The organism is Collinsella sp. HCP3S3_E5 (assembly GCF_052067635.1).
In the GTDB taxonomy this organism is placed as follows: Bacteria; Actinomycetota; Coriobacteriia; order Coriobacteriales; family Coriobacteriaceae; genus Collinsella.
Map to the genome: position 1 here is coordinate 1 of NZ_JBQHQF010000012.1, position 57,671 is coordinate 57,671.

General features: G+C 60.5%; 47 protein-coding genes, 2 tRNA genes and 1 riboswitch (1 of these 50 running past the window's edge). Of the genes, 10 read left to right on the forward strand and 39 right to left on the reverse strand.

Annotated features, from left to right (window positions below; genetic code table 11):
- Window positions 1–242: 242 nt before the first annotated feature.
- The 12 genes from lysS to ACTM82_RS05075 form a co-directional block, all read right to left on the reverse strand.
- Window positions 243–2,207, reverse strand: a complete 1,965-nt coding sequence (gene lysS / locus ACTM82_RS05020; RefSeq protein ID WP_154514782.1) for a lysine--tRNA ligase — start codon at window positions 2,205–2,207, stop codon at window positions 243–245.
- Between the two features lie 79 nt (window positions 2,208–2,286).
- Entirely contained in the window at window positions 2,287–2,757 is a 471-nt protein-coding gene (greA, locus tag ACTM82_RS05025; RefSeq protein ID WP_006234960.1) for a transcription elongation factor GreA, read from the reverse strand.
- Window positions 2,758–2,863: 106 nt separating this feature from the next.
- Window positions 2,864–3,139 (reverse strand): twin-arginine translocase TatA/TatE family subunit, encoded by a 276-nt coding sequence (gene tatA, locus ACTM82_RS05030; protein ID WP_195838497.1) that lies wholly within the window; start codon window positions 3,137–3,139, stop codon window positions 2,864–2,866.
- Window positions 3,140–3,251: 112 nt separating this feature from the next.
- Window positions 3,252–3,328 (reverse strand) — tRNA-Pro (locus ACTM82_RS05035).
- A 49-nt stretch (window positions 3,329–3,377) separates the two neighbouring features.
- The gene (gene ispE, locus ACTM82_RS05040; RefSeq protein WP_441054897.1) at window positions 3,378–4,274 is read right to left on the reverse strand and encodes a 4-(cytidine 5'-diphospho)-2-C-methyl-D-erythritol kinase; all 897 of its coding nucleotides are present in this window, start codon (window positions 4,272–4,274) and stop codon (window positions 3,378–3,380) included.
- Between the two features lie 2 nt (window positions 4,275–4,276).
- Complete coding sequence (locus ACTM82_RS05045) at window positions 4,277–4,573, reverse strand: Veg family protein (protein ID WP_118206416.1); 297 nt, start codon at window positions 4,571–4,573, stop codon at window positions 4,277–4,279.
- Between the two features lie 114 nt (window positions 4,574–4,687).
- Window positions 4,688–5,134, reverse strand: a complete 447-nt coding sequence (dtd, locus tag ACTM82_RS05050) for a D-aminoacyl-tRNA deacylase (RefSeq protein ID WP_117797049.1) — start codon at window positions 5,132–5,134, stop codon at window positions 4,688–4,690.
- A gap of 3 nt (window positions 5,135–5,137) precedes the next feature.
- Window positions 5,138–5,779 carry an RdgB/HAM1 family non-canonical purine NTP pyrophosphatase gene (gene rdgB / locus ACTM82_RS05055; RefSeq protein ID WP_441054895.1) on the reverse strand — a complete coding sequence of 214 codons (642 nt, stop codon included), beginning with the start codon at window positions 5,777–5,779 and terminating at the stop codon, window positions 5,138–5,140.
- 142 nt (window positions 5,780–5,921) lie between these two features.
- Complete coding sequence (gene rph / locus ACTM82_RS05060; RefSeq protein ID WP_117799672.1) at window positions 5,922–6,647, reverse strand: ribonuclease PH; 726 nt, start codon at window positions 6,645–6,647, stop codon at window positions 5,922–5,924.
- A 53-nt stretch (window positions 6,648–6,700) separates the two neighbouring features.
- Window positions 6,701–7,585 (reverse strand): glutamate racemase, encoded by an 885-nt coding sequence (gene murI, locus ACTM82_RS05065; protein ID WP_117769301.1) that lies wholly within the window; start codon window positions 7,583–7,585, stop codon window positions 6,701–6,703.
- 53 nt (window positions 7,586–7,638) lie between these two features.
- On the reverse strand, window positions 7,639–8,550 hold the full coding sequence (locus tag ACTM82_RS05070; RefSeq protein WP_427793596.1) for an HAD family hydrolase: 912 nt from the start codon (window positions 8,548–8,550) through the stop codon (window positions 7,639–7,641).
- Window positions 8,551–8,680: 130 nt separating this feature from the next.
- On the reverse strand, window positions 8,681–10,198 hold the full coding sequence (locus tag ACTM82_RS05075; RefSeq protein WP_441054893.1) for a Mur ligase family protein: 1,518 nt from the start codon (window positions 10,196–10,198) through the stop codon (window positions 8,681–8,683).
- 202 nt (window positions 10,199–10,400) lie between these two features.
- Here ACTM82_RS05075 and ACTM82_RS05080 point away from each other — a divergent pair, with 202 nt between their 5' ends.
- From ACTM82_RS05080 to ACTM82_RS05090, 3 genes are all read left to right on the forward strand, one after another.
- Window positions 10,401–10,616, forward strand: a complete 216-nt coding sequence (locus tag ACTM82_RS05080; protein WP_441054891.1) for a hypothetical protein — start codon at window positions 10,401–10,403, stop codon at window positions 10,614–10,616.
- A gap of 203 nt (window positions 10,617–10,819) precedes the next feature.
- Window positions 10,820–12,688, forward strand: a complete 1,869-nt coding sequence (gene asnB / locus ACTM82_RS05085) for an asparagine synthase (glutamine-hydrolyzing) (protein ID WP_441042422.1) — start codon at window positions 10,820–10,822, stop codon at window positions 12,686–12,688.
- A 57-nt stretch (window positions 12,689–12,745) separates the two neighbouring features.
- Window positions 12,746–12,821: transfer RNA gene (locus tag ACTM82_RS05090), tRNA-Val, on the forward strand.
- Window positions 12,822–13,542: 721 nt separating this feature from the next.
- Here ACTM82_RS05090 and ACTM82_RS05095 read toward each other — a convergent pair.
- The 12 genes from ACTM82_RS05095 to ACTM82_RS05150 all read right to left on the reverse strand — a co-directional run bounded on the left by ACTM82_RS05095 (window position 13,543) and on the right by ACTM82_RS05150 (window position 28,084).
- Window positions 13,543–14,826, reverse strand: a complete 1,284-nt coding sequence (locus ACTM82_RS05095; protein WP_441054889.1) for an aminotransferase class III-fold pyridoxal phosphate-dependent enzyme — start codon at window positions 14,824–14,826, stop codon at window positions 13,543–13,545.
- Between the two features lie 68 nt (window positions 14,827–14,894).
- Window positions 14,895–15,875 carry an acetylglutamate kinase gene (gene argB, locus ACTM82_RS05100; RefSeq protein ID WP_441054886.1) on the reverse strand — a complete coding sequence of 327 codons (981 nt, stop codon included), beginning with the start codon at window positions 15,873–15,875 and terminating at the stop codon, window positions 14,895–14,897.
- Between the two features lie 81 nt (window positions 15,876–15,956).
- Window positions 15,957–17,225: a bifunctional glutamate N-acetyltransferase/amino-acid acetyltransferase ArgJ gene (gene argJ / locus ACTM82_RS05105; RefSeq protein ID WP_441054884.1), complete on the reverse strand. Its 1,269-nt coding sequence runs from the start codon at window positions 17,223–17,225 to the stop codon at window positions 15,957–15,959.
- Window positions 17,226–17,359: 134 nt separating this feature from the next.
- The gene (gene argC, locus ACTM82_RS05110; protein ID WP_427727000.1) at window positions 17,360–18,430 is read right to left on the reverse strand and encodes an N-acetyl-gamma-glutamyl-phosphate reductase; all 1,071 of its coding nucleotides are present in this window, start codon (window positions 18,428–18,430) and stop codon (window positions 17,360–17,362) included.
- 263 nt (window positions 18,431–18,693) lie between these two features.
- The gene (locus tag ACTM82_RS05115) at window positions 18,694–19,104 is read right to left on the reverse strand and encodes a pyridoxamine 5'-phosphate oxidase family protein (RefSeq protein ID WP_427718303.1); all 411 of its coding nucleotides are present in this window, start codon (window positions 19,102–19,104) and stop codon (window positions 18,694–18,696) included.
- Window positions 19,105–19,158: 54 nt separating this feature from the next.
- Window positions 19,159–19,605 carry a pyridoxamine 5'-phosphate oxidase family protein gene (locus ACTM82_RS05120; RefSeq protein ID WP_427726998.1) on the reverse strand — a complete coding sequence of 149 codons (447 nt, stop codon included), beginning with the start codon at window positions 19,603–19,605 and terminating at the stop codon, window positions 19,159–19,161.
- 30 nt (window positions 19,606–19,635) lie between these two features.
- Window positions 19,636–20,436 carry an energy-coupling factor transporter transmembrane component T family protein gene (locus ACTM82_RS05125; protein ID WP_441054882.1) on the reverse strand — a complete coding sequence of 267 codons (801 nt, stop codon included), beginning with the start codon at window positions 20,434–20,436 and terminating at the stop codon, window positions 19,636–19,638.
- Entirely contained in the window at window positions 20,436–22,340 is a 1,905-nt protein-coding gene (locus ACTM82_RS05130; RefSeq protein ID WP_441054880.1) for an energy-coupling factor transporter ATPase, read from the reverse strand. Before ACTM82_RS05130 ends, ACTM82_RS05125 begins: the two co-directional genes overlap by 1 nt.
- Entirely contained in the window at window positions 22,337–22,927 is a 591-nt protein-coding gene (locus ACTM82_RS05135; RefSeq protein WP_441054878.1) for an ECF transporter S component, read from the reverse strand. The genes ACTM82_RS05130 and ACTM82_RS05135 overlap by 4 nt, the downstream gene beginning before the upstream one ends.
- Before the next feature lie 5 nt (window positions 22,928–22,932).
- Window positions 22,933–23,125: riboswitch (FMN riboswitch) on the reverse strand.
- A gap of 366 nt (window positions 23,126–23,491) precedes the next feature.
- Window positions 23,492–25,129 (reverse strand): chaperonin GroEL, encoded by a 1,638-nt coding sequence (gene groL, locus ACTM82_RS05140; RefSeq protein ID WP_154514811.1) that lies wholly within the window; start codon window positions 25,127–25,129, stop codon window positions 23,492–23,494.
- Between the two features lie 96 nt (window positions 25,130–25,225).
- A complete protein-coding gene (gene groES / locus ACTM82_RS05145; protein WP_154514813.1) occupies window positions 25,226–25,519 on the reverse strand; it encodes a co-chaperone GroES in 294 nt (97 codons plus the stop codon).
- Between the two features lie 921 nt (window positions 25,520–26,440).
- Entirely contained in the window at window positions 26,441–28,084 is a 1,644-nt protein-coding gene (locus tag ACTM82_RS05150) for an amidohydrolase (RefSeq protein WP_441054876.1), read from the reverse strand.
- Between the two features lie 304 nt (window positions 28,085–28,388).
- Here ACTM82_RS05150 and ACTM82_RS05155 point away from each other — a divergent pair, with 304 nt between their 5' ends.
- Window positions 28,389–29,852, forward strand: a complete 1,464-nt coding sequence (locus tag ACTM82_RS05155; RefSeq protein ID WP_441040755.1) for a M20 family metallopeptidase — start codon at window positions 28,389–28,391, stop codon at window positions 29,850–29,852.
- 140 nt (window positions 29,853–29,992) lie between these two features.
- Here ACTM82_RS05155 and ACTM82_RS05160 read toward each other — a convergent pair whose 3' ends face one another.
- The 11 genes from ACTM82_RS05160 to ACTM82_RS05210 all read right to left on the reverse strand — a co-directional run bounded on the left by ACTM82_RS05160 (window position 29,993) and on the right by ACTM82_RS05210 (window position 40,431).
- On the reverse strand, window positions 29,993–31,240 hold the full coding sequence (locus ACTM82_RS05160; protein WP_441054875.1) for a zinc-ribbon domain-containing protein: 1,248 nt from the start codon (window positions 31,238–31,240) through the stop codon (window positions 29,993–29,995).
- A 150-nt stretch (window positions 31,241–31,390) separates the two neighbouring features.
- Window positions 31,391–32,413, reverse strand: coding sequence for a YitT family protein (locus ACTM82_RS05165; protein ID WP_441054873.1), 1,023 nt, complete (start codon window positions 32,411–32,413; stop codon window positions 31,391–31,393).
- Between the two features lie 207 nt (window positions 32,414–32,620).
- The gene (locus ACTM82_RS05170) at window positions 32,621–33,142 is read right to left on the reverse strand and encodes an Asp23/Gls24 family envelope stress response protein (RefSeq protein ID WP_154514821.1); all 522 of its coding nucleotides are present in this window, start codon (window positions 33,140–33,142) and stop codon (window positions 32,621–32,623) included.
- 44 nt (window positions 33,143–33,186) lie between these two features.
- Window positions 33,187–33,564: a DUF2273 domain-containing protein gene (locus ACTM82_RS05175; RefSeq protein WP_441054871.1), complete on the reverse strand. Its 378-nt coding sequence runs from the start codon at window positions 33,562–33,564 to the stop codon at window positions 33,187–33,189.
- Window positions 33,557–34,102, reverse strand: coding sequence for a hypothetical protein (locus ACTM82_RS05180; protein ID WP_441054869.1), 546 nt, complete (start codon window positions 34,100–34,102; stop codon window positions 33,557–33,559). Before ACTM82_RS05180 ends, ACTM82_RS05175 begins: the two co-directional genes overlap by 8 nt.
- 165 nt (window positions 34,103–34,267) lie before the next feature.
- Complete coding sequence (locus ACTM82_RS05185; RefSeq protein ID WP_154514825.1) at window positions 34,268–35,074, reverse strand: YebC/PmpR family DNA-binding transcriptional regulator; 807 nt, start codon at window positions 35,072–35,074, stop codon at window positions 34,268–34,270.
- A gap of 165 nt (window positions 35,075–35,239) precedes the next feature.
- Window positions 35,240–37,423 carry a DUF6020 family protein gene (locus ACTM82_RS05190; RefSeq protein ID WP_441054867.1) on the reverse strand — a complete coding sequence of 728 codons (2,184 nt, stop codon included), beginning with the start codon at window positions 37,421–37,423 and terminating at the stop codon, window positions 35,240–35,242.
- Window positions 37,424–37,568: 145 nt separating this feature from the next.
- Window positions 37,569–38,390: a prolipoprotein diacylglyceryl transferase gene (gene lgt / locus ACTM82_RS05195; protein WP_441054865.1), complete on the reverse strand. Its 822-nt coding sequence runs from the start codon at window positions 38,388–38,390 to the stop codon at window positions 37,569–37,571.
- Window positions 38,391–38,499: 109 nt separating this feature from the next.
- Window positions 38,500–38,778, reverse strand: a complete 279-nt coding sequence (locus ACTM82_RS05200) for a NifU family protein (RefSeq protein ID WP_427718265.1) — start codon at window positions 38,776–38,778, stop codon at window positions 38,500–38,502.
- A gap of 188 nt (window positions 38,779–38,966) precedes the next feature.
- Complete coding sequence (locus ACTM82_RS05205; RefSeq protein WP_154514829.1) at window positions 38,967–39,491, reverse strand: deoxycytidylate deaminase; 525 nt, start codon at window positions 39,489–39,491, stop codon at window positions 38,967–38,969.
- A gap of 88 nt (window positions 39,492–39,579) precedes the next feature.
- Complete coding sequence (locus ACTM82_RS05210; protein WP_154514831.1) at window positions 39,580–40,431, reverse strand: type III pantothenate kinase; 852 nt, start codon at window positions 40,429–40,431, stop codon at window positions 39,580–39,582.
- 306 nt (window positions 40,432–40,737) lie between these two features.
- Between ACTM82_RS05210 and ACTM82_RS05215 the strand changes: the two genes are divergently transcribed.
- A complete protein-coding gene (locus tag ACTM82_RS05215) occupies window positions 40,738–42,441 on the forward strand; it encodes an OPT/YSL family transporter (protein ID WP_441054863.1) in 1,704 nt (567 codons plus the stop codon).
- A 209-nt stretch (window positions 42,442–42,650) separates the two neighbouring features.
- Complete coding sequence (locus ACTM82_RS05220) at window positions 42,651–43,790, forward strand: DUF389 domain-containing protein (protein ID WP_441054861.1); 1,140 nt, start codon at window positions 42,651–42,653, stop codon at window positions 43,788–43,790.
- A 69-nt stretch (window positions 43,791–43,859) separates the two neighbouring features.
- On the opposite strand, the gene ACTM82_RS05225 is transcribed toward ACTM82_RS05220, so the two are convergent.
- The 4 genes from ACTM82_RS05225 to ACTM82_RS05240 all read right to left on the reverse strand — a co-directional run bounded on the left by ACTM82_RS05225 (window position 43,860) and on the right by ACTM82_RS05240 (window position 52,626).
- Entirely contained in the window at window positions 43,860–45,596 is a 1,737-nt protein-coding gene (locus ACTM82_RS05225; RefSeq protein ID WP_441054860.1) for an aryl-sulfate sulfotransferase, read from the reverse strand.
- Between the two features lie 304 nt (window positions 45,597–45,900).
- Complete coding sequence (locus ACTM82_RS05230) at window positions 45,901–46,860, reverse strand: 3-hydroxyacyl-CoA dehydrogenase (protein WP_427718252.1); 960 nt, start codon at window positions 46,858–46,860, stop codon at window positions 45,901–45,903.
- Between the two features lie 280 nt (window positions 46,861–47,140).
- Window positions 47,141–51,904, reverse strand: coding sequence for an acyl-CoA dehydratase activase-related protein (locus tag ACTM82_RS05235; RefSeq protein ID WP_441054858.1), 4,764 nt, complete (start codon window positions 51,902–51,904; stop codon window positions 47,141–47,143).
- An 11-nt stretch (window positions 51,905–51,915) separates the two neighbouring features.
- Window positions 51,916–52,626, reverse strand: coding sequence for a TetR/AcrR family transcriptional regulator (locus tag ACTM82_RS05240; protein WP_427728052.1), 711 nt, complete (start codon window positions 52,624–52,626; stop codon window positions 51,916–51,918).
- 186 nt (window positions 52,627–52,812) lie between these two features.
- Between ACTM82_RS05240 and ACTM82_RS05245 the strand changes: the two genes are divergently transcribed.
- The 4 genes from ACTM82_RS05245 to ACTM82_RS05260 all read left to right on the forward strand — a co-directional run.
- Window positions 52,813–54,966: a hypothetical protein gene (locus ACTM82_RS05245; RefSeq protein ID WP_441054856.1), complete on the forward strand. Its 2,154-nt coding sequence runs from the start codon at window positions 52,813–52,815 to the stop codon at window positions 54,964–54,966.
- Between the two features lie 165 nt (window positions 54,967–55,131).
- Window positions 55,132–55,782 carry a hypothetical protein gene (locus ACTM82_RS05250; RefSeq protein ID WP_441088517.1) on the forward strand — a complete coding sequence of 217 codons (651 nt, stop codon included), beginning with the start codon at window positions 55,132–55,134 and terminating at the stop codon, window positions 55,780–55,782.
- A 13-nt stretch (window positions 55,783–55,795) separates the two neighbouring features.
- On the forward strand, window positions 55,796–56,851 hold the full coding sequence (locus tag ACTM82_RS05255) for a hypothetical protein (RefSeq protein ID WP_441054852.1): 1,056 nt from the start codon (window positions 55,796–55,798) through the stop codon (window positions 56,849–56,851).
- A gap of 2 nt (window positions 56,852–56,853) precedes the next feature.
- Window positions 56,854–57,671, forward strand: partial view of a hypothetical protein gene (locus ACTM82_RS05260; protein WP_441054850.1) — the 5' portion only. Its footprint extends 256 nt past the window's final position; the window shows 818 of its 1,074 coding nt (coding positions 1–818); it begins with the start codon at window positions 56,854–56,856; the stop codon falls past the right edge of the window.

The window sequence follows — 57,671 nt, forward strand, 5'->3', positions numbered from 1 at the left end:
GGCGGACCGGGACGGGTTAACGGCAGGCCCCGCCGACCGATTGCAAGCGGTCGGCGGGGCCATTGTGGCTCTTGACAGCGGATTGGGTCATATGAGCGAGCGACGTCCAGGGCGAACAAGTTGGCATGAAAAAGGCAAGGCATAGACCTTCTGGTCATGCCTTGCCTTTTGAATGACAAATTGTCGCCCTGGGCGGCGCGCAGCGTCGGCTGGTCCGCCGTTCGGTAGAACGGCGGAACCAATTAGTACATCTTTGCGCCAGCAGGAATGGAGGCGTCGAGCTGGATCAGGTTGAGGCGCTCCTCACCCTCCTCCTCGTGGATGGCACTGATGAGCATGCCGCAGCTGGGGATGCCCATCATCTTGCGCGGAGGCAGGTTGGTGATGGCAAGCAGGGTCTTGCCGACCAGGTCCTCGGGCTCATAGTATTCGTGGATGCCGGAGAGGATGGTGCGGTCGGCACCGGTACCGTCGTCGAGCGTAAAGTTCAGCAGCTTCTTGGACTTCTTGACGGCCTCGCATGCCTTGACCTTCACAGCGCGGAAATCGCTCTTGGAGAAGGTATCGAAATCGACGAACTCCTCAAACAGCGGCTCAACGGCGATCTTGGAGTAATCGAGCGTGGGCTTGAGCGACTTAACGAACGGGCTCGCGGCGTTGCCGGCCTCGGCAGCCTTGGCGGCAGCGGCACCGGACTGGAAACCCTTCTCGGGCTTCATGTGCGGGAACAGCAGGACATCGCGGATGGAAGCCTGGTTGGTGAGCAGCATGACCACACGGTCGATACCGATGCCAATGCCGCCCGCGGGAGGCATACCGTACTCGAGGGCGCGCACGTAGTCCTCGTCATACTCCATGGCCTCATCGTCGCCGCCGGCCTTCTCGGCCATCTGGGCGGCAAAGCGCTCAGCCTGGTCGACCGGGTCGTTGAGCTCGGAGAATGCGTTGGCGTACTCGTGGCCGGCGATGACCAGCTCAAAGCGGTGGGTCAGACGCGGATCGTCCTCAAAACGCTTGGCGAGCGGGCTGACCTCGATGGGGTAATCGCACACGAAGGTCGGGTTGACGATGGTGTCCTCGCCCAGCTCATCGTAAATCTCGGCGATGATCTTGCCTGCAGTCCACTCGGGCTTGATCTCCAGGCCCTTCTCGCGCGCGGCGGCAGCAAGCTCCTCGACAGGCGTGTCGATGGTGACCTTCTTGCCGAGCACGTCAGAGACAATATCAGTCATGGGACGACTTGCCCACTCACCGGACAGATCGATGGTCTGGCCCTGGTACTCGATGACCTCGGGGTTGCCGATGGCCTTGTTGGCAGCCTTGATGACGCCCTGGGCGAGCGCCTTCATGCCCTCGAGATCGGAGAAGGCACGGTAGGCCTCCATCGTGGTGAACTCGGGGTTGTGGGTGAGGTCCATGCCCTCGTTACGGAAGATACGACCGATCTCGAAGACGCGCTCAAAGCCACCGACGATGCAGCGCTTGAGGTGCAGCTCGGTAGCAATGCGCAGGTAGCACTCCTGATCGAGAGCGTTAAAGTGCGTGATGAACGGCTTAGCCGTAGCGCCACCCTGAATGGTCTGCAGAATGGGAGTCTCGACCTCCATGTAGCCGTCGGACTCCATAAAGCGACGGAAGGTGGAGAGGATCTGCGAGCGCTTGCGGAAGGTCTCGCGAACATCGTCGTTGGCGATCAGGTCGACGTAGCGCTGACGATAGCGGGTCTCCTTGTCGGAGAGACCGTGGAACTTCTCGGGCAGCGGGCGAACGGCCTTGGAGAGCAGGGTCGCGCTCTTAGGGGCGACGGAGAGCTGGCCGCGCTGAGTACGCACAACCACGCCGGTCACACCCAGGATATCGCCAAGGTCGAGGGCCTTGAGCGTATTCCAGGCTGCCTCATCCATGTCGTTGATGCGGCAGAACAGCTGAATCTCGGCCGTTGCGTCGCGCACGACGATGAACATGATCTTGCCCTGACCACGCTTGGCGACCACGCGGCCGCCGATCTTCACGACGTCCTCGGTGTCTTCGCCATCGGCAAGATCGGCATACTTAGCCTCGATGTCGGCAACGTAGTCCTCGATCTCGGAGTGCTCGGGATAGGGGTTCTGGCCCGCCTCGAACAGGGCGGCGCGCTTGGCCAGGCGCGTGGCACGCTCGTCGTTGAGCGTCGATGCCTGCTCGGCGGCGTTCTGGTTCTCTGCCATAAGTTAGCTCCTCAAACTAAAACGCTCCCCAGGATTCGGTCCCAGGGAGCGAAAACATACCTTTACGCGGGACCGTGGTCTAGCGTGCGATCTTGGCGATGGTGTAGACGCGAGTCTTGCCGGAAGGCGTAACGACCTCGACGGAGTCGCCCTCGCCGTGGCCGATGATGGCGTGGCCGACCGGGGACTCGTTGGAGATCTTGTGCTCGAGCGAGTTGGTCTCGGTGGTACCGACGAGCGTGACTTCCATGACCTCACCGTTGGGATCAATCAGCGAAACGGTGGAACCGATGGAGACGGTCAGATCGCCCGTGGTGGCAGCAACCTGAGCGTTGGCGAGAATAGCCTGAATCTCGGCAATGCGAGCAGCATTCTGAGCCTGCTTGTCCTTGGCGGCATCGTACTCGGAGTTCTCCGAAAGGTCGCCAAACGCGCGGGCTTCCTTGATGTCCTCGACGATCTCCTTGGCGTAATCGCCCTCACGCCAAGCGAGCTCCTCGACGAGCTTCTGGCGGCCCTCAGCGGTCAGTACGATCTGGCTTGCGTCCATACGGATATCTCCCCAACTATGATGTAACAATCAACTGTCAACATAACGAAAAAGACCGGCTAGCCTGCGGGCAAGCCGGTCAGGTGCTCACCCCAAAGGGATGGGACTACTCTGCGTCCGCGTCGCCGTCCTCTGCCTTCTTTTTCTTGGCGGCGGCGAGCTGGGCCTCGAGCTCTGCGATCTTCTTGTCCTCCTCGGACTCCTCGACCACAACGTCCTCGGCCTGCTTGGTCTCGTCCTTATCGTCGCCCTCCATACCCTCGCGGATATTCTTGACGGTAGAGCCGAGGGACTTGCCGAGCTTCGGCAGGTTCTTGGGCCCGAAGATAATCAGGACAACGACGAGAATAATGATGAGCTCAGGAGCCCTCAGTCCAAACATGTAGACCTCCACAAAACAGCGAGACAAGCTCGAATGAGTATACCGCGGGTATCGCGGTATCACAACAATAGCTAAAAAAAGGGACCGCAAGAAGCGGTCCCTTCTCATGCTCTGGTCGGGTTGACTGGATTTGAACCAGCGACCCCTGCGTCCCGAACGCAGTGCTCTACCAAACTGAGCCACAACCCGTTAGCTCGACTATAGTAACAAAGATTTTCGCCGCGTGCTAGAGAATTTTTTATTTCTTTGGCGCGTCGATTTGAACCGTGTTGGGAATAAGCTCAGTCGCGCAGGACCACCAGCCATTTTGCTGGGCAGCGTCGGCAAGCCTTTCGGCCGTGGCGGCGGTGTCGCAAATGGCAAACGAGCAGGCACCCGACCCGCACACGTCCACGGCAACGGTTCCCTCCTGTGCGCGCAGCCAGTCGAGAACCGCCTGGATCTGCGGCTCCATCAAAGCAGAAATGACGCCCAAGTTGTTATGGATGAGCGAATACGCCATCTTCGCATCACTCACGCTAAGAGCCGATGCAATGGCACCGGGCGCAGTCGCGGACACCGGGGCCTCGTCAAAACGTCGATAGGCCTCAATTGTCGAAACGCTCGCCTCCCGCGGCTTGACCAGCACAACGGGCGTCACAGGAAGCGCGGGGTACTCAGTTGCCAGAACGTCTCCCCCACCCACGTAGAATGCGGGGCTCGCATGCAAAAAGAACGGCACGTCGGCGCCGATGCCACGCGCAATCTCGTCCAGCGCAGGATCAGTGCGGTCGATGCCCCACAGCTCAGCCAGGGCAACGATAACCGCCGCGGCATCCGTCGAGGGGCCGCCCAGGCCGGCGCACAGCGGGATGCGCTTCTCAATCGTCACGCACACGTTTGCCTCGCGCCCGAAATGATCGGCCATGGCGACGGCGGCGCGGTAGGCAGTATTCTTTTGCATGGGAAAATCTGATGCCGGAACCGTCTGGACGGTCAACGCCTGCGCCGGCGTGACCGTCACGGTATCGGCTAGGCCGACAGCTGCCATCAGGGAATCGACTTTGTGGTAGCCGCGGGCATCGCGCTCGGTATGAACCCCCAGGTAGAGGTTAATCTTTGCCGGCGCAGTAAGGATGAGGGACCGATCGGTCACCGTTAATGCTCCTCGAGCTGGTTGCCGAGCGGAGTAAAGATGTGCTCGCCGCTCTCGGGGTCGAACAGTTCAACCTGACCGGTAAGGACGTCGATGTACTGGTAGGACTGACGCGACTTGCGGCCGCGGCGCTCGTCAACCTCGACGATAAAGACAGCCGGGTGGACGCTCTTGATGGTACCCATGCGCTCGACAACGCGGGTACGGCCCATGTTGGCCTTCACCTTGACGCGATCGCCCACCATATCGGTCAGCTTCTCGTGGATGTCGTCGACGTAATTGACTTCCATCTCTTCCATGAACAGGGCCTCCAGAAGGTGCAATTCAAAAAGGGGATAATACCCCTAAGATAGACAAAACTCTAATACTATAGCACCCTGTTACAACCCCACGCAAGTAGCTAATTAGGCTACTTACAGATTGTCGGTATCGAGGACAATGGTGAACGGGCCGTCGTTGACCAGGTCGACTTTCATGTCGGCGCCAAAGATGCCGTGCGCCACGTGGTCGACGTCCTGGGCGACGAGCGTCAGAAAGTACTCATAAAGCTCGTTGGCGACATCGGGCGCGCCAGCATCCGTAAACGACGGACGACGGCCGTGGCGGCAATCGGCAAACAGCGTAAACTGCGACACCACGAGCACCTCGCCGTCGACATCGGCAAGCGCCAAGTTAGTCTTGCCGTTCTCGTCCTCGTTGATACGCAGCCCGCGGAGCTTGCCCCATAGTTTATCGGCCTCGGCACGCGTATCGCCATGGCCCACACCCAGCAATACCAGATAGCCGCGCCCAATGCGGCCCACGCACTCGCCGTCGACCGTAACACCGGCGTTGAGCACGCGCTGCACCACCGCACGCACGGCCTACTCCTCGCCCGTGAGTTTGGCGGACAGGTGCTCGAGTGCATGGAAACGATGGCTGATGGCGTTCTTCTCGTCCGCTGTGAGCTCGGCCATAGTCTTGCCCGGCGTATCGACCGGCAGGAACAGCGGGTCGTAGCCAAAGCCGTGGTCGCCGCGGCCCTCGTGTGCGATAACGCCCTCGCAGGCACCCTCGCCATAGGTGACCAGGCCGTCTTGGTCGATGAGCACAACGACGCTCATAAAGCGTGCGGTGCGATCCTCGTCTGCCACGCCTTCCAGATTAACGAGAAGTTTGGCATTGTTGGCGGCATCATCGCCGTGTACGCCCGCATAACGCGCGCTATACACACCCGGCTCACCGTCCAGCGCGTCGACGACCAAGCCGGAATCGTCGGCGATGGCCATAAGGCCCGTCTCCTCGACCGCAGCCTGCGCCTTGATGATGGCGTTCTCCAAAAACGTCGTGCCGTTTTCCTCGGGGTCCTCAAAATCGCCCAGCTGGCCGAGCGCCACAAAGCGCACCTCGGGCATGACCTTGCCCAAAATGGCCTCGATCTCGGTGAGCTTATGGGCGTTACCCGTGGCCACAACAATGGTCGCCGCCGGGTCGAGAGTGTCGATGTCAATCTTCTCAAGTGCCATAGCTGGCCTCCTTGTCTCTTATAGCAATGCCGTGTAGAGGACGACGAGGGCCTCGGCCTCTCCCCTCTCAATCAACGGCAGTCTTATACTTCGGCGTTTTCGCAGATTAAACCTGCCAAAATCAACATCCCCTTTTGGCAGGTTAGGCGAGGGCTTGACGCTGAAGCTCGATGAGCTCGGCGATGCCCTTGTCGCCCAGATCGAGCAGGGCGTTGAGACGCTTGCGGTCGAAGGGCGCCTGCTCGCCGGTACCCTGGAGCTCGATCATCTCGCCGGAGTCGGTGGCGACGAGGTTCATGTCGACCTCGGCGTGGCTGTCCTCGGAATAATCCAAGTCGAGCAGGGTGTTGCCGTCGACGACGCCCATGGAAATAGCGGCAACCTGACCGGTAAGCGGAATGCGCTCGAGCTTGCCCGCCTCGACCCACATGGCAAGGGCGTCGTGCAGCGCCACCCAGGCGCCGGTGATGCTCGCCGTACGCGTGCCGCCATCGGCCTGGATCACATCGCAGTCAACGGTAACGGTGTACTCGCCGAGCGCCTTCATGTTGACGACGGTGCGCAGGCTGCGGCCGATCAAGCGCTCGATCTCCATGGAACGGCCCTTGCGGTTGGCATGTTCGCGCTTGCAGCGCTTGCCGGTCGACGCCGGCAGCATCGCATATTCCGCCGTTACCCAACCGGCCTTGGCGCCCTTGCGCCAGCCCGGAACGCCCTCCTCGATGGTGGCGGCGCACAGCACGCGCGTGTCGCCAAACTCTGCCAGGCACGAGCCGTGGGCGTGCTTCATGACGCCGCGGGTGAGCTTAACGGGACGCAGCTCGTTTGCGGCGCGGCCGTTGGCGCGGTTGACCTGCATATATTCCATGGAACTATCCTTTCGGCAAAAGATGTGGCGAAGACTCCGGCGACATTGCGTGCCTAACCGAGTTCGTCGATATCGACATGCTCGATGCTTTTGAGCGGCTGGCCAAAGATAAAGCTGCCCGCCACCGCAAACTCGGCAATGTTGTCGGACGTGGTGGCAAAGCGATGCTGCGGCTCGGCGGTGTTGCCCGCCAGCTGCTCACGGCGCGTGAGGATATCGGTCAGCTCGCGAGTGGTCTCCTCGGCGGAGCTCACCACGCGCACCCCGGGCCCCAACGCATGACGGATGGGGCCCACCAGCAGCGGAAAGTGCGTACAGCCGAGCACCACGGTATCGATGCCACGATCGTGCAGTGGCTCGACTGTGGCGTTGACCAGCGCGCGAACGGCTGGCGTATCAAAAATATCCTCGTTCTCGAGCCATTGCTCCTGCAGATGCGCGCCCGAGGCGAGCTCGTGCTCGACAACCTCGACAAAGCTCGAGGCAGGGCAGCCATACACGTCCACGCCGGCATCCAAGTCCTGGATGGCGCGCGTGTAGGCGCCCGAGCGGATGGTGAGGTTGGTGGCGAGCACGCCCACACGGCGCGTGCGGGTGCTGTTGATGGCGGCACGCGCGCCCGGCGCGATTACGCCAATCACGGGGACATCGAGCACCTGCTGAGCCAGGCGAAGCGCCGCTGCCGTCGCCGTATTGCAGGCGATGACCATGATCTTGACGTCGTGTCTCGAAAGCCAGCGCCCCGCCTGTAGCGCAAACGAGCGCACCTCGTCCTCGGTGCGGGTGCCGTAAGGGCAGCGCTTGGTATCGCCAAAGTAGTAGACGGACTCGTGCGGAAGCGCCGTCGCAATCGCGCGCGCAACCGTCAAGCCGCCCAGACCCGAGTCGAACACGCCGATGGGGCGCGTATCACCGGCCAGATTCTCGATATCGGACATTACCTCACCAGATTCTCTCTCGAAAAGATATGGCCAAGCGTAACGGCACTGCGCTATGAACGGGCCGCGACGAGCAGCTCCGCCGTCGCCGCCCAGCCGTCAACGATCCTGCCACGCGTGACAAAGGCGTTATCGCAGGACGCAAGAAACTCGGACGCGCCGGCGCTGGTCAGACCGTTCTCGACCAGGCAGAACGTGCCCACGTGGTCGGCCATGTAGAAATCAGACTCGGAATCGCCGAGTGCCAGCGTCTCGTCGCGCTCGATGCCCAGATGCTCGCAGAAACGCGCGACCGCCACGCCCTTGTCGAGACCCGACGGATTGATGTTAAAGGCACGACCGTCCTCGACGCGATCGAGCTCGAGGGTCGTCGGCTTGGACAGATGAGTCAAGTGGCCGTTGCAGGCCCAGACCAGACCGCAGCCAGCCTCGTCGAGGATGGCCTGCGCCTCGTCATCGGGAATATCGCCGCGCATGCCGACGGTGACCTCGCGGTACTTATAGCCAGTCGACATGTCGTTGTGGTACTCGATCTTGTGCGGCCAGCGAGCGAGAATCTTCTCGCACACGCCGGTCTGCTCAATCACCTGGTGCGGCGTAAGGCCGCAGGCGGGGTCGTAAGGCATGTCGCCGGTCAGATACTCCCAGTCGTTGGCCTTGAGGTCGTACATGACCAGGCCACCCATCTCGCCAATGTAGGAGTTGAGGCCGAGCACGCGGGCATCTTCGTGGATCATGGTGCGGTTGCGACCCGAGGTGGGAATTACCTGGATGCCAGCGCGGGCAAGCGCCACGACGGCCTCGACGAGCTTGGTCGAGGGATTGCCGTCGTTGTCGCGCAGCACGCACGAGCCGGGCGCGAGCATCGTGGCGTCCAGATCGGTAAAGACGTACTTGACCTTGGCAAGGCGCTCGCGCATCTCGCCCGAAAGCTCGGCAACGGTCGGCAGGGTGTTGTGGGACATGGTTACTCCATTTATTACGTAGAAAAGACTTAATCTTGGTACCGCGTTTTCCCTAAGGTGAACACGCTTGAGAGGCACTGCATCATCGGGCGTCGAGGATCCGTAGACGCCATCCTAAAGGCAGCAGCGCTTAGGCGTCGTACGCCGCAAGGATGCGCTTGAGAACCGAGCCATCACGCTCGCAGGGCTCGGGTCCGTTCTTGCGCAGCATGCACTCCTCCTCGCCCTTGCCGGTCACGATAACCACAGCGGGGCGGTCGGTCTCGCGCACGGCCGTCTCGATAGCGGCGGCGCGGTCGCACACGATCTGCCAGCTATCGTTTCCCTGCGCCTGGACATTGCGCGCGATCTCGGCGCAGATGTCCTCGACGTCCTCGGGGCCCGGGTCATCCTCGGTAATCACGATGCGATCGGCGTACTTGCCGGCAGCGATACCCATCGTAGTACGGCGATCGACACCCTTGCCTCCCGTTGCACCAAAGACAACCGCCAGCTCGCGCTCGGGATAGTTCTCGCGCAGGTCGCGCAAAAGCGTCTCGAGGCTCATGCCGTTGTGCGCATAGTCAACGACGCCCAAAATCTTGCCCGATGCAGACGGATAGAGCTCCATGCGACCGGGAACAAAGACGCCCTCAAAGCCATGGACGATGCCCTCTTCGGAAATGCCGAGGGCCTCGGCGCAGGCAATCGCGGCAAGCGCATTGGACACGTTGAACTTGACGGGCGTGGGGATCACGATGTCACGCGTAAAGCGCGGCGTGCGGACCGTGACGATCACGCCGCAATCGCCGTTGCGAATGGCCAACGCACGCACGTCGGCGCGTCCATCGGTCAGCGAGAACGTCACTGTGCGCTCGCAGCGGGACGCCGCCTCGAGCACGCGGTCGACGTGGTCCATATCGAGGTTGACCACGGCAAAGCGGCTCTGCGAAAAAATCTTGAGCTTGCTGGCAAAGTAATCCTCGAGCGTGGGGTGCTCGATCGGCGAGATATGGTCCTCACCGATATTGGTAAAGGCGCCCACTTCAAAGTCAATCTTGCCCGTACGCTCGTATTTGAGGCCCTGGCTCGACGCCTCCATGACCAGCCACGGAGCGCCCGCCTCGGCGGCATGTGCGATACGCGACTGCAAAAGGAAGGACTCGGGGGTCGTTAGCTTAGAAGGACCGGCCTCGATACCGTCATCGAACTCGATACCCGTGTTGAGGGCTGGTCGATGACGGCCCGTGAGCTTAGCCTCGTTGGCAAGAATGCCACGCAGATAAAAGCTGCAGGTCGACTTGCCCTTGGTGCCCGTAAAAGCGCAGACCTTCACCTTGCCCGAGGGATGACCGTAATAGGCGTCCGCCACCACAGCGAGCGTACGGCGGATATCGTTGACGATCACAGCGGGAATATCGACGTCGTAATCAACCTCGGACACGTACGCCACGGCGCCTTCGGCAATCGCCGAGACCAGATACTCGGGCTTGAACGCACGGCCCTTGCAGACAAACAATGTGCCCGGACGTACCTGGCGCGAGTCGTCGGTCGCAAACTCGATGCGCTGGTCGCAAAGAGTATCCGGCTTGGAAACAACAAGGGCCTCGGCCTCGAGCAGCTCCACATAGCGCATCAAAGCCAGCTTCTCCTTCGTCGCACCCGACATATAACGACCTTTCTCGCTAAACCTAACCTTAAAAGAGCAAAAACCGTCCCAGATGAATCCGGTCGCGCCCCTGTATTATCAACCATCCTAATATGCCACCTGACCTTGCGAGTGTCTCAGCACCCTAAAAACTTGCAAGGACCAGCGCACGGTTAATTCGAAATAACAAAACCCCCGCCCTACAAATGCGCGCGATGCGGGGATGACCAGTGAGTTTGTCATGCTCTACAAGGACACGTCGCTGTTTTCGAGCGTCGGCGTCATGGAACTCATGCTGTTCTCCAAAAACCTCACGGCCACCACGGGCAACATCACACCCTACATTTGCGCCGCACCCTACTATCTGGTTGTGACGATTCCGCTCATCCACGTCGTCGCCAAGGTAGAGCACCGCCTTGCCAAGCGCGGCAGGCGCTAGCCCCTCTCGCGCTCTCGCACACAGCAATCGTCGCAGTCACGGCCCGCCGCTTCACCCAACGTGCGGGCCGTGGTTTTTCGGTCCCCTCGGCGCTTATGCCCCATCACGAAGCAAAAGATTGGCATGATAGTAAGGATTGATTGATATCGACTGCTGCAAACCTTGCGGCAGCGCACCTAAGCCGTCAGCAGAAAGGATCTTGCATGTGCGGTTTTGTCGGTTTTACCGGTACAGATGAACAGAGTGAGCTGGTTCTCACGGCCATGATGAATCGCATCATCCATCGCGGGCCGGATATGGGTGGCCAGCACATCGTCGATAACGTCGCCCTCGGCTTCCGCCGTCTTTCGATTCTCGACCTTTCCGAGGCTGGCGCTCAGCCCATGTCGAGCGATGACGGCAAGGTCACCATCGTCTTCAACGGCGAGATCTACAACTTCCAGGAGCTTCGCGCCGAGCTCGAGGCTGCCGGCTACGTCTTCCACTGCAACGCCGACACCGAGGTCCTGGTGCACGGCTACGAGGAGTGGGGCGAGGACCTGGTCAACCGCCTGCGCGGCATGTATGCGTTCGTGATTCACGACCAGAACAGGAACAAGCTCTTCGGCGCCCGTGACATCTTTGGCATCAAGCCGTTCTATTACTACCGGGCCTCCGACGGCTCGCTGCTGTTTGGCTCCGAGATCAAGAGCTTCCTGGACCACCCCAAGTTTGAGAAGGCCGTCAACCGCGACGCGCTGCGTCCCTACCTCACGCTGCAGTTCCCTGCCACGGAGGAGACGTTCTTTAAGGGCGTGTTCAAGCTTGCCCCCGCGCATTGCTTTACGTACGACCTTACGACCAACACTATGGACATCAAGCGCTACTGGAGCTGCGACTTTACCGATGACAACTCCAAGAGCTTCGAGGAGTACGTGGACGAGTGCGACAAGGTCGTGCACGAGAGCGTTGCCGCGCACCGCATCGCCGATGTTAAAGTTGGCTCATTCCTCTCCGGCGGCGTCGACTCCAGCTACATTGCCGCCTGCCTCATGCCCGACACCACGTATTCCGTCGGCTTTGACTACAAGAACTTCAACGAGACCAACTACGCCGCCGAGCTTTCCGACAAGCTTGGCATTAAGAACGTGCGCAAGATGATCACCGCCGACGAGTTCTTCGACGCGCTACCCGATATCCAGTACCACATGGACGAGCCGCAATCGAACCTCTCCAGCGTACCGCTGTACTATCTGGCACAGATGGCCGCCGAGGAAGTTACCGTCGTCCTTTCGGGCGAGGGCGCCGACGAGCTGTTTGCCGGCTACGAGTGGTACGAGGACACCCCCGAGATGCGATCCTTCAAGAAGCGCGTGCCGCTCGGCGTGCGCCGTGCCCTGGGCTCGCTCGTTCAGCATCTCCCCTACTTTAAGGGTCACAACTTCCTGACCAAGTGCGCCGAGGTCCCCGAGCGCTGGTACGTGGGCCAGGCAAAGGTGTTCGACCCGTCCGAGGTTGACGAGGTTCTCAAGCCAGCTTACGACACCGGCAAGAACGCCTCCGAAATGTGCGCAGAGTACTACAAGCAGGTCCCCGACTGCTGCGAGCTCTCTAAGAAGCAATATCTGGATATGAACATGTGGCTTCCGGGCGACATCCTGCTCAAGGCAGACAAGATGTGCATGGCACACTCCCTGGAGCTCCGCGTTCCGTTCCTGGACAAAAAGGTCATGGAGTTCGCCGAGCATATTCCCGCCAACTACCGTGTCAACGAAGAGGGCTGCAAACTTGTCCTGCGCCACGCCGCCAATCGCACGCTGCCCGATGAGTGGGCAACACGCAAGAAGGTTGGCTTCCCGGTGCCAGTTAAGTTCTGGCTGCGCGAGCAGAAATACTACGACTACGTCAAGGAGTACTTCACCGCACCGTGGGCTGCCGATTTCTTTGACACCGATGCGCTCATGAAGCTGCTCGACGATCACTTTGAGGGCCGCGCGCTCAACCAGCGCAAGATCTATACCACGCTGACGTTCCTCATTTGGTACAAGCGCTTCTTTATCGACGAGAACAAGGGCACCGAAGTCGCCGCTTAGATTTCGTTATGAATTAGCGGTGAACCCCGCAGGGTTTCCGCTATACTCAATTCCCGCGGGCGATTGGCGCAACGGTTAGCGCAGGTGCTTTACACGCACAAGGCTGGGGGTTCGAATCCCTCATCGCCCACCACTGAATTGGAAACGGTCCTCGCAAGGGGACCGTTTTTGTTTGCGCCCGGTGCATGGGATTCGAACCCGCAAGGGTGCGGAGCTGAGGAAACGCGAAGCGTTTTCCAGCGTAGCACGCGAGGAGCGGAGCGACGAAGCGGGGCGCGGGCGGCGCCAGCCGCACGCGGACATCCCTCATCGCCCACCACTGAATTGGAAACGGTCCTCGCAAGGGGACCGTTTTTGTTTGCGCCCGTTGCATGGGATTCGAACCCGCAAGGGTGCGGAGCTGAGGAAACGCGAAGCGTTTTCCAGCGCAGCACGCGAGGAGCGGAGCGACGAAGCGGGGCGCGGGCGGCGCCAGCCGCACGCGGACATCCCTCATCGCCCACCACTTGATTGAAAAGGCTCCCAGCGATGGGAGCCTTTCCCTTTTGGGCCCAGTGCAGAGGGATTCGAACCCGCAAGGGTGCGGAGCTGAGGAAACGCGAAGCGTTTTCCAGCGCAGCACGCGAGGAGCGGAGCGACGAAGCGGGACGCGGGCGGCGCCAGCCGCACGCGGACATCCCTCATCGCCCACCACTGAATTGGAAACGGTCCTCGCAAGGGGACCGTTTTTGTTTGCACACGGCCTATCCCAGCCATGGTAAATCGATAGCAAAACGGGTTCCAGTTCGCCCAATCGTGCGCCAAACGGCACGTGACGGTCTGGAACCCGCTTCAAACTGCTATGCCTGATGACGCTAAGCTAAAACACCCGCCAGGATCTCGATTAGGCTGTCTACATCGGCTTCCTCGCACACGAGCGGCGGCAGGAAGCGCAGTGTATGTGCACCCGTAGCGTTGATCACGGCACCAGCCACCAATGCGCGAGCCACAACGTCGTGCGCATCACCCGCAGCATCGTCCAAATCGCAGCCGAGCATTAGGCCGCGACCGCGCACCTCGGTAACATGCGGCAGCCTGGCGAGCCTTGCCTCCATATAGGCACCCACCTTGGCAGCATGGTCGGCATAATCGCCGCGCACGAGCGCGGAGAGCGTCGCGGCGCACGCCGCGACGGCCAAGCAGCTGCCGCCAAAGGTCGAGCCGTGGTCCCCCGGCTTAAACACGTCGGCAATCTCCTTCTTTGCCACCACGGCACCCATGGGCACGCCGTCGGCGATGCCCTTGGCAAGACTCATGATATCGGGCTCCACACCATAAGTCTGAAACGCGAACGGCTTGCCGGAGCGGAAAATACCACACTGGACCTCGTCGGCGATAAGCACGGCACCCACCTCGTGTGCCAAGTCGCGCGCCGCAGCCATAAACTCCCCGGTCATGGGATGCACACCGCTTTCGCCCTGGATCGGCTCGAGCATCACAGCGCAAATCTCGCTTCCCAACTGTTTAAAAATTGCACGCAGTTCATCTACATCGTTGGGTGTGCATGCCACAAAGCCACCCGGCAGCGGGCGGAAACTTTCCTGCAGCCAATCCTGCATGGTCGCGGCAATGGTCTCGAGCGTACGACCATGAAATCCGCCGCGCATACACACGATGGTGTTGCCACCGTTGCCAGCACGTTTGGCGTACAGACGCGCGAGCTTCATAGAGCCCTCGTTGGCCTCGGCGCCGGAATTGGCAAAGAACGTCTCCCACACCTGCTCGCCCGCAGTCGGAGCGCCAAGCGCCGCCGCCGTGGTCTCGTCGCCAGCGGCAATCGCGTCGGCAAGCACGCGCGCACCGTCCGCATCGTCGTTGGCGAGCTTGGACAGCAACGCCGCGACCTGGCCGCGCTGCTCGATGTAGAAGTAATTGGAGACATGCATGAGCTTTTTGGTCTGTGCCTCGAGCGCCGAGAGCACCGCCGGGTCGCCATGACCTAGGCTGCACACGCCAATACCTGCAAGAAAATCGAGATATTCGCGACCATCGTCGCCGGTGAGCTTCATGCCGTGGCCCTCGACAAACTCGACCGGCGAGCGGCTAAAGGTTTGCATAACGTAGTGGGATTCGAGCGATTGTTGAGCTGCAAGTGACATGAGATGCCTTTCGTTAAGCGCCAGGTGGCGCGGACTGTGGGTGTAACGGTGTGACGATTTCTAACCAGCTAGACCGTCTGGAGCTTCTCGACCTCGTCGAGGTTCTCGGTCAGGCGCGCCGCAAAGGTCGAAAGCGGGTGCGGGTGCGTATCAAATTCGTAGGCCGTCTCGGTAGAGTGGATCACGGTGCCGACGCCGGCATCGGTCAGCAGCTCCAGGAGCAGCGAATGCGGCGTGGTACCGTTAATGATGTGAGCGCGAAATACGCCGCCGACAAGCGCATCGACGGCCGCGCGCAGTTTGGGAATCATGCCCTTATCGACCTCGCCACCGTAGAGCATCTCATTAACCTCGTCGAGCGTTAGGTTGGAGATGAGCGAGTCTTTATCGCTAAAGTCCTTGTACAGGCCGTCGACGTCGGTCAAAAAGATCGCCTTGTGCGCGTGGAGCGCCGCCGCAACGGCACCGGCGGCGGTGTCGGCGTTGATATTGAAAAAGCCACCGTCCTCCCCCGCCGCGACGGTAGCGATGACGGGAATATACTCGCTATCGAGCAAGTTCTCGATGTAGTCGGTGTTGACATGCGTCACTTTGCCCACGCGTCCGAGCTCGGGGTCGAGCGGCTCGGCGATGAGCGTGCCGGCGTCGCTGCCCGATACGCCCACGGCCAAGTTACCGTGGTGGTTGATTGCCGCCACCAGCTCTTGGTTAACCTTGCCGCCCAGCACCTCGCGCACGATATCCATGGTCGCCGGCGTGGTCACGCGCTGGCCGTTCTTAAACTCGACGGGCATATCGTAATGGCTCAGCGCCTCGTTGATGGCTTTACCGCCGCCATGCACGATGACGGGGCGCATGCCGATAATCTTGAGCAAAACGATGTCGCTCATCACGTCGCGACGCAGTTGCTCGTCTACCATGGCGGCCCCGCCATACTTGATAACGACCGTCTTGCCGGTCAGGTTTTTAATCCACGGCAGCGCTTCGAACAGCAGCTGCGCAGTTGCTTCGTTGGATTCGCCCGAACGACAATCGCGTGCGAATTTCATAATCTACCTCGTCTTTCGTATCGTTATCGCGCTGTGCTCCGCTGCCCGCAATCGCGGCGAGATGCGCAGCGTGCCTGGAGTCTAGGAGCGGTAGTCACCATTGATTGAGATGTACTCGTGCGTGAGGTCACAGGTCCACACGGTCGTTGCCGCGTCGCCTGCGCCCAGGTCGGCCGAAATCACGATCTCGGGCGCCTCAAAACGTCGCAGGGCCTCGTCCTCGTCAAAAGGAACAGTCAGGCCATCGCGGCAGACGGGCATGCCCATCATGTCGATGGAAACGTCTTCCTGATTAAACTTTACGCCGCACTTGCCGAGCGCCATGGCAACGCGACCCCAATTGCAGTCGTGGCCAGCGATGCAGGTCTTGACGAGCGGCGAGTTGGCGACGGCACGGGCGGCGATATCGGCTTCCTCGTCGTTGGCGGCGCCGGTGACGTTAACCGTCACGAGCTTTGACGCACCCTCGCCATCGGCCGCGATGTTACGCGCCAGGCTCTCACACACCTCGTGCACGGCAAAGGCCAGCTCGTCAAAGGCGTCAGTGCCCTCGACGATGGCCTCGGCATCCGCGGCGGCAGCGCCAGAAGCCAGCATGATACAGGTGTCGTTGGTCGAGGTATCGGAATCGACCGTCACTTTATTAAAGGTCTGTTTAACGGTCGAGAGCAGTAGGGTGTGGAGCGCCGCCGACTCGACGGGGGCATCGGTAGTAATGACCGCGATCATGGTGGCCATATTGGGCATGATCATGCCCGATCCCTTGCACATGCCGCCCACCGTATAATCGTTGCCCACATGGCCCACAGCCTCACTGCGGTAGCGAACGGCATACTCCTTGGAATGCGTATCGGTCGTCATGATGGCACGGGCTGCATCGGCGCCGCCATGGGCAGAGAGTGCCTCGTAGGCGGACGGAATTGCCGTCTCAAACGTGTCGATCGGCAGAATCTGTCCGATCACGCCCGTGGAGGCAACTAAAATCTGTTGGGGTTCACAGCCAATGACCTGCGAGGCGATATTGCACGTCTCGCGCGCACAGGCAAGGCCGGTCTCGCCCGTGGCGGCGTTCGCGTTGCCGGAGTTGATTGAAACACCGGCGATGATGCCATAGCCCTTGTCCGTACCGCCCAGGTTGGCACGGCTTACCTGCACGGGCGCCGCACAAAAGCGGTTAGTCGTAAACACGCCGGCCCCGGGACAGGGTTTATCGGGCACAACGAGCGCGTAATCCAGGCGCTCGGGATTCTTGCGGAATCCGGCATGGATGCCCGCCGCCTTAAAGCCGGCTGCCGCCGTTACGCCGCCCTTGACGGCGTGAATCTTGATATCGAACTGCTCAGCATTCATCGTCTGTACGACTCCTTATGTCAAACAAAAAATGGGCATCGGTTGGTGCGCCATGCCAGCCACAATCATGAGACCAGCTTAAAAGTGGCGCCAAACTCGATACCCGACTACCAAATCGTTAATAATCGAATGTGCTACACCGGGCACGCCACTGTGGGCAAGCCTCGTCGCTCGTCAAAACCAAAGACGATGTTGGCGCACTGGACCGCCTGGCCCGCAGCGCCCTTGCACAAATTGTCGATGGCGCCCGTCGCCACCAGCACGCCCGCACGCTTGTTGAGTGCAAGGCCGATCTGGGCGGCATTGGTACCGACAACCGAAGCCGTCTTGGGTTGCTGGCCGGCATCGAGCACGCGCACAAAGGTACGACCGGCGTAGAACTTCTTGTAATGGTCGACGGCATCCTCAAGAGTCAGCGCTTCGAGAGCCTGCGTTGCGAGCGGCAGCGTCACCGTAGAGAGCAGGCCGCGCTTGAGCGGTGCCAGGTGCGGAGTAAAGACGACGCGATCGGTAAGGCCCAGAATTTGCTCGATTTCTGGCGTATGGCGATGTTTTCCTACGCCATAGGCCTCCAGATTCTCGTCCGCGCTGCAAAAATGGGTGCGGGTGTTGCACGACTTACCGGCACCCGTCACGCCACTGATGGCGTCGACGACTACGGGGCCGCTCTGGGCCACCCAGCCCGCACGCACGGCAGGCGCGGCAGCAAGACTCGTTGCGGTGGGATAGCAACCGGCGCAGGCGACCAGTACGGGTCTGCCAGCGGCATGGCTGGAAGCAGCGGTCTCTAAGTCCTGGCAGAACAACTCGGGCAGACCGAAGGCACGTGTCTTGAGCAACTCGGGGCTCGTGTGCTCGGCGGCATACCATGTCTCAAAGACGGACGCGTCGCTCAGACGGTAATCGGCCGAAAGATCAAAGCAAGAGACACCCGATGCAAGCAGAGCGGGCACCTGTGCCATGGCAGCCGTGTGCGGCACGGCGAGAAAAACCGCATCGCAGCTCTTGAGTTCAGGTGCGTCATGCGTGGTGAAAACCAGATCGCTCACGCCAGCAAAGCTCGGATACACCGCGGACAGCAGCTGGCCGGCATCGGCGTTGGACGTAATGGCAACAAGTTCAAACTCGGGATGGCCGAGCACGAGGCGAATAAGCTCGGCACCGGCATATCCAGCCGCGCCGACGATTCCAACCTTTAAAGACATATCGGACTCCTTGTCTGCGGTCTTATGCGTCATTGCGCATTCCGCAGCCGTCGTTATGAGGTAGGTTGAAACTTTAGCACCCGAGAATGCATATTTACGCAAATAATTTGTGTCTTCATGCATTGAAACATACCCGACACATTCGCTTGAAAGAATTGACAAAAAATAAGTGAGCTCTGCATTAGCCGCAGCGCATCATACTGCTGGCCAATGCAGAGCCCACCTTATACGGAATACCAAACTTAAGGGTCGCCCAGAGCAGCCTAGAGCTCGACCGGAACCCATTCGTCGTGATTGCAGATAAAAGCCTCGGGGTCCTCGACGCTAAAGAAGACGAGCGTGGGATCGTTAGGCCCCTCATAGTGCTCGCTCAAGCGCTCAAGATGCTTCCACCCGGCCTCGCGCATTTCATCCGAAGCCCGGTCGTCCAGACCCGCACGTCCGCGCAGGATCAACCAACCATGGCCCGGCCACCAACTCGTGGCCTCAAAGCGCTGGTTTTGCAGCAGCTCTTGCCACACATCTTTGGTGCGCGCCGTTACAAACCACAGCTTGCCGTCCTGAATCTGCGCAAACGAGAACGGACGCACATGCGGCTGCCCGTCCACGCTCGTCGCTAGGTACCACGCCGGCACCGACGTCAGATACTCCAGCACCGTATTCAATCCGTCCACGTTTCCTCCTGTCATCTGACCAGTCTTTTTGGAATGGGCAGCTAATTTGGGAAATTAAAGCTCGAGGAGCTCTTCGCTGCCGTCGATATCGCAGAACCGCGCGGCGATGTTGCGGACCGAGAAGAACGCAAGGCGGCCATCGTTGGCACTATCGTGTTGCTCGCCAATGCCCACCATATGCTTAAAGCCCGTCTGGCGCACCTTGTCACTCACGAATGCATCGTCCTCGAGTGCGGCCTCGCCAGTTAACACGATCCAGCACTCCCCCGGCTTCCAGCCCGATACCTCAAACTTGGGATTCTTGCTCAACTCCGCCCACACGTCCTTGTCGCGCGACGTGCAAAACCACAGCTTGTCGTTATCGACCATGGCAAACGAAAACGGCCTCACGCGGGGCTGATGCCCGTCGTTTGCATCGGTCGTGGCAAGATACCACGCCGGAATGCGCCTGAGATACGAGCAGACGCGCTCGAGCTGAGCCATGCGATCGATGTCAGTCATAGAGACCCCTTTCTTGCGCTCGAATCGAGCTTAGACGAGTTGGAGATTGATAACGACAACGCATGCCACCAGCAGCGCCATCGCCACCGCGGCCAGTGCATCCCCGCGGCCAAACGTAAGCGCATGCAGACGCGTGCGTCCCCGCTCGCCGTGATAGCAGCGCGCATCCATGGCGGCCGAAAGCGTCTCGGCATGACGGAACACGCCAGCAAACAGCGGAATCGCCACACTGCCGAGCATGCGCACGCCACCGAGCGGACCGCCCGTCACGCGCGCGCCACGGCTTGCCTGTGCATCGGCCGTCTGTTTCATCTCGGTGGCAAATTGTGGCATAAACCGCAGTGCGATACCCATAATCATGCCGAGCTCGTGCGCCGGAAGCCCCACACGCGCGAATGGTGCGAGCAGGCGCTCAAAACCCGCGGTGAGGTCGAGCGTCGGCGTGGTGAGCGTAATGGCGCTCATGCCGGCCATCATCATCGTCAGGCGACACGCCATAAACGTCGCAGAACGCAGCGAGCCCTCGCTCACCTGCAAAAAGCCAAACTGCCACAGGATGCGGCCACTCTGATCGGAAAACAGGTTGAGCACCGCGACCACCACGACAATCGCCAGCAGTGGTGCCATCGACGATAGGGCCCGACGCAACGGAACCCGGGCCGCGACATAGACCAGCACGACAAAAATTGCAATCGGAACCAGCCCGCGGAAGCTGCCGACGGTGAGCGCAGTGATCAGAAATGCGAAACCTAGAAGCAACTTAGTGCGCGGATCCAGGCGATGCAGCGCACTTTCCCCCGGATAGTAGCTGCCAAATGAGAATGCCTCCATTAGCAGCCCTCCTCTTGCGTGGCCATCTTGGAACCAGCCTGACGCGACGCCCTCAAAGGTCCGTCCGCGCAGCCTAGCAGCATGCCGGCCAACTCGTCGGCCAGCGCTTCAACCGTATAAAGCTTGTCGCAGCGGAGCGGCACACCGGCTTGCACGAGCGACAATGCCATGCGCTGCCCAGCGGGAACGCCCAAACCGATCGATTTGAGCTCGTTCGCGTGCGCAAAAACCTGTGCGGGCGTTCCATCGGCAAACACCGCGCCCTCGTTCATCACAACGATACGGTCACAACAATTTGCCAGGTCATCCATGCTGTGCGAAACCATGACAACGGTCAGGCCCTCACGATGGAGCCGATCGATGAGCGCCAGGAAATCCCTGCGCGCAGCCGGATCGAGCCCCGCCATGGGCTCGTCGAGCACCAGGACCTCGGGCTCCATGGCGAGCACGCCGGCAAACGCCACGCGGCGCTGCTGACCGCCCGAAAGCTCAAAGGGGCTCTTGTCGCCTATCGCGGCAAGGTCGAGGCCCACGCGCGCAAGCGATGTTGCGACACGGCGAACAACCTCGTCTTGCGGCAGGCCAAGGTTGCGCGGGCCAAACGCCACGTCCTGCGCCACGGTCTCGGCAAATAGCTGGCGCTCGGGATACTGAAACACCACGCCGACCTTGGCCTTAACCGCGGCGGCGCCTTTCTTGCTTGATAGGTCGAGTCCCAGTGCGCAAACGCTCCCCTCCTGTGGACGAATCAGCCCGTTGAGATGCTGAACCAGCGTTGATTTACCCGAGCCGGTATGACCCGCCAGGCCCAGAAACTCGCCGCGACGCACCGTCAGCGAAACATCACGTAGCGCCCAGGGGCTGTTTGGATCGTTGCCCCAAAGAGCCTGTTTGCCCGATGCGCCCACAGTGGTCGAGCGCTTGCGCCATCGGCGGCGCTCGCGGGCGCTCAGCGTGTAACTATGCGAGAGGTGCGAAATCTCGATGACGGGTTCCGACGCGACCATCCCGTCGGCTGCAGAGGATACATGGTCAAGCACACGAGAATCGGATGCGGAGGGCCGCCCAGCGACGTCCGCCCCGCTCCGCTCAGCATAAATCTGTGCAATCTCGGCGACCATATCCGCCTCACGCACCTGCGCGCAACCGGGTACGCCCTTCGCGCGGAGTGCCCTACCTAGACAGCACGACGCCGGCATATCCAGGTTCAGCCGCGCGAGTTCGTTCGCCCGCGTCAAGATTTCCTCGGGCGCACCGAGCATGGCAACGCGCCCTGCCCGAAACACCGCGACACGATCGGCCTCGGCGGCCTCTTCCATAAAGTGCGTAATCATCACGATGGTCATGCCGCGATCGTGCAACGCGCGGCAAACCTTCATGAGGCCCTTACGTCCACGCGGATCGAGCATCGAGGAAGCCTCGTCCAATATGAGCACGCGCGGTTCCATGGCGAGCACGCCGGCAAGCGCCACGCGCTGCTTTTGGCCGCCCGAAAGTGCATGGGTCTCGTGGCGCTCAAAGCCCACCAGGCCCACACCCTTCAGCGCCTCGCGTACGCGCTGCGCAATTTGCGGCGATGGCACGCCAAGGTTTTCGGGACCAAACGCAACGTCATCTTCGACAAGCGTTGCCACCAGCTGATCATCGGGATTCTGGAACACCATGCCCGCGGTCGAACGAATGTCGTAGACCAACTCGGGATCGGATGCATCCATGCCGTTGATACGCACCGTGCCTGCATCGGGCTGCAGCAGCGCATTCAGATGCTTGGCAAACGTCGACTTGCCCGACCCATTGCCGCCGAGGATGCAGAAAAACTCGCCATCCTCGATGTTCAGATCGATACCGTCGAGCGCCGGCGTGACACCGTCATAGCTAAAGGAAACGCCTCGACAATCAATCATGCGCGGCCTTTGACCTGGTTCTTTTTAGGCGTGATGAGGTTGGAGACCGCCTTGTACACTGCAAGCGTGAGCACCGAGTTGAACACGGTCTTGATAAGGTTGAACGGCAGCACGGCAGGAACCATGAGCGGAGCGATCGCATCGACCGAGCCATACCAGAACCATACGCCAATGGTAAGGTTTGCAACCATAGACAGTGCCGTAGCGGCAATGACGCCGAACACCAGGCCAATCACGGCACCCTTATAGGTATGCATCTTCTGGTAGACGATAGCCGCGGGCAGAATGTAGCCCAGCGTGGCAACCAGGTTCATAAGCGCACCGACCCAGTCACCCGTGGTGAGCGCGTGAATAACGATAGCCATAGCGGCAACAGCAGTACCGGCGCCGGGACCATACGCAAACCCGCACACCATCGCCGGCACCAGCGACGGGTCGTAGGTCAAAAACGGCGCCGAAGGAAGGATGGGCAGCTGCACGTACATAAACAGGGCGCCCAAGGCGCACATCAGCGCCATGGTAACGAGCTGTTTGGTGCTCCACCTATTCGTGTTCTCAAAATGGATATGCTGCGACTGTTCAGACATAAGATCACCTGCCTCTTTCATCCGGACTCTAACCGTTGGTACTGGGATCTCACCAGTTCAGCCGGCATGCGAACCAACGCACGCACGGGTCGCGGACTCATCGGCTCGGACGCAGGCACCTCGCCTGCGCCACGGCGCCCCTCTGGCACCGTCCGATTTACCGCCAGTGGGGAATTTCACCCCGCCCTGAAACAGCAATTCCAAGTCTAGCACGAGCAGGCTTTCGCGCAAGTATGCCAAGGGTAATTTATGGTGGGGTTCAGTTGCCGCAACAACCACGTTCCCCACCCTCCCCAAAGTAACGCGCTTTTCGCGCAAAGCGCGAAACAGCGTCCGGGATACGTATCCCCAACAACCACGTTCTCCGCCCGCCGACCTCAAGGCCGTAAACGTAGGGAATCCGGGGGCGTGACGGGGCTTCTCTCCGGAACATTCCGCAGGACGCAAAGAGGCTCCGCAGCGCGAAGCGCGATGCGGAGCCTCTTTGCATGTCCGAGGACGTTCCGGAGAGAAGCCCCGTCACGCCCCCGGGATTCCCGGTGGGAGTTCTAGACCTTGTCGGCCTTAGTACATACCGCCGCCCTGCTGACCAGCGGTAGCAGCAGCGATAGCATCCTCAAGCTGAGTGTTCTTGGGCACATCGGAAACCGTGGCCTCGGTGATGAGGATCAGGCTGGCGACAGAAGCAGCGTTCTGCAGGGTGACGCGGCTGACCTTGACGGGGTCGAGGACGCCCATCTCAATCATGTCGCCCCACTCGCCGCTGGCAGAGTTGAGACCCTGGCCAGCGGGCAGCTCGGCGACCTTGTCGACCACGACAGCGCCCTCAAAGCCAGCGTTCTTGGCAATGGTTGCGACCGGAGCGGTCAGAGCCTTCTTGACGATGTCGACGCCGATCTTCTCCTCGGGGTCGTCGATCTCGACTGCATCGAGCGCAGGCACAGCGTCCATGAAGGCGACGCCGCCGCCAGCGACAATGCCCTCCTCGACAGCAGCGCGGGTTGCCTGCAGGGCGTCCTCGACGCGGTGCTTGATCTCCTTGAGCTCGGACTCGGTGGCAGCGCCGACCTTGATGACGGCAACGCCACCGGAGAGCTTGGCCAGGCGCTCCTGGAGCTTCTCGCGGTCGAAGTCAGAGGTGGTGTTCTCCATCTCGCCCTTGATCTGAGCAATACGGGCGTCGATGGCCTCCTTGGAGCCAGCGCCGCCGACGATGACGGTGTTGTCCTTGGAGATGGTGACGGACTTAGCGGTACCGAGCATATCGGCGGTGATGTCAGCGACCTTCACGCCCAGCTCGTCCAGAGCAGCCTGACCACCGGTGAGGACGGCGATGTCCTCGAGAATGCGCTTGCGGCGATCGCCGTAGCCCGGAGCCTTGACGGCGCAGACGTTGAGGGCGCCGCGGATCTTGTTGAGGACGAGGGTGGGCAGAGCCTCGCCGTCGATGTCCTCAGCGATGATGAGCAGGCCACGGCCAGCGCGCTGGACAGCCTCGAGAACAGGCATGATGTCCTGGACGCTGGAGATCTTCTGGTCGGTGATGAGGATGTACGGATCCTTCATCACGGCCTCCATGCGGTCGTTGTCCGTGACGAAGTAAGCGGAGACGTAGCCCTTATCGAACTGCATGCCCTCGACGGTGTCGATGGTGATGTCGAACGTCTGGGAATCCTCGACGGTGATGACGCCGTCCTTGCCCACGACTTCCATGGCCTCGGCGATCTTCTCGCCGACCTCGGGATCACCGGCGGAGATGGTACCGACGGAAGCAATCTGCTCCTTGGTCTCGACCGGCTTGGCCTGCTTCTTCATCTCGGCGACGGCGGCGTTAACGGCCTTGTCGATGCCGCGACGGATGGCCAGCGGGTTGGCGCCAGCGGCGACGTTGCGCAGGCCGTCGTTAACGATGGCCTGAGCGAGCAGGGTTGCGGTGGTGGTGCCGTCACCCACGGTGTCGTTGGTCTTGGTGGCGACCTCCTTCACCAGCTGGGCACCCATGTTCTCGATGTTGTCCTCGAGCTCGATCTCCTTGGCGACGGAAACGCCGTCGTTGGTGATGGTCGGGGCACCGAACGTGCGCTGCAGGGCGACATAGCGACCCTTGGGGCCCATGGTGACGGTAACGGCATCGGCCAGAGTGTTGACGCCCTTGGCGAGCTTAGCGCGGGCATCGGTATTGAACGTAATGTTCTTTGCCATGGTAGGTAATCCTCCAAAAGAAATGTGACTCACGTCGCCGCTTCCGAGTCCTATGCGGCGACCGCGTTCAAAGACGAATCAGAGAGCCTGATGAGACTAGGCCTCGACGACGGCGTAGATGTCGTCGGCGCGCATCAGCAGATACTTCTCGCCGTCGACCTTGACCTCGTTGCCACCGAACTTGCCGTAGATGACAACGTCGCCTTCCTTGACGTCCATGGGGATGCGCTCACCCTTGTCGTTGACCTTGCCAGCGCCAACGGCAATGACGGTGCCGCGCTGCGGCTTCTCCTGAGCGTTGCTGGCGATATACAGACCAGAAGCGGTCTTCTGCTCGGCCTCGTCGGGCTTGACCAGAACACGATCTGCAAGCGGCTTCAAAGACGACATGCTTGTCTCCTCCTTTTTGGGCCGCGTGGTTATGCCACGCGAATTAACCCTATTTGTTTGCGTACGCGTTGAATGGTACCCACGAATGGCGGGTTATACAACACAGAGTCAAAAAATCTTATTTTTTGGCACTTAGATTTTCTGAATGCCGGGGGGATAACTTGTGCGCAGCTCCCGTGTGGCGCCGGAGGGGCGGGGCATAAGGTTTCCTGCTCGGGCAGTCCTGCTCGCACGAAGGCCACATTAAGTGGCCTTCGGCTCGTGCGGAACTCGCGATAAACCTTATGCCCCGCCCCTCCGGCGCCACACGGGAGCCAAGTTAACTAGTTCGGGCGCGGCATTCAGAAACGTCAGTGCAGCAAAATGGCGATGCGGATAGGAACATGGGCATGGCTTTCGCTGCACGCACGGGTCCCCTGGGGAGCACCGTGCATTTTTGGGAGTATTCAGCAGACCAGGATGGCTGTATACGCGCCAGACACATCTTATTGGTCCCAAGGACGCCTTCGACCGGCGATTTGGGTCGGCAGGCAGACCCCATCAGGGCATAAAGGCATGCCTCGTGCCTGCCCGGACGCCAAAATGACGTCAATCCCCATGACATTACCCGACCGCAACGGCGCCGGCAAAGCTCGCAGTGCTGAATACTCCGTTTTTTGCACGGCCCAGGCGGGGGTACATCAGGGCCAGAAAGAACATCCCAACCTTTTTATGCAATCTGTAATGGGAAGTATGCAAAACACCATGAGGCAGCATTGCAAATGTCCAATTTGAACGCGCGGGGCAGCAGCGCCTCCACCCCACGCACAAATCCAGCAGAGCAGGGACGCTCATAACGAGTCCCCACCGATATGCAGACGTGGCTCGAGCGCCATCCCAAAATAAGTCGCCCGGGCCGCGTTTAACGACACGGCATGAGCATCAGCGCTCGTAGATTACGTTACCTGCCAGGTAGGTGGCCTGAACGTTGGTGGCCTGAAGCTCTTGGGGGTCAACGGTGAGCGGGTTTTGGTCCAAGACCACCAGGTCAGCATACTTGCCGGGCTCCAAGCTGCCGAGGTTTTGCTCGTCGCCTGCTGCATAGGCGCTGCCCAAGGTGTAGTTGCGCAAAGCCGTTGCCGCGTCGATGCGCTCGCTCGGCAACCAGCCGCCCTCGGGCCAGTGGCTTTTGGGGTCCTGGCGTGTGATAGCCGTGTAGAGCACGTCCATGCTGGTAACGGGCGTGATGGGGCTGTCGGTACCGAAGGCTTGGCGAATGCCGCGCTGCTTATAGGTTGCGAACGGCCACATGATGCGGCTGCGCTCCAAGCCCAAATCGCGCTCCGGTCCACCCGGGTCGAGCGTAATGTGGCAGGGCTGGCTCGAGGCGACGACGTTGAGCTTGCGCAGGCGGTCGATGTCCTCGGGCAGGAGGTTCTCCAGGTGCTCGAGTGTGTTGTGGCCGTGCTGGGGCAGGCCGTACAGACCGGCGGCTTCCTCGAAGATATCCAGCGCGGCATGAATCGCACCGTCGCCGATAACGTGGATGCGCACGGCGCGGCCGTGCTCCGCAGCCGCCAGAACCAGCTTGCGCATGCGCTCGGCGGAAACCGTCAGACGGCCTTGGTCGCCCGGGAAGCGCGGATTGGTATAGGGCTCGGTGAGATATGCCGTATGTTCGCTCGACACGCCGTCAAAGAACTGCTTAAAGCCCGGCGCCGAAAGCAGTGCGTTGTTCGCGTAACGTGCCTGCAGCTCTTCTAGACGCGACTGGTCATCCAGCAGCGTGGGGAACAGATGGGCACGAATGCCCAGCTTGCCGGCTGTCTGCAGTTTGTCGTAGACGTCGTCGCGGATAAAATCGCAGCCCGGCATGGGCATGAGCGACATGTCGCAGATCGAGGTGATGCCCTGCTCGGCCATGCGCCTCATTTGATCGGCGTAAGCGCTTGCGATGCGATCTTCGCCCAGCCACTCAAGGCAGCGCGGCAACAGCTGCATGGCGGCCGCCTCGTGAGCAATGCCCGTGAGCTCACCGTTTGCGTCCTTGTCGTAGCTGCCGCCCGCTGGCGGCTCGCTGTCGCGCGTGACGCCGAGCGCCTCGAGAGCGCGACTGTTGAGCCACAGCGTGTGGCCGTCGCCCGAGTACATAACGCAGGGACGATCGGGAAATACCGCATCGAGCGACGCCTTGGTAGGATGCTCGGGCGGGTCCCAACGGTAGTCGCGCCAGCCCTGCGTCACAACCCAAGCGTCGTCGGGCAGATCCTGGGAAAACTCGAGCGCGTGCCGCACCAGCGCCACCTCGGACGTGCCCCCATCCATGAGCATATACGGCGAGGAACCGACCGAGGTATGAAAGAAGTGCAGATGAGCGTCATGGAAACCGGGGCAGACAAACTGCTCGCCGTAGTCGATAACCGGCGTGGCGGCAGGCGCGGCGGCGATCACGTCATCGGGCTTGCCGACTGCAATGATACGGTCGCCTGCGATGGCAATCGCCAGCTCACGGGCGGTATCGATGCCATCTTGCGAGGTAAAAACGTTCTTAGAGCGGATAATCCGATCGATATGTTGCATGGGCATCCCCATCTCTGGCAGGAAATTCAACACCCCCGAGTGTACTCCACCGCCACAGCTGCAAAACGTCAAGCGGTAAACGGCACCTTTCCCAACCCCAACGGCCCCGCCTGCCACTTGGGGACGGGGTAGAAATGGTAGATTTCAAGCTTGAAAGCCGCATCCAAGGCTGCGTGCACAAGCAATTTGGACCTGTCAAGGTTACGGAGGTATCCATTTCTACCATTTCTGCCCCGTCCCCAAGTGGTAGGTGGCATACTGGAAAGAGCCTGTACGATTTTGCGATAAACCAGCAAGGAGCAAATCGACCATGACGAAGACCAAGGCACAGCAGATTATGGCAGCGACCGAGGCCCGCGCGGCTGATGACGTCACCGCAGCCATCCAAGATATCGCCGCCGAGTTTGAGCCCTACATCATCAAGCAGCGCCGGCACTTCCATAAGCACCCAGAGCTGAGCCTCGCCGAAGAGCGCACGACTTCTGACATCGCCAACCAGCTCGACGCCATGAATATCCCCTACGAGCGCCCGCTTAAGACGGGCCTGGTGGCGACCCTTCGCGGCACCGCACCCGACGCCTACCGCGAGGACGGCACGCCGCGCCGCCGCATCCTGCTGCGCGCGGATATCGACGCCCTACCCGTCACCGAGCAGACCGGCGAGGAGTTCGCCAGCGTCAACGAGGGCTGCATGCACGCCTGCGGCCACGACTGCCACATTGCCATGATGCTCGGCACGCTGCAGATCCTGCGCCATATGACCGACGACATCCACGGCGAGGTCCGCATCGTCTTCCAACCCAGTGAGGAAAACGGCCAAGGCGCCAAACTCATGATCGGCACGGGTGTGCTCGACGGCGTCGATGGCGCCTACGCCGCACACATCTGGAGTGAGGTCGACGCCGGCACCGTAAGCTGCGAGCCCGGTCCGCGCATGGCCAATACCGACTGGTTCCGCATTGATGTCCGCGGGACCTCGTGCCACGGCGCCATGCCCCAGCGCGGCCACGACGCCGTCATGGTGGCGGCCGAGATCGTCAACGCCCTGCAGACCATCGTTTCGCGCGAGATCAGCCCCTACGAGCCGGCCGTCATTACCGTCGGCGAGCTGCACGGCGGCACCGCGCGCAACGTTATCGCCGGTACCGCCTACCTCGCCGGCACGGTGCGCACCTATGGCGATTCGACGCACGAGGAAATGCCCGAGCTCATGCGCCGCATCGTAGAGCACACTGCGGCGGCCCTGGGCGCCGAGGCTGAACTTACCGACTACACCATCGCCAACTACAAGGTCGAAAACGACGTCGCCTCGAGTGAGCGTTGTCGTCAGGCCGTGGTCAAGTGTCTGGGTGCAGCCGGCGAAGGCCATTATCGCGGCACGCTTTCGGGCGAGGATTTTTCGGAGTACCTGCGCCGTGTACCGGGTGTGCTTGCCTTTGTGGGCACGCGCAATCCCCAGATCGGCGCCACGTACGCCCAGCACTCCTGCTTCTATAAGATCGACGAGAGCGTGCTCGCCAAGGGCTCCATGGTAGCCGCTCAGTATGCTATCGACTTTTTGGCCGAGCCCACGCAAGAGGAGCTCGACGGCCCCGCTATCGCCGCAGTCGCCGAGACCAATCCCGATCTGGCAGCCAAGCTACGCTCTGCCAAGGCAACGGCCGCCGAGGCCCGCGACGCCATGCACGACGCCCGCACCGCTCGCCATGCCGCGATCAAGGGCATCCACGAAGCTCGCGCCGCCGCTCGTCACGAGGAGAAGCACAACGAGTAGTCGAATCGCGACCATCTCGCAGCCGTAGCCACATCGCGATGTCAAAGCGGGGGCGGACGTTTCGACACGTCCGCCCCCGCTCATTCGTCAAGCACTATTTCTACCATTTCTGCCCCATCCCCAAATGGCAGGTGACAGGGCTACTCGTCTTGCGGGTCCTCGTCGGAGCTTGGCGCGGGTTCCGTCTCGGGCTCGGGCTCCGTCGTGGGCTCGGACTCCGGCGCAGATCCCGGGGCAGACTCAGGCTCGGGCTCAGGCGCGACATCCGGAGCGCTGTAACCCGAAGGAGCGGACTTCTTCTCGAAGGGCAATACAAACGTCAGGACGTCGTCCTTATCCTCGTCGGCCCACTCGCTTGCATAACGTGCGACCCAATAGCCAACGGCACGGTGCTTGAGCATCTTGCCAAAGACCGTTAGAAATACGGTGACGAAAGCGATCAGCACCAGGAACAGTACGAGTGCGATGCCACCGCCGGCAACAATTGCCTCAATACCCGTAGGACGATAGTAGTAGCTATACATACCGACAGAGGCAATGGCGCCAAAGACCGCCGTCAAGATCCATGTGACAACGTTGGCGACCAGGCCCGTCAAAAACTCGGGAAGGAATGAAGCACAGAACAGCTTGGTCTTATTGTTCTTAAAGGCCGCCCAGACCTTGTCGAGCGAAAACGCGCTCTCGACGCGACCGGTCACCGCAAAGTGTATCACGGCGATATCGGCGAACATCTTAAAGAAGACTCCCAGGACCGCCGTGGCAATCATAGCCAGGACAAGCAGGCCAAGCGAGCCAAACAGCGCAGCCTCGAGCGCATAAGAGCCGTAATGCGAATACGAGCCCGCCGCGCCAATTACCACGCTCTCCACCAGCGAAAGCACTACGCCAATAACGGGAATGGCAGCGATAATCTCGAGCACGACCGAAATAACACTCGAAAAGACCCCGAGGCCAAACGATGTGGAACGCATCAACGGACGATCCATGCCGTCATCGATCTTAAGCGACAGGTCGCGACCCCACTCGATGCCAAAGCCCGAACCGCACACACTCGCCACGCAGGCGGCCAAAAAGCCAATGGCAGCTGCAATACCGCCGATAACGGGAATGAACAGCACGAGCACCGACACGACACAGATAAGCGCCGGCAAAAAAGCAATCTGGCACACGCGCTGCAGCACGCCCGGAGTCTTGGTCATGTCTTGGAACGCCTGAGCCACACAGCCCTTTGGCGCATTCGCCACGGGCGGTTGCGGAACAAACTGCTGGGGCTGAGACTGTCCCTGGGGAGCGGGGCCGGCGGCCTTGACCTCGGTATTAGGGGCACCGCACACGCCGCAGAACTTGTCGTTATCGCCCATGGGGGCGCCACACTGCGAACAGAACATCGAAATCATCCCTTCGTATCTAGAGTGAACCACCTGGATCGCAAACGACGTCTTTGGCAACATTATCGCGCAATGTGGGGACAAATACCCCAAGATGACCGATTTGAAACGTTGGCGGCTTTATTCAATGGTTCGAAGGGTATATCCGCGCTAGTTCGTGCCGCGGAAGCCCTTGCCCACGATCTCGGAGCTGTCAACGATCGTGATAAACGCATCTGGATCGATATCGCGGGTATAGCGGCGCAGTTGCACTGCTTCGCGACGGCTCAGCACGCTCATGATCACCGTCACGCAATTGCCCGAGAAGGCACCGTAGCCGCGGCTGATCGTTGCCGTGCGGTTAAGATGCTTGACGATAAACTCCTCGACTTTGCGCGGTTCGGCGCAAATAATCGTACAGACCTTGCGCAAGTGAATGCTCTCGATGGCCTTGTCGACCACAAGCGTCTTGGCAAACAGGCCGAGCACGCAGTACAGGCCAACGCGCGGACCGTACAAAAAGGCCGCGATGGTCACGATGCCGATATCGACCAGTAGCAAGGCGCGACCAATCTCGAGCGTCGTGCGACGCTTGAGGATCATGGCAAGGATATCGGTACCGCCCGTCGAGGCGCCAATATCAAAGACAATGGCACTGCCAAGCGCCGGCAAGATAACGGCAAAACACAGGTCGAGCCACATATCGCCCGTCATCGAAACATCCGTCGGAATGAAGAGCTCAAACAGAGAAACATAGGCCGAAAGCGCAAACGAGGCAAAAACGCTCCAAAGGATTGCCTTGCGCTCCAAAAAGATAAAGCCCAAGACGACGAGAACCGCATTGATGATCCACATAAAGACGCCGACGGGCAGAGTCGGGAACAGCGTGGAAAGAATGACCGACACGCCCGAGGTTCCGCCAAAAGCAAAATGATTAGGGGTTTTAAACGCAACGATGGCGAACGCCGTGAGGACCAGGCCCAGATTGAGCTCGGCGAAAAAGCGCGGGAATCCCGGCTCCTGGCTGCGCTTGCGGCCGGCACGCTCGCCGCGCTCGATATCGGCACGATCGACCACGCGCTCCATCGGCACCACGGGAGGACGATGCACCTCTTCGGCAGCACGCGATGCCGCCTCTGCCGCGGCGGCCTCAATCGCCCATGCCTTGCTTTCTGTTTCGTGCTCGTCGGCCATTACGGCAACCCCTCGTTAACAATTTGGAAACAATGCGGTCATTAGGGTAACGCGGAACGCGAAGATTGCAACCCTAAGTTAGACGAGCGGAATGACTACATCGAGGGCATATAGAAAACGGTCGACCGCACTTTTGCTTGCGCGGTCGACCGTTTAGCGTTTTCGCAGGTAAAACCTATCGAAACAAACCTGTCCCTATTTGGTAGGCTACTCGTGCTGGCTGGTGCGATGCTCGTACTCCTCGGGGGTGATGACATCCTCGATGCGCAGGTTGACGCCTGCCACCTCAAGGCCGGTCATCGCGGCCAGACGCTCGGTCACGCGCGCCTTAACGTCGTCGAAAATCGCGGGTGCGTAGGCGCCGTACTCGATAATGACGGAAATGTTGACGACCACGCGGTTGTCATCGGTGACCTCGACTGTCACGCCCTTGGTCAGGTTCTCGGCACCAAACTGCTCCTGCACAAAGTGCATAAGGTTGCCCTTCATGCCCAGGACGTGCGGCACCTCGCGGGTGGCCATGGCGACGATCTTCTCGATCACACCGTTGGAATAGGTCAGCGAATCCTCGGACTCGTCCGCTTCCTCATCATCCTCGTCCGCATCGTCGGCGGGCTCGGCCTCGACGAGCGCCCCGTCCTCGAGCGTTACGTCCTCAGCCTCGGCGGCAACAGTCTCGTCTGCCTCGAGCTCGGTATCGGCCACATCGACCTTCGTGTTAAAAGCCATGGTTCCTCCTTATGCCCACCGCACACGCGGCGGTCGAATACATACTAGCGGCCGCTAAACAGACGGCCGAAGAAGTTGACGATCCCGTTCTCGCCGTCACGGATCTGGCCAATCACGGCGCCGATCAGCACAAAGAATGCGATGACGAGTGTATCCCACAGGCCGAGCGTGAGCACCAGCACGGCGAGCACAAAACCAGCGACGGCTCCGAGCGTGGTGTTGGGATGACGGACGGCATAGCTCCAGATGGCCGCCCCCGTACCCTTGATGAGACCCATGGCCTCGTCAAAGTCGTTGGCGACCGCGTCATGCGACTCGGTGCTCTCCGCCTTGGAATCGACGACCTCGCTCGCCGGCGTAGCGTTCTGGTCGATCGTCAGGCGCGGGGTGCGGACGGTCTTGTCTTGGTTGGTATCACTCACCGGAAACCTCCACGGTCTGGACGGTAGTCTTGGACGGCAAAAAACGGACGCGTGCGGTCGTGCCCGGCGCGCCTAGCATGGTGTCGCAGGCCTCCTCGATACGTTGCTGCATCGCGGTTGCAAGGGAGGCCACGTCCCGGTCCTCGAGCGCGATGGCTTCGACCTTAAAACGGACGCGCGACTCGTCGGAGCCTTGAACGCGCGCCTCGATACGCTCAACCATCACGCGATCATCGCACTCCGCCGCGGCACGGGCGCACGAGGAAAGCGCTGCGAGGGTGACCTCGATGTTGCGCTCCCCCGCCGGATGCACGCAGGACGGCTCGCGACGCGCGAACACCAGGCGGAAAAACCCGATGAGCACGCCAAGTGCCACGATGGCGGCGCACACCGTAACGACGACGCGAGGCATGGTGTCACGCAACAGCAGCATAAAGCGATACGTATACGGTCCCCAGAACTGGCAGACAAGCGTGCCCAGCGCCACGATGGCGGCGGCAAGGTACACGATTGCTAGGGCTCGTTTGAGTACGCGCACGCGCGCTCCCTTCAGGTTTCGGTCCGCAGAATGCAAAACGATTCGCATCATTATAAAAGAGCCGGGTCCGGTGCCATACGCACGCGGATCCGGCTCATCTATTCCACGAGGCTTGTATGCTCGCTTCATTATGCCCAGATATGCACAGCTTAACCCGTGCAGGCGCTACTCCTCCTCGAGGGCAGCGATGACCTCGTCGGTCATGTCCATGGTGCTGTAAACATCCTGAACGTCGTCGAGCTCCTCGAGACGGTCGATGAGGCGCTGGACCTTCTTGGCGTCGGCACCGGAAACCTCGGTCGGGGTGGTCGGAACCATAGTGGTCTCGGAGCCCTTGACCTGGATGCCCTGCTCCTCGAGCGCCTTGGAAACAGCCATGACGTCGTTGGCGGCGGTCCAAACGATCCACTCCTCGCCGGCGTCCTCGTAGTCGTCGCCACCGGCCTCGGCGATAGCCATCATGAACTCTTCCTCGTCACCGGCAGCACCGTTGGCGATCATGGTCTCCTTCTTGGCGTTCTCGTCCAGGATCTCCTTGGCGACGACGATCTGGCCCTTGCGCTCAAACTGGAAGGCGACGGAACCGGAGGTGCCCAGGTTGCCGCCAGCGTGGGAGAAGGCGGAACGGACATCGGCGGCGGTACGGTTGCGGTTATCGGTCAGGCAGTCGACGTAGACGGCAACGCCGGCGGGACCATAGCCCTCGTACACGATGTTCTCGTAGACGGCGGCATCGGCACCCGAACCGAAGGCCTTGTCGATAGCGGACTTGATCTTGTCCTTGGGCATGGACTGAGCCTTGGCCTTAGCAACGGCAGCGGCGAGGCTGGCGTTGTTCTCGGGCAGCGGGTCGCCGCCGAGACGGGCGGCAACGGTGATGTTGCGGCTCAGCTTGGAGAAGAGGGCGGAACGCTTGGCGTCCTGCGCGCCCTTACGATGCTTGGTTGTGGCCCACTTAGAGTGTCCGGACATACGTGTCTCCTATCGGTTTCGACCTAAAGCCCAGCGCAGATGCTCGGGCAATATAAACAAACGTCGTTATGATATACCTAGTGGCCTGCGAGATAAACCCCAAAATGAAGGCGTCGTGATGATGCAGCCCCTTGGTGCAAAGTAACCTGTCCCCTTTGCACCAAGTTAGAACCAGAGAAGGTCGCTGCGGGTGATGGTGGCGCCGATGGCGAAGGGCATGCAGGCGATGACTGGATACAGGTAGCGCATGTAGGTCGAGCCGTTGCAGGGACCGATCAGGCACACGGCGAGCACGCCCAGCAGCGGCACCCAAATGGCCAGCCCTCGCCACGAATGACGACGTAGCAGATAGACCACCACAGCGATCATGATCCACACGTAGGTGGCCGAGCTCATGGTGAGCGAGATAAACGGGATGCGTTGTACTGCCACGCGATACAGGTTGATCAGGTGGTCGCACCAGCGCACAACCTTGCTATCGACCGGATGGAAGTCGAAGTACTTGAGGTTATCGGGCTTCGCCATGATCTCGGCACTGCGTGCCGTGCTGTAGACCCACGCATCGCGGGCACTCGGATAAAAGTAGCCGTAGTGGTTATTGATGAGCGCCGAGATATAGCACTCGGGATCCTTTTTGAACATCTGGGCCCACACCTCAAAATAGGCCTTGATGTCCTCCTGCGAGGCGTACTCGTTAAAACAGTTTTTTACGGCATCCGACTTGTCGGGGTTGTAACGGCGGCCCAGATTCTCGTACTTGAGCACCCGATCGATCGCAGCGCGTTCCTTATCGGTCACCAGACCGTCGCAGGGAGCTTCCTCAATCGTGCCGTCGTCTTTGACCCTGGGGTTAACGCCCGAATTAAGGCCGTCGTGCTTTTGGACGAAGCGCGCCGTCTGTTGAAACGGAATCGAGAGGATCTCGCGCTTGGAGCCCGGCGTGATATCGTGCGCGGGCATAAAGACCTTGGTAAAGTACATGTTGGATGCAAGGCAGAGCACGAGCACCGCGAGAACGCCGGCCCAGCGGAAGCGCGGCGTGGCGCATGAGGGTGCGACGCCAGACTGTTTGACCACGCGACGGGCCACATGCGCGTCCCAGACGCAAAACACCGCCGCAATCACGCAGGCCGCCAACGGAAAGACCAGGCCGCCATTGCGCAAAAACGTGGAACCCATGGCGCCCAGCACGAGCAACAGCCAGTCGCGGCGCGCAAAGAGCACTGGCGTGCGCTCGCCCGCGCGCTCGGCATTGACATCGCGACGGGGCAGGCCACATGCCACGAGCTTGACGGTCTGAACGAGCAGTACCAGAAACGCATCGGCAAACAGTACGTCTTTGGTCAGCAGCGCCGCGTAGTTGGAGAACATCGGCATAAACGCAAAGAACAGCAAGATGACGCCGCGGACCGGCAGGCTCACGCCCAGCTTACGCAGCGACGATATGGAATAGGCCACACAGGCGGCCGTGATGACAAATTGGGCGCAGGTGTAGATGGCAAGACCCGCATTGGCGCTATTGAATAGCGAAAGCCCCAGTTGCACACACGAGCCGATGATGGCCGTGTGCACCACCGGATGATGGCCGTTGAGCAGCACGTTGGGGTTAAGCAGGCGCAGGTAGTCGCTCGTGCCGTTGGGGTAGTTGAACCATTGGCGGATCTGCGCGCCAGTATCTCCCATAAAGAGGCCGGGCAGCGAGGCGATAAGCGTGGGCGCCCAGACAATCATGAGTACAAGAAACGGCCCAACAAAAGGATGGACCGAGAGCACGGCGTGGGCAACACGCCACACGCGGCCAAAATGCGCCTCCGAAAACGGAATGCGGCGAGAACTCAACCAATCCAAAAACTCAAAAGCCAGATAGAAGGACACAATCGCCAGAAGCATCCAGCCCGCGCCGCCAATCCAGGCGCAGATAACGCGCGCCTTGTCGCCCAGCACAATCTCGGCCGAATCGGTGAGGTCGTAACTGCGGCCGAACACCATGCAGACGGCAAAGAACAGCGACGGCAGCACGACCGAGGGGCGCCAAGCGTCACCGCGGCCAAAGAACACATAGCGAAACGGCAGCGTGAGTAGGCAGGCCAGCGCGAGCAGCATCACAGCGTCGGTATGGCCGGCAAATGAGAGGAGTACCTCGTAGCACACGTAAAGCATGCCCGAGGCCTTTGGATCGATCGCCAGGACCGCGTTGCTCGACACCGGGGCGGGATCGATGGAAAACGCCGTGGTCGCCAGCAGGGCGAGCAAAAATGCGACGAGCGTCTGCTTGGCGGGATAGCGCTTAAACCAAACGATGCGGGCGGCGTCGCGCGCAGCCGTTGTGGAGAGATCGGAATCCTTCACAGTCCGAAAAGCCTTTCTAGAAACCTGCCAAAAAGGGACAGGTTTATTTTGGCAGGTTTTATCTGGGGAAACGTTACGGTTCTGTCATCGTTGCCTGGCAAAACCGCCACAAAGGAGCCTGTCCCCTTTGTGGTGTATGTGGTGGTTAGGCGTCGAGATAGATGCGCTGGGGACGGTTGCGACGGAGGGCAAAAATGATGAGCGCCAGGCCCGCAATCACGAGCGGCAAACTCAGCAGCTGGCCCATGGTGATGACGCCGCCCAGCAGATAACCCAGCTGGGCATCGGGCACGCGCACGAACTCAACGAGAAAGCGGACGATGCCGTACCCCATCACAAACACACCCATAAACGCACCCTGGGGCAGCAGCGGTTTTTTGCGGCTGAGCACCTGCAGAATGCAAAAGAGCACAATGCCCTCGAGAAATGCCTCGTAGAGCTGGGATGGATGGCGCGGCATATCGCCCGCTGTCCCGCCAAAGATCACGCCCCAGGGCAGATCGGTCGGCTTGCCCCACAGCTCGCCGTTGACAAAGTTGGCGCAGCGCCCCAGGAACAAGGCCAGCGGAGCACCGATAACGGCAAGGTCGGCGATGGTCCAGGCGTCGAGCTTGTACATGCGGCACACGAGCACGCCGCCGATGATGCCGCCCACCAGGCCGCCATGGAAACTCATGCCGCCTTCGTTGGTGGCAAAGATCTCGAGCGGATGCGCCCAGTAGTAGCCGTCACCGTAAAAGATGACGTAGAACAGACGGGCGCCAATGATGAGGCCAAAGACCACACCAACCACGACACTCATCAGGTCGTCGACCGTAATGTCAAAACCCCAACGACGCTGCGTTCGGTACATGACGACCGCCGTGAGCAGAGCTCCGACCACATAGGCCAAGCCGTACCAGTAGATGGTGATGGGCCCCGCCGAAATGGCGACAGGATCAAGCATATGGTAGAGGTCGTTGAGCATATCGGTCCCCCTGCTCCCTACATACAAATGCGGCCGCGGGCCTTTCGCTCGCAGCCGCACATTTGGGCATGACGTCTATGCGGAGCACATCTCCCGCAGCTTTCGCTTCTCAGAACGGCGCATACTCGTCGTACAGATCCTCGACCTCGCCGGAGGCATTGACCTGCTCGACACGCGTAACGCCGGGCACGTGCTCCTTGAGGATACGCTCGACGCCCATGGAAAGCGTCAGAGCGCTCATGGGGCAACCGGCGCAGGCGCCCTGGAGCTCCAGCTTGACGACGCCCTCGTCATCAACGCCCATATACTCCATGTCGCCGCCGTCGGCCTGCAGGTTGGGGCGAATCTCTTCAAGAACCTTCTTAAGCAGCTCTTCGTTAACAGCCACAGGGGCTCCTTTCTCACAATAACGCGGGCGCGCCCGCGGACAGAGCTATGTTACTACAGCCATGTACCCGCTCGCGAGCCGTCCATGCGCGCGGACACGACTTTCACGAGCAGTTAATTTGACAGTCAATTTGGAACGGGGCTTAATTAGCCGCTTTTGCCAACGCCCGGCGCTCGTACACGCTGCCGCTACTGCTGCGTTTGTTCCCCGGTACCAATGTGGACATCGACGATAACCTGGCGGAAGCTAATGCCGCAGGAGTCGAGAATGCGGCGACTGATGCGGCCGTCGTCGGTGTCGGCGTACTTATTGTCCAGATAGACAACCTCGCCCACACCTACCTGCGCCAGGATTTTGGCACAGTCGTGGCACGGGAACAGCGTGACGTAGACCGTGGAACCCTCAAGGTCCTTGAGCGAGCCGCGGTAGTTGAGCACGGCATTGGCCTCGGCATGAACTACGTAGTTATGCTTGTCCTGCAGCGGGTCATCGCTCGTGCCCCACGGGAAAAAGTCGTCGTTGAGCGCCGAGGGCGTACCGTTGTAGCCCACCGAAAGAATGCGGTGGTTGGTGCTGGCGATGCACGCGCCCACCTGCGTATTGGGATCCTTGCTGCGGCGCTGCGCGGCGATGGCCACGCTCATAAAGAACTCGTCCCAGCTAATAACGTCGCGGCGCTTGCCCGACGCGGTTTGATGAAGATCGTCCGACATGGCAGACACCTCCGAAATCGAAATAGTTTGGCCCATTGTAGCAGGTGAAAGGTGGGCCTGTTTCCTCCCGGCGCCGACGTCCTTGGCTTTATGCGCGGCGAGGCTTTTGGTTGATGCGGTACAGCTCGGCGAGACCCCGCAGCGTCAGCGCGTCGTCTACCGTCAGGCTGTGGCCGACCAACGCCGCGAGCGCCTCGGCATCGTCGCCGGTGATGACAATGGGCACGCTGCCCTCGCCTGCCGCCTTGGTCGAGCGCATCTCGGCAAGCACCATGTCGAGCATGCCGTCGATACGGGCCACCTCGCCCAAGACCACGCCCGAGCGCATGGCCTCGCGTGTGTTGCGACCGATCACATGCGTGGGTGCCGAGGGCTCGACTTGCGGCAGGCGCGCCGCAGCGGCCGAGAGCGAGCGAGCGCCGAGCGCCAGCCCCGGCGCGATAACACCGCCGACAAAGGTTCCGCGTGCATCGATGACCTCGATATTGGTCGTAGTGCCCAGGTCGATCACGATGCACGGAGAGCCGTAGACGGCACGGGCCGCCACGGCGTCGGCGATGCGATCGGGACCGATCTCGGCCGGGTCGTCGTAGTGCACGGGCATGCCGGTCTTAAGTCCCGGCCCCACGGTGAGCACGCGCCCCGTGCAGGTACGGGAAAGTGCCGCCTTCCACGGGCGCTCGAGCGCCGGCACCACGCAGCTCAGCACTGCTGCCGCGGGAACGAGCACACCAGGCATGCCCGCATCGGCTGCCAGTGCGCCCATGACCCGCGCGAGTCTCATGCGCGCCTCATCGGCCGTAATGCTCGGCGGCGTCGTGATCTCGCACGTCGCAAGCGGGCATTCCTGCGCCGCGGCCGAATCCTCGGCAAACAGACCAAAGCGAATGAACGTGTTGCCCACGTCGACCGTCAATATATATGCGCACCCATTAAGCATCGTCGGCGCTCCTTTCGTCTGCCCAGCAGTATATCGCCTACCCGAACCAGCCATCCCAGGTAGTCATTTTGGGACGGGGCTATTTTAGCTACCCCAATATGTCGGTTGATATTTGCCCCAATCCCAGATAATTCGTCGACTGTCAAAGGGTAGCTAAAATAGCCCCGTCCCAAAATGACTACCTTGCCGCTATACTGATGCGCGGTCGTGCGCGAGCTCACGCGGCGGCCCTTGGTAACCCGACTTCCCGCGCCGTATCCGTAGCGGCGCTTGCGGGGGAAGCGGATATACGCAAAGGAGTTCTATATGGGCAATCCCTCGAACCGCACCTCTATGCGCGGTCAACTCACGCTGCGCGGCGTCGTCATCGGCGTCCTTGGCTGCGTGATTATCACGGCAAGCTCGGCCTACACGGCCCTCAAGATGGGCGCCCTCCCCTGGCCGATCATTTTCGCTGCCGTCATCTCGTTGTTCTTCCTTAAGCTCATGGGCAATGCCAGCCTCAACGAGGCCAACGTTACCCACACCATCATGTCCGCGGGTGCCATGGTCGCCGGCGGCCTGGCGTTTACCATCCCGGGCGCCTGGATGCTGGGCTATGCCGACCAGATCAGCTGGCTCGACATGTTTATCGTGGCGCTCGCCGGCACCATCTTGGGCCTTCTGGCAACGGCGCTCATCCACCGTCACTTTATCGTGGACGCCGCGCTGGAGTTTCCCACCGGCAACGCCGCAGCCCAGACCCTGCGTGCTACCGAGGCTGGCGGCAAGACCGGCAAGCAGCTCTTTGGCTCCATGGCCATCGCAGGCATCTATAGCGTGCTGCGCGACGCCCTGGGCGTGGTGCCCAGCATGCTGTGCACGCTCAATATCCCCGGCGTGACCTTTGCCATCTACAACTCGCCCATGTTGCTGTCCATCGGCTTTTTGGTGGGCTTTGCCCCCGTCGCCTTCTGGTTTGCCGGCGCGCTGCTGGGCAACTTTGGCATTATCGTCGGCGGCACCGCTGCCGGCCTGTTCGATATTGTGACCGCGCAGGGTATCGTCAAGTCCTTAGGTATGGGCCTTATGATGGGCTTTGGCGTCGCCGTCGTCCTTAAAGACATCCTGCCGCAGGTCGCCGGTATCGTTCGCGGTCTTGCCGCCGACAGCTCCACCGACACCGACGAGCAGTCGCTCATCTCGGGCTCGCTTAAGCTCGACGCCGGCATCATCGGCCTGGGCGCCGCCGCCATCGCCGTGATCATCGCCATCGCGCTCGACCTTGGCCCCGTCCCAGCCGTCATCGTCACGCTGTTCACCTTTGTCACCACCATCATGAGTGCGCAGAGCTGCGGTCAGACGGGTATCGACCCCATGGAGATCTTTGGCCTCATCGTCATGCTCATCGTAGCGGCCTTCGCGCAGCTTGCGCAGGTCAAGCTGTTCTTTATCGCCGGCATCGTGGCCGTGGCGTGCGGCCTTGCGGGCGACGTCATGAACGACTTTAAGGCCGGCGCCGTGCTGGGCACCAACCCGCGCGCACAGTGGATCGGCCAGGCCATCGGCGGCATCGTGGGCGCACTGGTCGCTGCCGCCGTCATGGTCGCGCTCGTCACCGCCTATGGTCCGGACGCCTTTGGTCCCGACAAGAGCTTTGTGGCCGCGCAGGCAAGCGTAGTCGCCACCATGGTCTCGGGCATCCCGAGCGTGCCGTGGTTCGCAGGCGGTTTTATCGCCGGCATCGTCATGTATTGGCTCGGCATTCCGGCCATGATGATCGGTCTGGGCGTGTACCTGCCGTTCTACATGTCGCTCACGGCCTTCTTGGGCTCCTGCGTCAAGCTCGCCTACGACAAGTGGGCAGCCCACCGCGACGCCGTTGCCGGTCTTTCGGGCAAAGAGAAGGCTTCCAAGGATGCTGCCTTCCAGGAGCAGGGCCTGGTCGTCGCCAGCGGCCTGTTGGGAGGCGAGTCTGTCGTTGGCGTTATCCTGGCGTTTGTCTCCGTCGGCCTGAGTCTGCTGGGCTAAACCCAACAACGACGTACCCGTACAGAGCGCAGGGTCGAAGACCATCCGGCCCCGCGCTCTGTATCTGTCGAAACACTCGGCCGCAACCGCATTTGACGTCCCCCTTACCTGCTCGTCTAAGTTTCACGTCAAGATGACCGCCCCGCCCGCCACGGTGTAGAGTACATGCTGCGAGCGCACCCGCGTTCCTGCGGCAATACGAGGTGGACATGGAACTCGACAAACAACAGATCAAGCGACTACGCAAACGCCATCACCGGCGCCACGGCATTCGACCTGCCCATAGTGAGGCCCTGGAGAACACCGGCCGCTTCCTAAAACGCGCATTCAACATTCGCGAGGGTCGCGCGCCCTATCACGTGATTCGCAAGCGCCTTGTAAACGGGGCGCGGCTGACCGGCTCGCACTTATGCATCCTCATCATCGCCATGCTCATCGCGAGCATCGGCCTCGATATCGACTCGGACATTGCCATCGTGGGCGCCATGCTCATCTGCCCACTCATGGGCTCAGTCCTTGCCATGGCATATGGCATCGCCACGCTTGACCGCGAGATTGCCGTCGAGGCCGTCGCCGGCCTCGCGCTACAGATGGCCTTTTGTCTGATCACGTCTACGCTGTATTTTAGGCTCTCGCCCCTTGGCACCACCACGGCCGCCATCATCGACAACTCGACGCCCACTGTGTGGGACCTTGCTGTCGCGCTCGCGGGCGGCTTTGCGGGCGGGCTGGGCAACTCGCGTGACCAGGAACCTGCCACGCTTATCGCCGGCGTGGCCGTGGCGACCGCGCTCATGCCGCCCCTGTGCGCGGCGGGCTATGGCATCGCCATTGCAAGCGGGTCACTGTTTCTCTCGGCGCTTTATGAGTTTGGCATCAACGTGGTCTTTATCGCACTGGCTGCCGAAGCCGTGCTGCTTCTTTTGCGCGTGCCGCTCAAGCGCGACCTGAACGGCGACGGTATTGTGACTGCTGAAGAAAACGCCGAGGTCAATGAGCTATCGCGCAAGGTGCGCCGCCGCATCATCGTGGGCACGGTGATCTTTGCCATCCCCTGCATTATTATGACGGCGGGGTCTATTGGCTCGGCGCAGGCTGGCGTGCAAGACGGCTACGGCGTCACTGAAACCACGCGCGAACTTGCGGCGGTGCTGCCGGGCTTTAAGGATTACACCGTCGCCGTCGAGACCTCGGCCGCCGAAGGCGACAAGGAGGGCGTTGTCGAGCGCCAGACTGTCGCTCACGTAACGACAAGCGAGACGCTCGGGGCGCACGACCGCCGTGTTGCCCGCAAGCTCATCGACCTCAACGTACCCGAACTCGATCGCGTGGAGTTTGGCGTGAAGTGATGCGGAACGTGAGGTAGGCCCGGTACGAGCGCGCGCAGCCGCGGGGCACAGGCACAGCCAAGCGCAGCGCTACAGCTCGTACTTGTACACGCGGTAGATGTACTTCTCGGCTTCCATCTCGTACGTGGCAATGGGCAGTCCATAGCGATCGTACTCGGCAAAGGTCTTGGCTATGCCCGATGCCACGAGCATGCTATTCGAATCGCCGACGCGCTGCGCACTACTTACGTAACCTGAGAACGGCACTGCGATCTGGTCCACAAGCTCGTAGGTGCGCGCGGTCTCGTCCACCGTAAAAATGCGCCCAAACGAATGCGTTCCCTTGCTGTAGTCGGTCACTACCGCAGCGCCCAGCTGGCCCCAGTCGAACTTGGGATAGCTCTCGGCAGCACCAAAGTTGTTGTCGTATAGCAGCACCTGGTAGCGACCAGTCGCGGTCGTCTCGTCGTTTGGCAGATAGGTCACACTATGCTGGCCTGCGTTGAGCGAAAAATCGCCTTGAGCCTGCAGCAACTTGTCCTCAAAGCCCGAGCCGGCCCAAAACTCTGGCGAGCCCATAAGCCAATCGACCGTAGGCGTACCGTAGATATCCGTGAGCTTGATGACCGTTGAGGTCTCGCGCGAGCTGAGCAAAACGGTGCCGCCGCCGAGCCACTGGATCGTGTTGATGTGAATCCAATCCAGGTCGCCGTCCGAGGCAACCTTGGCGCTTGCCTTGAGGTCGGGGAACATATCGCCCAGGTCCACGACGAGAGAGACGTCACCTGTTGTTATGTCGACCTTAATGATGAGGTCCTCTACATTAACGCGATCGTCCTTATCTTTTTTGGCAGCCGCGCGATCGACGTCCAAATCGGCTTCGGAGCCGGCGTGACTCGCCAGCACCAGCAGGTTGCCATCGTCATCGAAAGCGTAGTCGTGGTGTAGCTCGTAGTCGCCCGTGCTCCAGACGTTTACCACCTGGCCGATGGCGTTGATCTGGGCCATCTTGGTAGTCGAGACGCTCATGATCATGCTGCCGTCGCCCGGGAACAGCAGGCGGTGGCTGCGGTAGCCGACAATCGGCACCTCGCCGCGAATCTGGCCGTCGTTGTCGTAGAGGTACATAAAGTCGAGCTTGGACGAGTCGTTGCCCAAGATGGTAAAGAGACCATCGGCAAGCGGCGTATTGGACTCCCCCGACGTAACGGCGAGCTGCTCTTCTTCCTCGCCTTTGAGAGCCGGCGTCTTGACCGTGAACGTCGAGGTGCGGCTGATACCATCTTGTGCCGTGCAAGTGATGGTTACCGTGTTTTTGTGGTTGGGAATGAGGCCGATGACCTTGAACTCGTGTTCCGTGGCCGGCGCGTCGCCGCCGTGGGGCGAATGGGAAAACGCGGCGACCTTGGGCGTGTCACCAGTCTTTTTGCGACCGGCGACCTTGTAGGAGACGGTTACGGAATCCGTTGTCGCAAAGCGAACGTAGCAGCTCAGGGTATCGGTGCCAAAGGGATCCTGCGCGATAAACGGAGTGGTCTCGTTGTAGCCGCCGTCAGCGTACTCGGCATCGAGCCGCTCCTTGATGGCCGCCTGCTTCTCGACGTCGTAGGTCGCGACAATCTGCTTGTGGAGTTTCTTTTGCTCGTCAGTGAGCTCGTTGCTCGAAGTAGATGCGGCGCCCGTGCCGGCCCCGCCGACCGAGCAGCCCATGAGCCCTGTCCCGGCAAGCGCCAGCGTGCCCGCCGCACCCGCAAGAGCCGCTCGGCGCGAAAACAGCCTGCTGTCCTTGTCACTCAATTCCATATCGTTACCGTCTTTGAATACCATTGTTGTTCCCTCATATACCACGGCGTTTTCCCAGCCCTGTCTAATTATGACTCGCAGTTTAACAAACGCCCCTTAATGCAAGTTAAAGCTTGTAGCGATACGGAAACGCGGGGCGCGAAGGGAATCCGCAACCCTTCCGCTCCCAAGTGATCAATCGGAGCGGCCGCGATGGTGCTCGATCCAGTCCACGGCAAAGTCGACAAGTTCGCGTTGGCGCATAAAGCGGATTGTCCCGTTGCCGAGCGGCGCTGCGGCGCACTGACACTGCAAATGACACGTTTCTCAATGTTGCCGAGGGATCTTTTTAGTACTTGAAGAAACCCTCGCCCGAGCTTTCGCCCAGCTTGCCTTCGTCGAGCATCTGCTTGAGGACGGATGCCATGGCCTTAAAGTTGTAGGGCATCATCATCTTTTTGAGCAGCGGGCTCACCAAGCCCGGCACCTTCTGATACTGCATGACGATGTTATAGGCCGTCTGGATGCCCACGGTGTCGAACACGCGAAACGGGCCCTTGGGCGCGCCAGTGCCGCGCGTCCATGCGAGGTCGATGCTCTTGGGGTCGCTGACGCCCGAGACGTACAGATCAAGGCCCGAAAGCAGCCACGGCACCAGCATGGAATTGAGCAGATAGCCGTTCTTTTCCTTGTTGACGGGCAGGGCAAGCATACGGATGTCGCTGGCAAAGTCGACGAGCTCATCGAAATAGCGCTTGTCGGTCTGGTCCTGAGCCATGACCTCGGTCATGTTGTTCTTCCAGATGGAGTTGGCAAAGTGCAGCGACAGGTACTTCTCGGGGCGGCCAGTGTACTTGGCAAAGGTGCTCGGCAGCAGCGTGGAGGAGTTCGTCACGACAACGGTCTTTTGCGGGAGAACCGGGGCGAGCTTCTTGTAGAAGTCGATCTTTGCCTGGGTGTCCTCGGCCATCGACTCGATAACCAGATCGGCGTCGGCCACTGCCTTGGCAAGATCGAGCTCTAGCTTGAGTGTGGAGTAGGCACGCTCGACGGCGGCGAGCGCCGCCTCCCTGTCGAAGGGCTGGTCGCTATCGGCGATACCGGCACACCACTCGCCTGTGCCGTCCGCCATGCCCTCGATAGCCGCGATGTACTCCTCGCGCACATGATCGATCTTGGGCTGAGTGCGGCCGATGCTGCCCTCGCTGCGCAGCCAGATCGTCACATCGAAGCCGCAGTAGGCAGCCTGAAAGGCAATCTGGCTTCCCAACACGCCGCCACCGGCAACACAAACGGTCTTGTAGCTCATAGGAACAGTCCTCTCTTACGTAATTCCATGGATGTGTATTTATTCAACCGTAAGGATGACGCGCGCTGGGGGTGGGTTCCATAAACGGACGGTAATTTGCGGCGAACGGCTACATATGTTCATTATCTTAGGGTTCCAAGAGCGATTTTTGGTGCCACTGAGACGTCGCATTCGGAAGAGGTGATAGTTGGGGCGTTTACGCAGCATATGTCCAGCAAAACGGGTGGTAGCCGATACGGCTACCACCCGTTTGTCTCATATCTAGCACATAGCAGGCCAACTACCTCTTAATGCCGCGTCCCAGACGCTTGGCGACCGATGCAACGGCCTCCTCGCTGACCGAGCCACAGCTCACGCAGCCATCATGGGCACGCATCTGGCCAGTGACCTCGTCCATCGCGAGCGGCGCCACCTTCTCGAGCTTAAAGCCCTTACCGGCGCGCATGTTTTCCTTGGCCACGCTGATCATGAGCTTAATGCGGTTGAGCTGGTTGACCTCGGACGCGCCGGGGTCGTAGTCCACCGCGACAATGTTGCTCTCGGGGTGCTGACGGCGCAGCTCCTTGATCACGGCCTTGCCCACCACGTGGTTAGGCAGGCACGCAAAGGGCTGCGTGCAGATGATGTTGGGCGCGCCATGGTCAATCAGGTCGAGCATCTCGGCCGTGAGCAGCCAGCCTTCGCCCATGTTGTTGCAAACCGAAAGCACCGTACGGGCCTTGTCCGCCATGGTGCCGATGCGCTCGGGCGCCTCAAAGCGGCGGGACTTTTGGAGCAGCTCCTCCACCGGCGTACGCATCCAGTCCACGAGCTTGATGAGCGCCTGCATACCAGCGCGCGTGGTTGCAGAGCTTCCGAGCTCATCCTTCTGCAGCTCGGCGTTGCTCATGGAGTACAGGAAGAAGTCGAGCAGGCCCGGCACCACGGCCTCGCAGCCCTCGCGCTCGATAACGTCGACCACGTGGTTGTTGGCTGTGGGGTGGAACTTGACCAAGATCTCGCCGACCACGCCCACGCGCGGCTTGGTGCCCTCGCCCACGAGCGGCATGGTGTCGAACGCGCGGATGGCCTCGCGGCACAGCTTGGTGTAGTTGTGGCGGTTGAACTTGGGCGCCAGCTTGCGGGCGCGCGCCATGTACTCCTCGTAGAGTGCGTTGGCGGCACCGGGCGTAGCCTCGTATGGACGACAGCGATAAAGCATCTGCATCATCACGTCGCCAAAGAGCACCGCGTAGACTGCCTGCTTAAGCAGTGCCGGCGTAATCTTAAAGCCGGGGTTGTCCTCACCGAGCGCCACCGCCGAAAGCGAGATCACCGGAATCTCGGGGTGGCCGCTCTCGCGCAGGGCCTTGCGGATGAGTGCGATGTAGTTGGTGGCACGGCAGCCGCCGCCGGTCTGGCTGATAACCACGGCCGTCTTGGACAGGTCGTACCGGCCGCTCTCGATGGCCTCCATAATCTGGCCGGTCACCAAAATGGACGGATAGCAAATGTCATTGTTCACATAGCGCAGGCCGGCCTCGACGGCGTCGTGATCGGTCGAGGGCAGCAGCTCCAAGTTGTAGCCGGCACCGCGGAACACCTCTTTGACCAGGTCAAAGTGGATCGGCGCCATCTGCGGGCACAGGATGGTGTAGCCCTCCTCGCGCATCTGCTCGGTAAAGGGCACCTTGGGCCACGCGGTCGATGCGCTCTCGCGCTGAGCCTCGAACGTGTACTTGCGGCTCGCGAATGCGGGGGCATCCGTGGAGGGAGCCACCGGCGCGGCATCGCCCTGCTCGTAGGTCTCGCCCGCGGCCGCGGCCTCGGCCAAGCGCTCAGCCTCCTGGTCCTTAAGCGCGGCCATGAGCGAGCGGATGCGGATGCGCGCGGCGCCCAGGTTGGACACCTCGTCGATCTTGAGCACGGTGTAGATCTTGCCGCTGGCCTCCAGAATCTCCTGCACCTGATCGGTAGTCAGGGCGTCCAGGCCGCAGCCGAAAGAGTTGAGCTGGATCAGGTCCAGGTCGTTGCGCATCGTCACAAAACGGGCGACGGCGTACAGGCGGCTGTGGTACATCCACTGGTCGACGACGCGGATGGGGCGCTCGGGCTTCACCAGGTGCGCAAGCGAATCCTCGGTAAAGACCGCAAAGCCAAAGCTCGAGATAAGCTCGGGCAGGGCGTGGTTGATCTCGGGGTCGTTGTGGTAGGGGCGGCCGGCGAGCACGATGCCGTGACCGCCGTGGTCCTCGACCCACTTAAGGGCCTCCTCGCCCATGGTCTGGATGTCCTCGTGGAAGCGCGCATCGGCCTCAAAGGCAGCGTTGACGGCGGCATCGACCTCGGAGCGCGTAATCTTGGGACCGCGCACGCGACCGCGACCGGCCTCAGCATCGGCCACGCGGTCGACGGCAAGCACCTGGTACAAGCGGCGCTTGAGCTCGGTCTTGTCGTGATAGGGCACAAACGGGTACAGGAACTCGATGTTCTGCTCACGGATCTCGTCGATGTTGAGCGCCAGCGCCGTGGGGTAGCTCATGACGATGGGGCAGTTATAGCAATTGCCAGCCGTCGGATCCTCCTTGCGCTCCCAGCGCACGCACGGCATCCAGATAAAGTCGACATCGCGGTCGATAAGGTTCATCACGTGGCCGTGGCTCATCTTGGCCGGATAGCACACGCTCTCGGACGGCATGGACTCGATGCCTGCCTGGTAGGTCTTCTTGCTCGACTGGTCGGACAGCTGCACGCTAAAGCCCAAGCGCGTAAAGAACGCGTGCCAGAAGGGGTAGTTCTCGTACATGTTGAGTGCGCGCGGGATACCCACGGTGCCGCGCGGGGCCTCGTCGGGGCTCAGCACCTCGCGATTAAAGAGCAACTCGTTTTTCTTTTTGAAGAGGTTAGGGGCCTCGGTCTTTTGCTTTTTGTGGCCGGCGCCCTTCTCGCAGCGGTTGCCGGTAATGAAGCGCCTACCGCCGCCAAAGTCATTGACGGTGAGCTGGCAGTTGTTGGAGCAGCGACCGCAGCGGACGTGCTTTTGCGTCACAGTGAGGTGCGCGATGTCCTCGGCCGAAAGGATGGTCGAGGTGCCGTCGGCGCCAGCGCGATCGCGGGCGAGCAAGGCCGCACCATAGGCGCCCATGCAGCCGGCGATGTCGGGACGCACAGCGCGAACGCCGGTGAGCTGCTCAAACGCGCGCAGCGTGGCATCGGACATAAAGGTGCCGCCCTGGACGATCACCTGGCTTCCGATCTCCTTGGGATCGCGCAGCTTAATGACCTTGAACAGGGCATTCTTAATGACGGAATAGGACAGGCCGGCCGCGATGTCGCCCACCGTGGCACCTTCCTTTTGCGCCTGCTTAACACGCGAATTCATAAAGACCGTGCAGCGACTGCCCAGGTCCACCGGAGCCTTGGCATGGATGGCGGCGTCGGCGAACGCGCGCACGTCCATGTTCATAGAGACGGCGAAGCTCTCGATAAAGCTACCGCAACCCGACGAGCAGGCCTCGTTGAGCATGATGTGCTCGATGACGCCGTCCTTGACGCGCAGGCACTTCATGTCCTGACCGCCAATGTCCAGGATAAACTCGACGCCGGGCAGGAATGCCTTGGCGCCGCGCAGGTGCGCGACGGTCTCGATCTCGCCGGAATCGGCCTTGAGGGCCTCGATGAGCAGCGCCTCGCCGTAACCCGTGGTGGTCACGTGGCCGATGGTGCAGCCGGCGGGGATGTGGTTGTAGAAATCGGCCATGATGACCTTGGCCGTACCCAGGATGTCACCGTTGTTGTTGCCGTACCAGGTATGCAGCAACTGGCCGTCCTCACCCACAAGCGCGGCCTTCATGGTGGTGGAACCGGCGTCGATACCGATGAACACGCGACCGGTGTAGCCTTCGAGCTTGCCCTTGGGGACGACTTCGGTGTCGTGGCGGGTCTTGAACTCGGCAAAGTCCTCGTCGGTGGCAAAGAGCGGATCCAGACGCTCGACCTCGGCGCCCTGTGTGTCACCCAGGGCATCGATGGCCTCGATGAGCTGCGGGAACGTGCTGAGCTTATTGGACTCGTGCGCCATGGCGGCACCGCTCGCCACAAACAGGTGAGCATTTTGGGGCACGATGCGGTGCTCCTCGTCCAGGTTGAGCGTGAGGTAGAAGCGATGGCGCAGCTCGGAGAGATACTGCAGCGGGCCGCCCAGGAAGGCGACGTTACCGCGGATGGGGCGGCCGCACGCCAGGCCCGAGATGGTCTGGGTCACGACGGCCTGGAAGATGGAGGCGGCCACGTCCTCGGGGCGGGCGCCCTCGTTGAGCAGAGGCTGCACGTCGGTCTTGGCAAAAACGCCGCAGCGGCTGGCGATGGGATAGATGGTGGTGGCGTTGGCCGCGAGCTCGTTGAGGCCGCTGGCGTCGGTGTGCAGCAGGGTTGCCATCTGGTCGATGAACGCACCCGTACCGCCGGCACAGGTGCCGTTCATGCGCTGCTCGATGCCGTTATCGAAGTAGATGATCTTGGCGTCCTCGCCGCCCAGCTCGATGGCGACATCGGTGGCCGGGATGAGGGTCTCGACGGCGCGTTTGCTGGCGATGACCTCTTGGACAAACTCCAGGTCGAGCCACTGAGACAGCAGCAGACCGCCCGAGCCGGTAATGGCGCAGGTCATCTGGGCCGTCGGCAGCACGGCCGCAGCGCCCTCGAACAGGTCGCGGGCGCAAGCGCGGACGTCGGTGTGGTGGCGCTGGTACTTGGCGTAGACGAGCTGATTGTCATCGTTGAGCACGGCGAGCTTAACGGTGGTGGAGCCAACGTCGATGCCCAGGTGCAGGTTGCCGTGGGCGTTGTCGGGGTTGAAGATTGCGCCTTCGGGGGCGTGGGCGGCGGCTGCGGGCTCGCTAGCGACGGACGTCTCCCCTGCCGCGTTCTTGGCATCGGCAACTGCCTCGGCAACTTTCTCGGCAGCCGCGGTCGCGGCCTTCTGCGCGGCGTCCACCACGGTGGGCGCAGCCTCGCGTGCGGCGGCGACCATGCGGTCCTTGATGCCCTCGACGAGTTTGCTCATTGTCTCTCCTCTTAGTTGTTGGACTCGACGGTTGCGGGGGTGTCGGCCGCGTCCTCGAGCTGCAAGTTCAATAGCTTCATGCCGTACTCCGGCACGTTGATATCGATGGGTTGGCCATACAGGTCACCAGGGCGCACAAAAGCGAGCACCGTCATCATGCGCGCCATGGCCTCGGGCGATTCGGTGAGCCCACGCTCAAACCAGCGCTGAATCATGCCGACCTCGGCACTCACGACGTAGGTGACGTAGTAGTCAAAGAACGTGCCCAGCGCCAGGCCCAAAATGCCCGTCTGTGCACGCGGCACCACAGCCTCACGCGCGGTGTCGATAATCCTTTTAATGAAGGCCTGGTCGCCGCCCGGACCCAGCAGCGCACCGATCAAGTCGCGGTTGGCCGCAAGATAACGCAGTAGCTCAACCGAACCGGGCGCCGGCTCGAGCTCATCGATGTTGTGATAGAGATCGGGCAGCCGAGCTGCGGTGATGAGCTCAATACGCTCACGGATCTCGGCCAGCAAGCCGTCCTCGATTTGATTGATAAAGTCGGGGATATCGCGGTAGTGCGAATAGAACGTACGGCGCGTGAGGCCGGCGCGCTCGGTGAGCGACGCGACGTTAATGCGCGAAAGATCGCCGCTTTCGGCTAGTTCGCTGGCAAGTGCCTGGCGAAGGGCACGCTGCGAGCGAAGGGACCGGCGATCGCATTTCTCGAGCTGGGACAAGCGTCCTCCTTGTTACTCAGCCTGTGCGCTATTGCACAGTGCGAGTATTATTGCACACCGTGTGTATCAACACGTAAAGGCAATATTTGAGATGTGACAAAGGGGCAGTCCCTTTGCCACATCGAGCCGCTGCTTGGTCCCGTTAATGGGACCAACAATCGCCACGCCCGTTTCATCATGCCGGTAATGATCGATAAGGAGGCCGACATGAACAATCAGGCATGCGATGGCATCACCGATGCCGGCAAGGACCTCGTCCTCAGCTGCATCAAGAGCCAAGAGCTGCGCGACCACATGCGTAAATACCTATACTGGCCAGCACCAATCATCGCCGGCTCTCTTAAGACGCTTGATGAAAAACGCACCATGCTCGAGCAACTCCGCAAGGAGGTTTCGCCGGAGCTGGTCGAAGATATCGATTCGCATCTCGCCCAGCTCACCAGCGCACTCGATATGCTCCACAACATCGAGCGCGACCGCGGAATCCTCCTACTGCACGTCATGGTCTACAACGAGGAGGAGCGCGACGCCGACGCCCTCGACGGTCCCTTCCCCACCGCATCGTGGGAGGCCGCGCAGACGCTCATGAAGCGCTACATCGAAGAGTATCCTGAAGACGACTGGTCCGAATCGTACTGGAAGATCGACCTATACACCCCAGAAGACCTTCACGAACATCAAACGGCGCAGTCTTCCCTGGCGTTTGCGGCAACCAAGGATGGCGAGCTTATATTTCTCCGCGATCAGCGCAATAACCGAACTCGCAAATCGTATGTCGAAAGCGCCTGGCGAAACGATAGCAGACGGTTCTGCAACAGCAACGAACCCATCTATACGCCGTGGGTCCCAGGCGACATCCTCAAAATCGACGGTCGCCCCTTTGATCACGGGCCTCGCTTTGCCATTGTGCTCGAAAACGACTACGAGCACACGCTCCGGGGACAGATCTGGTGCGCAGGGCCTAGTAAAGATCACGGCGTTAAGGAGGGTTCACTTTCATCCGGCACCTACAGCGACAGTCTCCTGGACCCCTTCATCCCCTCCGCCCTCTACACCGCCGAGTGCTACACCGGTGAGCTGCCGGACGACTGCGCTTTTATGCTCGAGCTTTCGCAGATGCTGCACGACAACCCCGACTACGGCAAGCAATGGTCCGAAGGCTCGGTCGGACATGACTGCCTTCAGCCGTATCGCAAGCCCGCCAACCAAAGCGAGCTGGATATTCGTCCGGACATCTTCGAGTTTTTAGACTCGCACAGTATTAAGGAGCATCTTCAACGAATCAACTACGAGCTCACCACGCCCGTAGCGGCTTTCATTGTCAATTGCTCGCATAAAGCAACGCTGCAGCAAAAGCTCGAAGGCTGGCAAAAGATCATCGACAATATGCCCAATTGCACCATGAGCCGCAGAAATGACACGGTCGTCATCCCGGACTTCCATGCCTTTCTGCGCAATGCCATCAGGCAGGAGCAAAGAAAGCTCGCACACTTTAAAAGGACGGACGGTCAAAGCCTGTACTTCTTTGAGGACTACTCGTGGGACCGGGGCGGGCAGGGTGGCTATCTTTACGGCCCGTACAACAGTTATCAAAAGTGCTTCGATGCCATCTGGAAAGAGCTCGACGGTGACGATTCCAAAGCCATCAGGATCACTCGTCGTCCCATCGACCCAGAAGAAGACCACTATGCCGACGACATGGTCTTACTCAATGCGAACGGCGAAGTAATGTCTTGCGATTACCGCAACAAAAGCGAGTGGGACGAGGCGGGCACCGCCAGCGATTTCGAGGACATGTGGTTTGATATCCCGACGCCTTTCCATGCCGGAGACATCGTCTGCAACCTCCAACGCCCCGACAAGCCGATGGTGCTGTTTGACCTGCAAACTTGGGGATCCGAACGAGTCGACAAAGAGCTGGCCTCCTCCGTCTACAAAGAGCGCCTCGTTCAAAAGGCCGACAAGCTATTGCGCTGGCACCGATATGACGGCGACACCAGCGACATGTACGCCTACGGCTGCCAAGTCTCATCCGCCTTGCATTTCCCCTTCTACATTGGGGAGCCTGAGGGCTTTCTTTTGGACATCGACTATTACCGCAAGCCGCTCAAGTCAGAGGAGCGAATCCTTTACGGCGTCAGGGCATATGTCAAAGGCGACCTGGCGGTTGATTCGCTCGCCGCAATGGCCAGCGCATGCGAGCTACAGGCGATGGCGGAGAAAAAGGCGCGTGGCTTCGAGGACGCAGACAGCTGGCTCAAGGACCGCTACCCAGAACTGTTCGATGCGACGGCCGATCCCTTCTTAGAGGAAGACGGCGGTTGCGCCAGTTACGCTTAGTTTTTGAAACGCCACTACCGATTGTCCATTCAGTACGCGCACGCCCATGTACCAGTGCGTTTCCAAAAGTATGTTTGACGCGAGATTCATATCAGACCCGTTAATGGGATCACAAAGCACAACCTCTGATGGATGCTAACGGCAACGACCGAATTGGAGGTTGCAATGGACAGCCAAGCAGATACCGTGATCACCGATGCCGGCAGGGAGCTCGTTTGCAGTTGCATCAAGGACGATGAGCTGCGTGCTCATATGTTCAAACACATGGGAATGGCAGATGGCTCCCTCTGTAAAACCATCGGCGGCTCCCTCAAGACGCTCGACGAAAAACGGACCATGCTCGAGCAGCTTCGCAAAGAGGTCTCATCGGATTACGCCGAGACGATCGACTCCGGCCTCGAACAACTCGACACTGCACTCGATATGCTTTACAACGTTGACCGTGACCTCGGTATCTTGCTGGTCTCCGGCGTGTTTTACAGTGAAGACGAGCGCGGGCACGACACCTTTGATGGCCCCTTCCCCGTTGCCTCATGGGGAGCTGCGCAAACCCTCATGAAGCAATACGTCGATGATGACCCCGATGAAGATTGGTCCGAATCATTCTGGCAGATTAAGCTCTATACCGCCGAAGACTTACACGACTGCCCACGCGCTCAAGCCTCGCTGATATTCGCCGCAACCATACCCCGGCTGTGGCAAACATTGGTCGGATGGATCGGTCGTACACGACTGCTTGCAGCCATATCGCACATCGGCCGGCGCCGGCGTCAACGCCATACGTTCGGACATTCTCGAGTTTCTCGACTCGCCTGACATCAAGGAGCATTTGAGAGACATCGGCTACGAGTTCACCACGTCCGAGGCGGCATTTATTGTTGCCCGTTCGAACGAAAAGGCGCTACGGCAGAAGATCAAGGGCTGGCAAAAGATTATCAACAACATGCCCAATTGTGCGATGAACAGGCGATACGGCACGTTCAATATCCCCAACTTCCATGTCTTTCTTCGCGACGTCATCAGATGGGAGCGCAAGAAAATCGCCCGGTTCAAACAGCCTGGCAAGCACATGTATTTCTTTGAGGACAAGACGGGAAGTCCCCCTGAGAGCGAGTGCAATTATGGCCCCTACACCAGCTACGAAAAATGTTTCGAGGCAATCTGGAATGTGCTTGAGGAGGAGAATCCTACCTCGGTTGAAGTAACACGCCGCCCGATCAATCCGGACGATGGCCACTATGCCGCCGACAAACTCTTGCTCAACGCGAAAGGCGAGACCATGGACTGTCAACTGCGCTGCATCGACAAGGAACGCGAGGGAGAAGACCCCACTTTCGCCTTTGAGCTGATGTGGTTTGACATCCCGACGCCATTCCATGCCGGCGACATCATCTGTTGTCACGGCGACCCTAGCGACCCCATACTGCTTCTCAATATGCAGACATGGACCACGCAGCGGGTCATAGATGAGCTTCCGCCTTCCACCTACAGGGAATGCGCCGCAAAAAAGGCCGACGACCTGCTCAGGCACCATCGGCAAAATGGCGATACGAGCGACATGTACGCCTACGGCTGTCAGATTGAATATCCCCTGGAGTACCCCGTCTATATCGGAGAGCCGAGTTGTTTTCTTCTCGATATGGAATACTGCCGTACCCCGCTCAAGCCGGAGGCGAGAATTCTGTACGGCGTGCGGGCATATCTCGACGGCAATCTGGGTCTTGACTCACTAATTGCGCTATCAAGTCTTTGCGAGCTGCAGGCGCTGGTCAAGAAAAAAGCCGAGCGGTTTGAAGGGGAAGACGGCGGGCTCAAGATCCGCTATCCGGAGCTGTTCGATGATGCGATAACCCCGCCGGAGCGATTCGAAACAAAGAGGAGCTAACCATGGACATCTTGGATTTTGTGGACTCCCGGGACATTCGGGAGCACCTGCGCAGTATCGACTTCCAGCCCAGCACCATCGAGGCCGCCTATCTGGTTTGGTTTTCGAAGATCGCCACGCTCGATCAGAAATGCGAAGCTTGGCAGGAGATCTCCCGAACCATGCCCAATTGTTCGCTGGAGGCAACCCATGCCGGTCTTGGAAGGCCGGCCATCCCCGATTTTCATGCTTTTTTGCGCTGGACAATCGATTACAACAAGCGGTGCGTCGATGCGTTTGCGAGTGGGACGGGCTACGTTTATCAGTATGAAGAGGAGATTGTGCCCGACGGGCAACTTTGCGGGGCCTTCGGCGCGCCATTCAGCTGTTATGGGAAATGTGCCGAGGCGTTGCGCGGTGATGATGAACTGGCGAGCCGTCCAGAGGCACGCGTACGCATCACCCGGTGCCCGCTCGATGCCGACGAAGAACATCCCCGGGAAGATTGGCTCCTAGTGAACGGCAAAGGTGAGGCCCTTTCCGTTTATTGCCCTTCAGCCGGCCCCATTGAGAACGATTGGGAGATCGCGTTCGAGTTCATCTGGGTCGATATCCCCACGCCGTTCCACACCGGCGATATCGTCTGGACGCCGCAAGGCAGTGCCCGTGAGCCGTTCACGCTGTTCGATCTGCCCACGTGGGACCGGACAAAGCTCGAGGCAGAGCTTCGGCAGGCAGACCGTTCTGACGAATGGCTTGATCATGCGCAGCAGCGCCTCGAGCACTATCGCCATGCAGGGGATATCAGCAACATGCGTGCCACTGGCTGCTCGATTACCTA

Bases quoted from the DNA above. Each gene is read 5' to 3' on its own strand.
- ACTM82_RS05130 (WP_441054880.1), bottom strand. From the start codon at position 22,340: ATGATTGATTGTCGAGGCGTTTCCTTTAGCTATGACGGTGTCACGCCG.
- asnB (WP_441042422.1), top strand. From the start codon at position 10,820: ATGTGCGGTTTTGTCGGTTTTACCGGTACAGATGAACAGAGTGAGCTG.
- argB (WP_441054886.1), bottom strand. From the start codon at position 15,875: ATGAAATTCGCACGCGATTGTCGTTCGGGCGAATCCAACGAAGCAACT.
- ACTM82_RS05220 (WP_441054861.1), top strand. From the start codon at position 42,651: ATGGAACTCGACAAACAACAGATCAAGCGACTACGCAAACGCCATCAC.
- ACTM82_RS05230 (WP_427718252.1), bottom strand. From the start codon at position 46,860: ATGAGCTACAAGACCGTTTGTGTTGCCGGTGGCGGCGTGTTGGGAAGC.
- ACTM82_RS05235 (WP_441054858.1), bottom strand. From the start codon at position 51,904: ATGAGCAAACTCGTCGAGGGCATCAAGGACCGCATGGTCGCCGCCGCA.
- ACTM82_RS05155 (WP_441040755.1), top strand. From the start codon at position 28,389: ATGACGAAGACCAAGGCACAGCAGATTATGGCAGCGACCGAGGCCCGC.
- rdgB (WP_441054895.1), bottom strand. From the start codon at position 5,779: ATGGCACTTGAGAAGATTGACATCGACACTCTCGACCCGGCGGCGACC.
- murI (WP_117769301.1), bottom strand. From the start codon at position 7,585: ATGTCCGATATCGAGAATCTGGCCGGTGATACGCGCCCCATCGGCGTG.
- ACTM82_RS05045 (WP_118206416.1), bottom strand. From the start codon at position 4,573: ATGGAAGAGATGGAAGTCAATTACGTCGACGACATCCACGAGAAGCTG.
- argC (WP_427727000.1), bottom strand. From the start codon at position 18,430: ATGTCTTTAAAGGTTGGAATCGTCGGCGCGGCTGGATATGCCGGTGCC.
- ACTM82_RS05075 (WP_441054893.1), bottom strand. From the start codon at position 10,198: ATGTCGGGTGCGACGAAGGAGAAGCTGGCTTTGATGCGCTATGTGGAG.
- tatA (WP_195838497.1), bottom strand. From the start codon at position 3,139: ATGTTTGGACTGAGGGCTCCTGAGCTCATCATTATTCTCGTCGTTGTC.
- ACTM82_RS05165 (WP_441054873.1), bottom strand. From the start codon at position 32,413: ATGGCCGACGAGCACGAAACAGAAAGCAAGGCATGGGCGATTGAGGCC.
- rph (WP_117799672.1), bottom strand. From the start codon at position 6,647: ATGGAATATATGCAGGTCAACCGCGCCAACGGCCGCGCCGCAAACGAG.
- ACTM82_RS05070 (WP_427793596.1), bottom strand. From the start codon at position 8,550: ATGTCCCACAACACCCTGCCGACCGTTGCCGAGCTTTCGGGCGAGATG.
- ACTM82_RS05210 (WP_154514831.1), bottom strand. From the start codon at position 40,431: ATGCTTAATGGGTGCGCATATATATTGACGGTCGACGTGGGCAACACG.
- ACTM82_RS05095 (WP_441054889.1), bottom strand. From the start codon at position 14,826: ATGTCACTTGCAGCTCAACAATCGCTCGAATCCCACTACGTTATGCAA.
- ACTM82_RS05160 (WP_441054875.1), bottom strand. From the start codon at position 31,240: ATGTTCTGTTCGCAGTGTGGCGCCCCCATGGGCGATAACGACAAGTTC.
- argJ (WP_441054884.1), bottom strand. From the start codon at position 17,225: ATGAATGCTGAGCAGTTCGATATCAAGATTCACGCCGTCAAGGGCGGC.
- ACTM82_RS05250 (WP_441088517.1), top strand. From the start codon at position 55,132: ATGGACAGCCAAGCAGATACCGTGATCACCGATGCCGGCAGGGAGCTC.
- groES (WP_154514813.1), bottom strand. From the start codon at position 25,519: ATGTCGTCTTTGAAGCCGCTTGCAGATCGTGTTCTGGTCAAGCCCGAC.
- lgt (WP_441054865.1), bottom strand. From the start codon at position 38,390: ATGCTCAACGACCTCTACCATATGCTTGATCCTGTCGCCATTTCGGCG.
- ACTM82_RS05125 (WP_441054882.1), bottom strand. From the start codon at position 20,436: ATGGAGGCATTCTCATTTGGCAGCTACTATCCGGGGGAAAGTGCGCTG.
- lysS (WP_154514782.1), bottom strand. From the start codon at position 2,207: ATGGCAGAGAACCAGAACGCCGCCGAGCAGGCATCGACGCTCAACGAC.
- ACTM82_RS05080 (WP_441054891.1), top strand. From the start codon at position 10,401: ATGACCAGTGAGTTTGTCATGCTCTACAAGGACACGTCGCTGTTTTCG.
- ACTM82_RS05205 (WP_154514829.1), bottom strand. From the start codon at position 39,491: ATGTCGGACGATCTTCATCAAACCGCGTCGGGCAAGCGCCGCGACGTT.
- ACTM82_RS05185 (WP_154514825.1), bottom strand. From the start codon at position 35,074: ATGTCCGGACACTCTAAGTGGGCCACAACCAAGCATCGTAAGGGCGCG.
- ACTM82_RS05135 (WP_441054878.1), bottom strand. From the start codon at position 22,927: ATGTCTGAACAGTCGCAGCATATCCATTTTGAGAACACGAATAGGTGG.
- groL (WP_154514811.1), bottom strand. From the start codon at position 25,129: ATGGCAAAGAACATTACGTTCAATACCGATGCCCGCGCTAAGCTCGCC.
- ACTM82_RS05120 (WP_427726998.1), bottom strand. From the start codon at position 19,605: ATGACTGACATCGATCGCATGGCTCAGCTCGAGCGCGTCTGCTCGTAT.
- ACTM82_RS05150 (WP_441054876.1), bottom strand. From the start codon at position 28,084: ATGCCCATGCAACATATCGATCGGATTATCCGCTCTAAGAACGTTTTT.
- ACTM82_RS05245 (WP_441054856.1), top strand. From the start codon at position 52,813: ATGATCGATAAGGAGGCCGACATGAACAATCAGGCATGCGATGGCATC.
- ACTM82_RS05225 (WP_441054860.1), bottom strand. From the start codon at position 45,596: ATGGTATTCAAAGACGGTAACGATATGGAATTGAGTGACAAGGACAGC.
- greA (WP_006234960.1), bottom strand. From the start codon at position 2,757: ATGGACGCAAGCCAGATCGTACTGACCGCTGAGGGCCGCCAGAAGCTC.
- ACTM82_RS05215 (WP_441054863.1), top strand. From the start codon at position 40,738: ATGGGCAATCCCTCGAACCGCACCTCTATGCGCGGTCAACTCACGCTG.
- ACTM82_RS05170 (WP_154514821.1), bottom strand. From the start codon at position 33,142: ATGGCTTTTAACACGAAGGTCGATGTGGCCGATACCGAGCTCGAGGCA.